This is a genomic window from Pseudomonas sp. NPDC087690 (assembly GCF_044743175.1).
In the GTDB taxonomy this organism is placed as follows: domain Bacteria; phylum Pseudomonadota; class Gammaproteobacteria; order Pseudomonadales; family Pseudomonadaceae; genus Aquipseudomonas.
The window spans coordinates 630426-687240 of the sequence record NZ_JBIUVX010000002.1; the positions used below are offsets into that span (position 1 = coordinate 630426).

Consider the following 56815-nt stretch of genomic DNA (forward strand, 5'->3'; position numbering starts at 1 on the left):
GCCGGGACAGTCGATTTGCAGGGTGAAATCCTCGGCGGCAGCAGCGGTTATTACGATGCCGGCGGCACGCTGGTGCCGTACAAGGCCGGGAGCGTGGACATCCGCGCGCAAAACCTCGGCGGGGATGCCACGGCGCAGTTCGCCGCGCTCAATCAACGCCTGAACGCCGGACAGGTGTTCGGCAGCCGCAGTTTGCAGCTCAAGCAAGGCAATCTTGTGATCGGCGATGGCCTCAAGGCTGGTGACATCAATGTCTCGGTGGACAACGGCAGCCTGACGGTGGCCGGTCTGATCGACGCCAGTGGCGAGCGCGTCGGCAACATTCGTCTGGCGGCGAAAAACGCTCTGACGCTGGCCGGCAACAGCGTGCTCGACGCCCATGGTCGAGTCCTGCGCGTCGACAGCTACGGCAAGATCATCGATGCGCCGAACCGCGCCACGGTGGAGCTCAATTCCGGCGAGGGCGTGCTCACGCTGGCGTCCGGCGCGCGCATCGACCTGCGTCACGGCACCGATGCGCTGCCCGGTTTCCTCGCCGGTCAACACGACGGAATGCTGCGCGGCACCCTGGAATTGAACGCGCCGCGTCTGGGCAGCAATGACATCGCCATCGACGCCAGCGGTGCGTTGACCATTCAGGGCGCTCGCTCCATTGGCCTCAACGCTACACGCCGCTACACCGATGCCCGCGATGGCGTCGATCAAGCGGTCAGTGGCCGACCGTATCAAGTCATCGATCAGGCCATGCTTGATCGCATCCATGGCGACAGCAACACCTTCATCAATGCGGCGCTGGGCAACAGCGATCTGCTGCAACGCAAACTCGCCGGGCTGAACAACGCCACTTACGCCGATGCATTCCATTTGCGTCCGGGCGTGGAAATCGACAGCAAAACCGCCGACGGCGACCTGGTGGTGGAGGGCGATCTGGACTTGTCCGGTTATCGCTATGCCAGCCTCAATCCGCACACGCGCTTGAACCCGGCGGTGTACGGTTCCGGTGAGGCCGGCAACCTGGTGATCCGTGCGGGTGGCAACCTCGATATTTACGGCAGCATCAACGACGGTTTCGCGCCGCCGCCGGAAACTCAGGACGATGCCGGCTGGAAATTGATTGCCGGTGTGCAGCCGTTCGGCGGTGATCTGATCGTGCCGGGCAGCGGTGTTTCGCTGGCTGAGGGGACACAGTTCCCGATCGGCGCCACGCTCAATTACGACGTGACAATTCAGGGCGCGGTGCTGGCCAGCGGCACGTTGCTGCCGACTCAGGCAGTATTGGCTGAGGCGTATACCTTTAGCGCCGGCACCGTGTTGGCCGGGGCCATCCATGATGCCAGTGGCAACCTGCTGTACGCGGCGGGGACGTTGCTCAGTGACAGTGTGACGGTGCCGGCGAACAGCCGTTTGGGTGCCGGCATTCGCTTGAACAAAGCGACGAACCTGCAAGCCATGAACTGGCCCAAAGGCGTGCCGTTGCCAGCGGTTTACGATGCCGATCTGAGCAGCACTTCCGGGGTGAAATTGAGTGGATCGCTCGACTTGCTGCGCGGTTCGCTGATTCCGTCGATGACCGACGTGAAACTGGCCGACGGCACTTCACTGATCGAACTGCGTCCGTTTACCGGCGACCAGCAAGGCAAGAATTGGGCGCTGGCGAGCCTGCTGCCTTCGGGCAGTGCGTCGTGGTCGATGCGCGTGGTGGCGGGGGCGGATCTTGGCGCCGCTGACAGTCGTGCGGTGAAGCCGGTATTGACCGATGGCAATCTGCGCCTGGCCGATGCTCATTACGGTGTGACCGTGACGACGGGTACCGGAACAATGGTCTGGGCGCCAGGCAATCCCTACGATCTGCCGGGGTATAACCCTGTGCCCGATGACCAGTTGTTCATGTGCGATTTGATTCCGGGACTTTGTCAGCCGATGGCGCGTTGGGTCTGGGCGCCCGGCAGCGGGTTGGGGGGGGATTACGAGCCGGTGCCTGAAGAGGCGCTGATCCTCTGTGACATCTACCCGAACCTGTGTATCGGCAATAATCCGGGCACAACCGCCAAAGCTCATAGCCAGATGTTCAGCGTCCTGCGTACCGGTACCGGCGATCTCGACCTGATCGCCGCCGGCAACCTGAGCATGGACTCGCCGTTCGGCGTGTATACCGCAGGCACTCAGTCAGCCAACGTTGACCCGCTCTATAACCAGAAACGCGGGCATCTCTCGGACAGCGATTCGGTGCTGGGCACGGCGGGTGCTGACTATGAGAAATGGGTCAACGGTGGCGCGGACAGCTTGTATCAAGCCTGGTATCCGCAGTTGGGCGGCAACCTGACGATCAACGCCGGGGGCTCGGTTTCCGCCGATTCAGTAGGCAAGAAGGCGCTATCGTCGGGTGGCGGTTTCCGTGAGCAGATTGCCAGCGCGTCAGTGGGTAACTGGCTGTGGCGCCAAGGCACAGGCAATCCGGATGTGCCCACCGCCTGGTGGATCAACTTCGGCAGTTATGCCACTCAGTTGATGACAGCCGACGGCAATACCGAACCGTACCTGATCGGCTTCACCGGTTTCGGCACCTTGGGCGGCGGTAATATCAGCCTGCGTGCCGGAGGTGACGCCGGTATGCTCAAACCGTTGGGCGATGCCATCAACTATCCGCGCAGCCAAGGGCTTATCGTTGCCGTGGGTAGCACGGGTCGTATAGCCAGCGATGGCAGTGTGCAGATGACCGGCGGCGGCGATATGGACATTCGCATCGGCGGCGCACTCAACCCATCGCTGCAAGCGCGGGCCGGGGATAACGGGACTCGGCCGCCGAGGCACGATCTGCAAGGGACGCTGATCAATTTACGCGGGGCGGCGCAATTGACGGGCGGGGCACTGGGCGGCATCAATCTGCAATACGGTGCCCTTTCACAGTCGCATGATGTCCGTGAAACCCGACCGCTGGATCCTTTCACCTCGACCACCAGCAACGCGTCCGGTGGTCTGGTGCTGATTCCAGGTGACTCGGGCATGAGCCTCAACACCCGGGGTGATCTGGTGCTGGGCGGTGCGGCCGATCCCGGTCGGGTGCGTCTGTTCAACGCCTCGCCACTGCTCGATAGCAGCGGCAATATGGGTATCGGCGGCATCCTGAGCGGCTTCTCGCTCTGGACCGATCACACCGCCATCGATCTGTTTTCTGCCGGTGGCAATCTCACGCCGAGTACTCAATTGGCGGAGGTCGACAGCAATCTCACCCCGGTGAGCGGCGCCAATACCTCGCCCACCGATGGACGCTTTGTCTATCCGTCGATTCTTCGGGCTGTGGCGGCTCAGGGGTCGATTTATGCCGGTCCATCGGCAACATACGGCGAGGGCAACGCAGCGCCGACTACCGCGTACTCACTGTTGTTGGCACCTTCGACAGCCGGACAACTCGAACTGTTGGCCGGCGATTCCATCTATGCCGGTGGCTATGCGATCAATCAATCCGGCGCTAGCCCACTGGCCATTGCCACGCCTTTCAAACCGGCATTCCAAACCTTCGCCAGCAGTAGGGTCCAGACGCCCCTCAACAGCAACTACGCCAGCGACGGTGTTAAGCCTGACGCCAATTCGCGTTATCCGTTGTTCGCTTTTGGTCCCAACAGCTATTCCGGATTGAATGACGTGCAGGGACCCGCAAGGTTTTATGCCTTGACCGGCGATCTGGTGGGGATACGCAGTGGTGAGACGTTGAGATTCGATAACTCGAAACGCACTTGGTACGAAGCCGCAGGCCCGGTCTGGATGGTTGCCGGACGTGACATCGTGGCATCCGGGACCAACCTGGGCCAACCGACAGCCGTGCGGCCCGATGAGATGGGCGTGGGTCGGGAAGTCATCACCTCGACCGGCAACCTGTTCGTTCATAACGACCCGCGAGATGTATCGCGGGTGTCGGCCGGACGCGACATCCTTTACAGCAGCTTCGATATTGCCGGCCCGGGTACGCTGGACATTAATGCCGGGCGCAACATCCTCATGGAAGACCGTGCCAGCATCACCAGCCTGGGTTCGTTGGTGGCCGGGGATCAGCGGCCTGGCGCCAGTGTGGTGCTGCAGGCGGGCACAGGCGCGCAAGGGCTGGATTACTCACGGTTCATCGCGCGTTACCTGAACCCGCGGAACCTCGCTGATCCGCAGGCCTCTCTCAACGGCCAGCCGGGCAAAGTGGTCAAGACCTACCTGGACGAGTTGCAGAGCTGGCTGACCCTCGGCTATGGCTTCAGCGGTAATGCCGAACAGGCGCAAGCGTTCTACGCCGCGATGCCGAGCGCCGAACAGGCGATCTTCGCCCGCCAGGTGTACTTCGCTGAACTGCGTGCCGGCGGTCTGGAATACAACGACGTCGATGGCCCGCGCACTGGCAGTTATCTGCGCGGTCGCAACGCGATTGCGGCGCTGTTCCCGAGCACTGATGTGGCCGGCAATCCGATTCGCTACGACGGCGATATCACGCTGTACGGCGGGGCAGGGGTCAAGACCCTGTTCGGCGGCGACATCCAGATGCTCACACCGGGTGGCGGTCAGGTATTCGGCATCGAAGGCGCGGCGCCACCCTCGACGGCGGGGATCATCACTCAGGGTTCGGGCAACATTCAGCTCTATTCGCAGGGCAGCATTTTGCTCGGCCAGAGCCGGATCATGACCACCTTCGGTGGCTCGATTCTCGGCTGGTCCGCCGAGGGCGACATCAACGCCGGTCGCGGCTCGAAAACCACGGTGGTCTACACCCCACCGAAACGTGTTTACGACACCTGGGGCAACGTCACACTGTCGCCTTCGGTGCCGAGCACCGGCGCCGGTATCGCTACGCTCAACCCGATTGCCGAAGTGAAACCGGGCGACATCGACCTGATCGCGCCGCTGGGCACCATCGATGCCGGCGAGGCGGGGATTCGCGTGTCGGGCAACGTCAACATCGCCGCGCTGACGGTGGTCAACGCCGCGAATATTTCGGTGCAGGGCAAGTCGACCGGCGTACCGGTGGTTTCGGCAGTGAATACCGGCGCGATCACCTCGGCCAGTTCCGCTGCATCCTCGGCCACCCAAGCGGCGGAAGACGTGGCGCGTCAGCAGCAAGCGGCGTCGCGACAGAATCAGGCGTCGGTGTTCACCGTGCAGGTGCTGAGCTTCGGCAACGAACAACTCGCGCCGTCCCGCGATGGCGCCAGCCGTGCGCCGGCGCCGGGTTACAACCCGGACAGCCCGGTGCAGGTGTTGGGCGCCGGGGCGCTGGATGAACAGGCGAAACAGCAGTTGACCGAGGAGGAGCGTGGGCAACTGACGCTGTAAAAGACTCTCGTGCAGTACGTTTGGGCGGCCGGTTGGTCGCCCTTTTTTATGTTGATGAGGTTAGTGGGTATTGTTGTCGAGTGTGGACTAACGTCAGTATTTTGATGTGCCCGTTCACTCGATAGACCAGTAGATAGTTTGGATTGACCACCATTTCCCGAGTGCCCGGTACCCGACCGGATCTGTAACCATAGGGAATTGATGAAAGCCTTTGCGTTGCTGCACCCACCTTGCGCTGCAGAGCCGCTGAAGCGTTGGAATTGTATTGTTCAATGTAATCGATAATGTCAGCCAGATCGTCCAGAGCTTGATCGCTCCATTCAAGCGGCAGCGCGTCGATTCTTGCGTTTCTCTTCTAATAATTGGTCGAGCCGCACCATGGCTTCCTCATGGGGAATGCCTGGGCGAGGATCATCCAGTGCAGCCTGCACCTTGGCACGAAACCAGCGATCGTAGCTCTCGGCCTCTTCTTCGGATTCGAAGTCAGAGTAAAACGGGGAAAGTAATATGCTCATAGTGATCTCCGTGATCAATCTCGGCAGTTTAAGGGGGGACATGGCCCATTGTCGTCACTGGCAGACGATGCACCCCATGAGCCCTTGAGGAACCATGGGATAACGGAGCCCAGTATCTGCAAGCGCCCCCTTTAAATCTGCCAGACGTTTCCCCCCGTTGTCCGGTAATCTCGACCGCCGCTGTAGGCGTATTCCACCTATGCGTTTTTCGGGTTTTCAGGCTACAAATCCAGGTGCGCTTTCCTACAAATGCACTCAGAACGCATAGGGAATACTCACCTTCGCCCACAACATTTCCCCCTCCGGCCGGTTCTCCACATCAAATTCCTTGGCCCAGCGAATCTCCGCACTGGCGTACTTGAGAAAGGTGAAGTGCAGCGCCGGGCCAATCGCGAACACTTTGCCGCGCACGCCGTCATTCACGTCCTGCCCGGCGAACTGCACGGTATGGCCGAACTGTTTGTCGTCGGTGGTTTGCTTGAGGTAGTAGCCGTTGATGCCGAGCATCAGATCATCGGTGAGCTTGTAGCTGGCCGAATAATCGAAGTGGAAGATCTGCCCGGATTTGTAGTCAGTGTCCTTGTTCTTCTCGTTGAAGCTGTAGGTGGTCTTCATCGAGACTTCGGTCTTGTCGGTCGGCAGCCAGGTGAAGGAGAACAGCGGTTTGTAGGTGTAGAAATTATTGCTGGTGTTGGCCAGCCGATCGACGCTGTATTCGCCGGTCGGCACGGTGATTTCCAGCGCGGCGCCAAGGGTCAGATTCTTGCCCATGTCCCACAGAATGATCGGTGCAATGGTGGTATCGCCCATGCCTTCGCGGGTGTCGCTCAAGCCGAATACCGAGACTTCCTGCTTCAGCCACGGCTGGGCGATGTAGCCGGCCAGGCGCCCGCCGAAGATACGCACGGGGCTCAAGTAGTCGAGACGCGGAATCACCGCGGTGGACTCGATTTCGACGTTGGGCACCTTGCCGCCGAACGAGCTGATGTTGAGTTTGGTCGCCTTGTAATGGTTGTAGTAGAGGTTGAACGCGACCATGTTCTCCGGAAGGCTGTCGACCTCCAGCGGCAGCATGAAAAAACCGTCGGTGCCGGTGCCGATGTTGTCGACGCCGGCTTCGGTGGCCAGTGCCGGTATCGTCACGGCGCAACCCAGCAAGGAAAGGGCCAGGCGCAGAGGGAATGTCGCGCGGTTCGGGTGCATATCCGTCCTCATTATTATTGTGTTTTTGGCGCAACGCCGGCACGCAGTGCGCGCGGCACTCTAGAAATAAGCGCTTGGCGCCCGGCGGGGCAGGGTTTTGGCGGACACTGAGGGGGACTTCTGCGGACAGCTGGCAAACCCTGTGCTAACTTCCTTCGACATAACCGGTAACAAAAATAACAATCAAGCGTGATCCGGAATGTCATCCCCCATGAATGTAAAAGTCCAAGACCCGACTTTCGAACTGGCGCTGGTCTCGCCGTTTCTCCTGCAAACCCTCGCCGAAGTCGTGCAGAACAAGGGCATCGATCCCGAAAGCCTGTGCCGTGGCCTGGGTTTTACGCTGGAAGACTTGCAGGATCCGACGCAGCGGATTTCCTATCGCCAGGCCGTGGCGATGATTCAACGCGCGCTCAAAGTGCTGCCCAATCAGGGCCTGGGCCTATGGGTGGGCGCACAGAATGTACTCGGCACACTCGGGTTGCTCGGGCATGTGCTGTCGTTGTGCAAAACCCTGCGCGACGCCTTTGCCTTGGGCATCCGCCATCAACACACCTCGGGCGGGATTGTGGTGTCGAGCGTCGACGTGGTCGGTGCGCAGGTGCATCTGGATGCTGAATGCCGCCTGCCATTCGCCGATGTGCAGGTGTTTGCTGTCGAGGAGTTCTTCGCCAGTCTGCTGGTGTATGGCCGCGCACTGGTGGGGGTTGAGTTCAAGGCGATTGCCGTGGAGTTCGTGCATGCCGCGCCGAGTTATCTGAGTGAATACCATCGCTTGCTGGGGCCGCAGGTGCGTTTCGGTTGCCTGCACAACCGCATGCTGATCGATGCGCAGTGGCTTGACGTGAACCTGCCCAATCACCATTCGCTGGCGCTGCGTCAGGCGGTCGCCTTGCTGGAGCTGGAAGCGGCGCAGGTGCATCAGAAGCTTGATCTGATTCAGGCGGTCGAGCGGGCGATTGCCAGGGATTTGACCTCTGGCAGCCATATCGAAAAGATTGCCGGTGACTTGAACATGAGCAGCCGCACCTTGCGCCGGCGTTTGACTGAGCATGCGCTGACGTTCGAGGCGCTGCTGGAGCAGGTGCGACAGGCGCGGACGATGAGTCTGCTGGCCAATCCGGATATGCCGATTGAGCGGATTACCGAGGAAGTGGGCTACAGCGATGTGCGCAGTTTTCGCCGGGCGTTCAAGCGTTGGACCGGGATGAGCCCGAGTGCCTGGCGTAATGACGCAAACCCTCACCCCAGCCCTCTCCCAGAGGGAGAGGGGGCCGACCGCAGTGTCTTGAGTCATGCATCGACCTGAAAGATCTGTGTCGATTATGGATTCACCGATGTACGTTCAAGTCGGTGTAGATCTTAATATCCCCGAATCAGTTCCCTCTCCCTCTGGGAGAGGGGGGGCGATCGAGGTGTCTTGTGTCAAACACCGACCTGAAAGATTTTTGTCGATTATGGATTCACCGATACACGTTCAAGTCGGCGTAGCTCTTCAATATCCCCCATTCAGTCCCCTCTCCCCCCGGGAGAGGGCTAGGGTGAGGGGCTTTTGACTTCCATCCAAACCCACACAAACCCTCCGGCCACAGGTAAACTCCCGCGCACTTTCCCAAGGAGTTCACATGAGTTACTACCAGCCGGGCATTCTCGCCACCCCAGTTCCTGCGCAAGCACGTCACCTGTTTTTCGCCCTTGAGTCGGTTGAAGCCCTGCCGCAGGCGATCGACAACCTGATCAATCAGGTGGACGGCAAGTCGGCGGTGGTCGGTTTTGGTGAATCCCTGGCGAAGGCCCTCAACGTACAAATTGAAGGCCTGCGCAGCTTCCCGGCCATGACCGGCGTCGGCGTCGAGAACCCGTCGACCCAGCACGCACTGTGGGTCTGGCTGCACGGCGTCGACCGTGGTGAACTGCTTAACCGTTGCAACGCCCTCGAAGCCGCACTGGCGCCGGCCCTGCGCCTGGTAGAAATGCAGGAAGCCTTCCGCCACAAGGACGGCCACGACCTGACCGGTTACGAAGACGGCACCGAAAACCCGCACGACGAAGCCGCCATCACCGCCGCCCTGCAAAGCGCCGGCACTGACGGCATGGTCGGCGGCAGCTTCGCCGCGATCCAGCAGTGGCAGCATGACCTCAAGGGTTTCCACAAACTGTCCGCCGACGACAAAGACAACATCATGGGCCGTCGCCTCAGCGACAACGAAGAGATCGACGACGCGCCGGTGTCCGCCCACGTCAAACGCACCGCGCAGGAAAGCTTCGCCCCGGAAGCGTTCGTCGTGCGCCGCTCGATGCCGTGGATCGAAGGAGATCGCGCTGGTTTGATGTTCCTCGCTTTCGGTTTCTCGCTGGACGCCTTCGAAGCGCAACTGCGCCGTATGAGTGGTCTGGAAGACGGCATCACCGATGGCTTGTATCGCATCAGCCGACCGATCACCGGCGGCTACTACTGGTGCCCGCCGCTCAAGGACGGTCACCTCGATCTGCGCGCGTTGCGCATCGGCTAAAGGAACAGACATGGACGTGGTGCGCTGGAGCATGATCGGTTGTGGCAGCGTCGCTGAACGCAAGAGCGGGCCGGCCTTTTACAAGGCGGCCGGTTCGGCGCTGGTGGCGGTGATGGGCCGACGGCTTGAAGCGGTCAGCGATTACGCTTTGCGTCATGGCATCGACCGCGTCTACACCGACGTCGATGCGCTGATCAACGATCCCGAGGTCGACGCGGTGTACATCGCCACGCCGCCCGACAGCCATCACGCCTACAGCCTGAAAGTCGCTGCCGCTGGCAAGCATTGCTGCGTCGAAAAACCGATGGCGCTGAATGCCGGACAAAGCCGCGAGATGCAGCAGGTGTTTGCCGAGGCCGGATTGCACTTGTTCGTGTCCTACTACCGCCGCTCGTTGCCGCGCTTTGCGCAAGTGCGGCAATGGTTGCAGGAGGGGCGCATTGGTGAGGTTCGGCACCTGAGCTGGACGTTGACCAAAGCGCCGTCGCCGGCGGATCTGGACGGTCGCGACAACTGGCGTACCGATCCGGCGGTGGCCGGTGGCGGTTACTTCGCTGATCTGGCCAGTCATGGTTTTGACCTGTTCCAGTATCTGCTTGGCGACATTGTTGAAGTCGCCGGATTCACCGCGTGTCAAGCCGGTTTGTATGCCGCCGAAGATGCCGTCAGCGCCAGTTGGCGGTTCGCGTCAGGCGCTCTGGGCATGGGTTGCTGGAGCTTTGTCGCGGATCGGCGCGAAGATCGCGTCGAGATCATCGGCAGCCTTGGGCGCATCAGTTTTTCGGTGTTTGATGAACATCCCGTGCAATTGCATGCCGATGAAATCATCAGCCTGGAAATCCCGCATCACGAACATATTCAGTGGCATCACGTGCTGGGCATGAATGCTCACATTCGTGGCGACTCACAACACCCCGCCGTCGCCGAACAAGCGCTCAAGACCGACTGGGTCATGGACCAGATCCTCAAACGCCAGTAGCACACAATTCCCCTGTAGGCCTTCGCCTGCTCGCGATAGCGGTGTGTCACGCACCGGATTCGTATCTGATACACCGCTATCGCGAGCAGGCTCACTCCTACAAGAAGCGATCGTGTGAAGTATCTAAGGTTATGCCCAAACAATATTTCTCAACCTCGTCATAACAACCCTAAGATCACGTCATAACTCGTTATAACAAGTGATCCCGTGATGACCGATAACGTTCTCTCCCTCAGTAGCGTTCCGCTGCACACCCAACTGCGCGATGTCCTGCGTGCGCGAATTCTCGACGGTGAATACCCGCAAGACAGCCAGATGCCTTCCGAAAGCGAACTCGGTGCGCTGTTCAAAGTCAGCCGCATCACCGTGCGCCAGGCGCTCGGCGATCTGCAAAAGGAAGGGCTGATCTTCAAGATCCACGGCAAAGGCACCTTCGTCGCCAAGCCGAAAACCTTTCAGAACGTCAGCAGCCTGCAAGGCCTCGCCGAGTCCATGACCGGCCGTGGCTACGAGGTGATCAACCGCCTGCGCAGCTTCAAATTCATTGCCGCCGACAAGCGCGTCGCCGAACGTTTGCAGGTCGCCGAGGGCGAGATCGTCACGCAAGTCAAACGCGTACGGCTGATCAACCGTGAGCCGATTTCGCTGGAAATCACCTACCTGCCCAAAGCCGTCGGCGAGCGCCTGGAGAAGGCCGATCTGGTCACCCGCGACATCTTCCTGATCCTCGAAAACGACTGCGGCATCGCCCTCGGCCACGCCGATCTGGCCATCGACGCGGTGCTCGCCGACAGCGACTTGACCCAGGCGCTGAACGTCGAGGCCGGCTCGCCGATCATGCGCATCGAGCGTCTGACCCACGACGCGCAAGGCCAGCCGCTGGACTTCGAATACCTTTACTACCGTGGCGATGCATTCCAGTACCGCCTGCGGATCGACCGGCAAAAAGGGGAGCAGGCATGACCCGCAAAGTGCTCGAACAGGAATACGACATCGTCGTCATCGGCGGCGGCACTGCCGGACCGATGGCCGCGATCAAGGCCAAGGAAAACAACCGCGATCTGCGTGTGTTGCTGGTCGACAAGGCCAACGTCAAACGCAGCGGCGCGATCAGCATGGGCATGGACGGCCTGAACAACGCGATCATCCCCGGCCACTCGACGCCTGAGCAGTACACCAAGGAAATCACCATCGCCAACGACGGCATCGTCAATCAGGCCGCCGTTTACGCTTACGCCACTCACAGCTTTGAAACCATCGAACAGCTTGATCGCTGGGGCGTGAAGTTCGAGAAGGACGAAACCGGCGATTACGCGGTTAAAAAAGTCCACCACATGGGCGCCTACGTGCTGCCGATGCCGGAAGGGCACGACATCAAAAAGGTCCTTTATCGCCAGTTGAAACGCGCCCGGGTGAGCATCACCAATCGCCTCGTCTGCACGCGGTTGCTGACTGACGAGGAGGGCGCCGTCAACGGTGTGATGGGCTTCGATTGCCGCACCGCCGACTTCCATGTGATCAAGGCCAAAGCGGTGATCCTCGCCTGCGGTGCTGCCGGACGCCTGGGTTTGCCGTCGTCGGGCTACCTGATGGGCACCTACGAAAACCCGACCAACGCCGGCGACGGCTACGCGATGGCCTATCACGCCGGCGCCGAACTGGCCAACCTCGAGTGCTTCCAGATCAACCCGCTGATCAAGGATTACAACGGCCCGGCCTGCGCTTACGTCACCGGCCCGCTGGGCGGCTACACCGCGAACAACAAGGGCGAACGCTTCATCGAGTGCGACTACTGGAGCGGGCAGATGATGTGGGAGTTCCACCAGGAACTGGAGAGCGGCAACGGCCCGGTGTTTCTCAAGCTCGATCACCTGGCCGAAGAAACCATCCAGAACATCGAGGAAATCCTGCACAGCAACGAACGCCCGAGTCGCGGCCAGTTCCACGCCAATCGCGGCACCGACTACCGCACGCAAATGGTCGAAATGCACATCTCCGAAATCGGTTTTTGCAGCGGCCACTCGGCGTCTGGCGTGTGGGTCAACGAACGCGCCGAGACGTCGGTGAAAGGCTTGTATTCGGCGGGTGACATGGCTGCCGTGCCGCACAACTACATGCTCGGCGCCTTCACCTACGGCTGGTTCGCCGGGCACAACGCCGCCGATTTTGTCGCTGGGCGCGAGTTTTCTGCGCTGGATAACGAGCAGATCGAGAAGGAGAAGGCACGGGTCTATGCACCGCTGGATCGAGAACACGGTCTGCCGCCAGCACAGGTCGAGTACAAGCTGCGGCGCTTCGTCAACGATTACCTGCAACCGCCGAAAGTGACCAAAAAGATGCAGATCGGTCTACAGCGCTTCAGCGACATCGAACGCGATCTCGATCAGATGAAAGCCAACAACGCCCATGAACTGATGCGCGCCATGGAAACCAGCGTGATCCGCGACTGCGCCGAAATGGCCGCCCGTGCCTCGTTGTTCCGCGCCGAAAGCCGCTGGGGTTTGTACCACTATCGCGTCGACCACCCGCAGCGCAACGATAGCGAATGGTTCTGCCATTGCCATTTGAAGAAGGGCGACGACGGCCAGATGACCAGTTTCAAGAAAGCCGTCGAACCTTACATCATCCCGCTCGATGCTGAAGAAATGCAGGCCTACGACCGCTTGCGGGTCGGCGCTTTCGCCGCTTGATGCACTACTAAAAGAGAGTCCGAACCATGGCCTATCAAGCTCAGGAAATCTTCTTTCGCTCCAACGCCCCCGTCACCGTGGACGAGGACAAATGCATCGCCGAAAAGGGCTGCACCGTGTGCGTGGATGTCTGCCCGATGGACTTGCTGGCGATCAATCCGGCAACGCAGAAGGCCTACATGGCGTTCGACGAATGCTGGTACTGCATGCCGTGCGAGAAGGATTGCCCGACGGGTGCCGTCAAGGTCGAGATCCCCTATCTCCTGCGTTGAAACGCGATCCCCTGTAGGAGTGAGCCTGCTCGCGATAGCAGTGTGTCAGTCAGCACATCAACATCTGGAAAACCGCTATCGCGAGCAGGCTCACTCCTACATTTGAACTGTGACAACCCAAAGCCATCCGGTGAACCCCGGACGCTGGATTCACCGAAAACCCCTCGTTTCCCACCGCGCCCTGATCGCGGCGGAGACGAACTCAAATAAATGATTCGAGGGGAAACAACCATGTTGCGTGCAGCAATCGCCGGTCTGGTACTGGCTTCGTTCACTTTGTCGGCCTCAGCCGAAACCATCCGCATCGCCATCGGCACCCAGGACACCACCATCAACTGCGCCGCTGGCGGGCTGTTGATTCGTGAACTGGGCCTGCTCGACAAATACCTGCCCCACGACGGCCCCTACAAAAACGCGAAGTACGACGTGCAGTGGAAGAACTTCACCAGCGGCGCGCCGCTGACCAACGAGATGGTCGCCGGCAAACTCGACTTCGGCGCCATGGCCGATTTCCCCGGTGCGTTCAACGGCGTCGCGTTTGAAACCGCCGGCAAGCACAGCCTGTTCATCAGCGTGCTGTCGGGCAGCATCAAGGGCAGCGGCAACGGCATCGTCGTGCCGAGCGCGTCCGGCGTGCAGGCGCTCAGCGAACTCAAAGGCAAGACGATTTCCGTGCCGTTCGCCTCCACCGCCCACGGCATGCTGCTGCGTGCCGTGGCGGCGCAGGGCTGGGATCCGCTCAAGGATGTCAACATCATCGCCCAGCCGCCGGAAGTCGCCGGCTCGGCGTTGCAGGCCGGCAAGATCGACGCCCACGCCGATTTCGTGCCGTTCGCCGAACTGTTCCCGAGCCGGGGTTTCGCCCGCAAGATTTATGACGGTGCTCAGGCGAATGCGCCGACGTTCCACGGTGCGCTGGTGGATCAGGCGTATGCGAAGAAGTACCCGGAAGTCGTCGTCGCTTACCTGCGCGCGAGTATCGAGGCCAATCAGTTGCTGGCGGCGGAGCCGGAGAAATACAGCGAGCTGATCGCCAAAGTCACCGGCGTCGATGCTGAGGTGAACTACCTGTTCCACGGCCCGCTCGGCGTACAGACCCGCGACCTGAGCTGGAAGCCGGAATATCGTCAGGCGGTCGGCACCGCGATTGATACGTTGAAGCTGCTGAAGAAGGCTGATCGCGGGCTCGATCTGAACAACTTCATTGACGACCAATACATCCGTGCGGCGTTCAAGGCGTCGAACCTGGATTACACGGCGCAACTGGCGAACTACGCGCAAACACCGTTGAAGGTCAACGACGCAGCGACCGGCAAAGCGATCACCGACTTCAGCCATGTCGCGGAAATCTGGGTGCGCGGCGAAGACAAGGTGCGCCAATACGCCTCGGCGGAAGAAGCGTTTACCGCGCTGGCGGCTTTGAAGCAGGAAGGTAAAAACATCCGTGCGGTGTATGCGCAGGCCAGTGACAGTGGGATCAAGTTGCTTGCCGAACAAGCCTGGTTTGCCAGTGATGCGAAAGGGCGTCTGAGCGCGTTTTTGCTCAAGGGGCAGGCTCAGCAATATGCCTCGGCGCAGGGTGGCAAGGTTTTTGATTTCACTGATGCCACTACCCAGGCGGTTGCTGCTCGTTAGTTGAAGATCAAGAGCCCCTCACCCTAGCCCTCTCCCAGAGGGAGAGGGGACTGACCGAGGTGTTTGGACTAACTACGCCGACCTGAAATACCGAGTCGAACTCAGGTTTTGAAAAGCATGAAGATCGGCTCCTTCTTGAGCCGAACTCAGGTTTGAAAGGTATGAAGATCGGCTCCTTCTTGAGCCGAACTCAGGTTTGAAAGGTATGAAGATCGGCTCCTTCTTGAGCCGAACTCAGGTTTTGAAAAACGTGAAGATCGGCTCCCTTTCCCCCTCGCCCCCTTGGGGGAGAGGGCTGGGGTGAGGGGGTAGATCTCAGCCATCACACAGCTCCACAACCGGAAACCCGCTCCATGAAAACACCCACCCTACGCTGGACATCAAGAGCCGCCTCACTGCTGCTCTGCCTGCTGTTCTGGCAACTCGCCGCCAGCCATCACTGGAACCTCGGCCTCGTCACCTTCGCCAACGTCCCAACACCGTTGGCCGTGGTAGAAGCAGCGCTGGGCCTCGGCGACTCCGGCAAGCTCCTGCAACACCTCACCGCCAGCCTAAGCCGCGTCTTCGCCGGCTACCTCGCCGCACTGCTGATCGGCATCGCCCTCGGCCTGGCCATCGGCCGCTCAAAATGGGCCGAAGACCTGCTGCTGCCACCGCTGGAAGTCCTGCGCCCAATCCCCGCCGTTGCGTGGATCCCGTTGGCGATCCTGATGTTTCCGTCTTCGGAACTGTCGATGGTCTTCATCACCTTCACCGGTGCACTGTTCCCGATCCTGCTCAACACCGTGCACGGCGTCGAAGGTGTCGATCCACGCCTGATCGCCTCGGCAAAAAGCCTCGGGGCAGGGCGCCGCGCGATTCTGCTGGAAGTGATTTTGCCCGGCGCCGCGCCGAGCATCATCACCGGTCTGGCGATCGGCATGGGTACTTCTTGGTTCTGTCTGGTGACTGCAGAAATGATCTCCGGCCAGTTCGGCATCGGCTATTACACCTGGGAGTCCTACACCATTCAGAACTACGCCGACATCGTCGTCGGCATGCTCCTGATCGGGGTGTTGGGCATGGGCAGCAGTCTGCTGATCAAACGTCTGGGCGGGTTGTTCACGCCCTGGCATCGACCGCGAGGAAAAGCCTGATGAGCGCGATGCAAACTCCGGAAGGGCGGATCGACATCCGCCAATTGTCCATCGTCCTCGGCCAGGGAAGTGAAGCGTTCGAAGCGGTGCGAGAACTCGATTGCCAGATCGAGTCGGGCCAGTTCGTGTGCATTCTCGGCCCCTCCGGTTGCGGCAAATCGACCTTGCTCGGCGCTTTGGCCGGGCATCTGAATGCGCACGCCGGCAGCCTGAAAGTCGATGGCGCGGCAGTGTCCGGCCCGTCGCCGCAGCGCGGCATGGTGTTCCAGCATCACACGCTGTTTCCGTGGCGCACAGTGCGCGACAACGTCGCTTTCGGCCTGAAGATGCGCGGCGTCGGCAAAGCCGAACGTCATCGTGCTGCCGACGACATCCTCAAACTGGTCGGCCTCGAAGGTTTCGCCGAACGCTGGCCTGATCAACTCTCCGGCGGCATGCAGCAACGCGTCGAAATCGCCCGTGTGCTGGTCAATCGCCCGCGCCTGTTGCTGATGGACGAGCCATTCGGCGCGCTGGATGCGCTGACCCGTTTGAACATGCAGGAACTGCTGCTGGACATCTGGACGCGCATCCGCACCACCGTGGTGTTCGTCACTCACGACATCGACGAGGCGCTGTTCCTCGCTGACCGCTTGCTGGTGATGAGCGCGCGACCGGGGCGAATCATCGAAGACTTGCGCCTGGATTTCGCCCGGCCGCGCACCAGTGAACTGGTGACCAGTCCTGAATTCTCCCGCCTCAAGCGCCACTGCCTCGACCTGTTGCGCCACGACAACGACCGACCGCTGCCGCGCCTTAATCCGCTTGGCCTGCCTCCCGAAAACCCTTTACCGCGATTTGCCCTATGACCTCTATTTTTGCTGTGACCGATAACGATGAAATCCTCGCCCTGCAACCGCGTCTGACTGCTGAAGATGCTGGCGTGCGGCGTATTGCGCTGATTGATCTGGCGGATCTGGAGGAGCCCGATGGCTTGCTCTGGCTGGTCGATCGCCTCGGCCAGGATCCTGCCGAAGACGTCCGCGCTGAAGCCGCGCGTTTGCTGGAAGCCTGGGAGGATGAAGACGTTGTGCAAGCCTTGTGCGAGGCGCTGACCGACTCGTCGCCCGCCGTGCAATCCGCTGCTGCGCAGAGCTTGAGTCTGCTCAAGACTGAAGCAGCGGGGCGGGTGATTCTGCCGTGGACCGATCATGCCGACGTCAGCGTGCGTATCGCGGCGTTCCGCGCCTTGCGTGAACTGCGTTTCGCCGATGCTGCACCTGCTGCGGTCTCTGCGCTGAACGATGCCGATGCCAACGTGCGCCGCGAAGCCGTCGGCGTGCTCGGCTGGCTCAAGCAACTCGACGCACTGCCAGCCTTGGCGCGACTGGCCAGCGAAGATCCGGACACCGAAGTACGCCGCGCCGCCACCGGCGCCTTGGGCTTGGCCTCCAGTGCCGAAGTGTTGCCGGCCCTACGCCAGGCCTTGCAGGACAACGCCTGGCAAGTGCGCGAAGAAGCCGCAACGACACTGGGCAAAGTCGGCCACCGCGACGCCGGCCCGGCGCTGGTCGAAGCGCTGAGCGATGACTACTGGCAAGTACGCCTGCGCGCTACTCGCAGCCTCGGCCGTTTGCAATTTGCCCCGGCGCTGGACGCATTGATCGAGACCCTCGGTCATCGCATCAGCAATCTGCGCAAAGAGGCCGCGCTGGCCTTGGGTGAGTTGAATGATCGCGGCGCCGTGGCGGCCTTGCAGGCCGCGCAGGACGACGGCGACCCGGAAGTGCGCAAAGCCGTGCGCATTGCCCTGAGTCAGTTGCAATGAACCCGCTGTCGGTAGGTAACTCGCAGAGCGAGCAGACGCTGCGATTGAGTTGGCCGGATGGCCGAGAGCAACAACTCAACCACGCCGAACTGCGCCGCCATTGCCCATGCTCGCAATGCCGCGCCTTTCGCCTGCAAGGCCTGACGCCCATGGTCGATGACCGCGTGCGCCTGATCGAACTCAATCCCCAGGGCTACGGCGTGCAACTGGTGTTCAGCGACGGCCACCAGCGCGGCATCTACCCGTGGGCCTATCTGGCAAACCTCAATTCCTGATACACCACAATCTCCTGTAGGAGTGAGCCTGCTCGCGATAGCGGTGTGTCATTCAACAATGATGTTGCCTTATCCACCGCTATCGCGAGCAGGCTCACTCCTACAGGGGGATTTCGGTGGGTCAGAAGGATTTGCTGAGGCTGGCGACGACGGTGGCAGTGCAGACGTCTTTGAAACCCCAATTGCTCAGACATTGGGTTTGTGAAAGATCGGTATCGATGTAGCTCAACCCCAGCACCACCCCGGCCAGATTGTGGGTGAGTTTGACCTCCCATTCGCGGTACGACTCTTCAGCGCTGCCCGACGCCGAGTACAAATGCGCATCCTTGAAATCCATATTGCCGTAACGCAGCTTCAGACCTGAATCAAACGGCAACTCGGTTTCATAACCGATGTAGCTGTACAGCGAACTCTGTTTGCTATCGATCCCCGGTGCATCGCTGGAGTAATACGCCGCCAGTTTCACCCCGTACACCCCGAGAATCCCGTAAACCTCGCTCTGGTTGAACTGGCTTTCCTTGGGGTAGGCGTACTTGATGTAACCCAGATCGAGACTGACATCCTCGGTCGCCTGCCACAGCCAGCCGCCGTAGTAATCGACTTCCTGACGGGTTTTCAGCCCGCCGCCGAAATCGACATTCGAGCTCCACGCGCCGAGGTACAGGCCGCTGCTGTGAGCGAGGGTCAGACCGGCCTGCACCGCCGGGTCGTTTTGCGTTTGCGAGATGCCGCGAGTGCGGTAATCGCTGGCTAAATTCAGGTCCACCACCAGCGCAAAATCATCATTCAAAGGGATCGCTTGGCTGCTCAAGGGCAGCGCGCTCAACAAACTCAGGGCGAACAGGGGCAAGGCTTTCATGTGGAGTCCCGATGTTGTGATTATTTTTGGGCAGAAAGAGAACTGCGGGGGGATTCGATTTCGACCACCCTCACAGACCCTGTGGGAGCGAGCCTGCTCGCGAAAGCGGTGGTTCATTCAGCATTGATGGCGACTGATACGCCGCCTTCGCGAGCAGGCTCGCTCCCACAGGGGAACAGTGTTGTTATTTTGTGGCGGTGTAGACCTGACGACCGCCGAACCAGGTTTGCAAAACCTGGGTGTCATGCAGGGCCTTGTTGTCGACGCTGAACACGTCGCGGTCGAGGACGATAAAATCAGCCTGCTTGCCCGGCGTCAGCGAGCCAATCTGCTGCTCCAGGCCAATCGTCCGTGCCGCGTTGACGGTGTAGGCGTAGAACATCGTTTCGCGATCCAGACGTTCATCGGCATTGAGCACGCCCAACGGGCCGACACGGGTGATCGCCTGCGCCATGGCGTTGAACGGGTTCGGCGTCGACACCGGCCAGTCACTCGCGCCAGCAATCGTCGCGCCCTGTTTGAGCAGTGAATGCGCCGGGTACTGATAGCGAAAGGCGAGGGCGCTGACGTAGGGCTTGATCATGTCGGTGGTGTAGTCATCGGCACTGGCCCACAGCAGTTGCATTGAGGCGATGACATTGAGCGGTTTGAAGCGGGCGAACTCTTTCGGGTTGACCATTTGCAGGTGAGTGATCGAGTGGGTCACGCCGCTCTGGCGATCCTTGCGCGCCTGAGCGATGCCGTTCAGTGACTCACGCACGGCGCGGTCGCCGATCGCATGGATATGCACCAGCCAGCCGCGCTGATCGATGGCGCTGACCAGTTCGCCGAAATGCTGCGGGTCGATTAGCAGTTCGCCCTGTTTGTGCGAGTTGCTGTACGGATCGATCATCGCCGCGCTCTGCGCCGGGAATTCGATCACGCCGTCGGCGAAGATCTTGATGCCGGGTAACGTCAGATTCGGGATGCCCTGAAATTGCTGGCGCACCTTGTCCAGCGTATCGAGGTCGGCGGGCACGCTTTTCGGGTTGGCTACCAGCAGCGCCGCGACGTGCACGCTCATGTCGCCGCTTTGCGACAGCGCTTTATAAGCCGGCAGCACGCCGACGGTTTTTTCGGTCGGCTTGAGCGCGAACACTGCTTCGCCCGGTGCGGCGTTGGCGGCCGGGTCCATCCAGGCGGTGATGCCGAGGCTGTTGTTGTAGCGCACTGCGGATTTGGCGGCGTTGAGCATGTCGGCGGGGCTCGGCACCGGCATTTTCGAGGCGACCCGATCCCATCCGGCGTCGACCACAAAACCGTTCGGCTCGCCATTGGCCAGTTTGCCGATGGTGTCTTTTTCCGCGTCGGGCAGGGTTTTCAGCAGGGCCGCGTCAATGCCAGCGCGCTTGAGCATGACGTTGTTGGCCCATGCCGTGTGGTGGTCGCTACCGATAAATACTACCGGCACGCTGGCCCATTCGCCGCTGTTGAAGGTGTTGCCCAAGGCTTCGGCTTGCGCCCAATAAACCGAACTCATCCCGGCAATGCTCAGCACGTCGCCATGTTTGGCCTTGCCGTCTTCACGCCAGTCGCGCAGGCGTTTTTGCAGTTCGTCGAGGTTGACGACTTCGTCCTCCATGTTCGCCGAGACCATTTCCAGACCGCCGAAAATCGCGTGGGAATGGCTGTCGATCAGGCCGGGCATCAGCGCTTTGCCCTTGAGGTCGATGACTTTTGTGCCGGGTTCGATCAAGGCTTTGATCTGTGCGTCGCTGCCGACTTTCAGCACTTTGCCGTTCTCCACGGCCAGCGCTTGTACTTTGGGTTGCGCACGGTCGGCGGTGAAAATCTTGCCGTTGAGCAGCACCAGATCGGCGGCGGCCATGGCTTCCATCGAGGCAAAACTTACAGCGGCTGCCAACAGACTCGGGATGAATCTTTTCATTGAAGATTTCCTTGTTATTGCGTCTGATGGCGAGATTAGTGGCTGGTAGCGTCTGACAGAACGCCTGCCTCACGAAAAACGTTTTTGCCTGAATGGAAAAAGCATGGACAAGTTGGGTGCATTGAAAATGTTCGTGGCCACCGCGCAGCTCGGCAGTTTCAGCCGCGCCGCCGAGCAGTTGGGCAAGACCCCGTCGGCGCTGACCAAAGCGGTCAATCACCTGGAAGCGGAGCTGGGCGCACGGCTGTTCGAGCGCAGCACGCGGCGGATTTTGCTCACCGAAATCGGCCGGGTGTACCTGGAAACCGCGCGGCTGGTGTTGCAGCGGCTCGATGAGGCCAGCGAGGAAATCGAACAGTTGCAGCACGGTTTGCGCGGCAGCCTGAAAATCACCGCGCCGCTGGCGTATGGGCGGGCGTTTCTCGATCAGGTGTGTGACGGATTTTTGCAGCAATACCCGCAGATCAGTTTGCAAGTGGATCTGTGCGATGCCTTCGTCAATCTGCTGGAAAGTGGCTACGACCTGGCGTTGCGTGAGGGCCACGATGACTTGCCGGGGCTGATTGCGCGGGTGGTCGGCAGCAATCGTCTGGCCCTGTGTGGCAGCCCGGAGTATCTGGCGCGCAAGGGCTTGCCGGTCAATCCGCAGACCCTTGAACAGCATGAATGGCTGCTCTATCAGCATCCGTTGCTCAGCCGCGAATTCTGGTGGGCCGAGCGCGACGGGCAGCGCTTGAGCCTGGCGCAACCGGCGGCACCGCTGTTGCGCAGCGATAATTACGATTTGTTGCTGGCCAGTGCTCTGGCCGGGCGCGGTTTGCTGCACACGCCGCTGTGGAGCGCCGCGCCGTACATTGCCGACGGGCGATTGGTGCGGGTAATGGCGGATTACGAGATCGACCCGGACACCTTTGGCCCGCACATTCTGGCGGTGTACCCGAGTCATCGACGGGCCACGGCCAAGGTTGTCGCCTTCATCGATTACATCGCCGAATTCCTAGCCGAACGTGGCCTTGGCTAACACCCCCGCGCTGATCGTTCCCACGCTCCGGCGTGGGAATGCAGCCCGTGACGCTCCGCGTCACTGGACGCAGAGCGTCCCTAGAGGCATTCCCACGCAGAGCGTGGGAACGATCAACGTGGGGTGGGCCGACTGGCGGCGCTTGTCAGGAAAAAGCCAAAAGAGTACAAATGTACTCCATGACAAACCTGACTCCCCGCCGTACCGCCATCCTGACCTTTATCCGCGATCGCATCGCCGAACACGGTCAGCCCCCAAGCCTCGCTGAAATCAGCGAGGCTTTTGGTTTTGCCTCGCGCAGCGTGGCGCGCAAGCACGTGCTCGCGCTGACCGAAGCGGGGTTTATCGAGGTCAACCCCAATCAGGCCCGGGGCATTCGTTTGCTCGGGCAACCGCCGCGCCCGGAACTGCTCGACATTCCTGTGCTCGGCCGCGTCGCTGCCGGTGCGCCGATTGGCGCCGATGCCGACGTCCATAGCCGCTTGCTGCTCGACCCGGCACTGTTCTCGCGCACACCCGATTACATGCTGCGGGTGCAGGGCGATTCGATGATCGAGGACGGCATTCTCGATGGCGATCTGGTCGGCGTGCGGCGCAATCCCGAGGCGCTCAACGGCCAGATCATCGTGGCGCGGCTCGACGGTGAAGTCACCATCAAACGCTTCGAACGGCTCGGCGATGAAGTGCGCCTGTTGCCGCGCAACCCGGCGTACCAGCCGATTGTCGTGCGCGACGATCAGGACCTGGCCATCGAAGGGGTGTTCTGCGGTCTGGTGAGGCAAGGCTGATGGGCGCCGTCGTTGCGTTGGATACGCTGTTCAATGGCGGCCAGGTCTGGAAGGGCCGGCCTGCGCCACCGGCTGCCAGCCCGCAACCGACCGGGCACGCCGCGCTGGACGCGGCATTGCCCAGCGGTGGTTGGCCGGAAGCGGCGCTGAGCGAAATCCTCTTGGCCGGCCCCGGTGTCGGCGAACTGCAACTGGTCTGGCCAACGCTGGCGCGGTTGGCGGCGGCGGGTGAGCGCATTGTGCTGGTGGCGCCGCCGTTCGTGCCGTACCCGCAAGCGTGGGAAAACGCCGGGGTCGATCTGCGCCAGTTATCAGTGATTCAAGCCAGTGAGCGCGATGCCTTGTGGGCGGCAGAACAGTGCCTGCGTTCGGGCAGTTGCGGCGCCGTACTGTGTTGGCCGCACAAGGCCGATGACCGTGCGTTGCGGCGTTTGCAGGTGGCGGCGGAAACCGGCCAGACCCTGGCATTTGCCTGGCGTCCGTTGAGCGAAGCGGTCAACCCGTCACCGGCGGCGTTGCGCATCGCCATCGACGCCAAACCTGCACAGTTGCGCGTCCTCAAGTGCCGTGGCGGACTCGCGCGTACGGCGCCGATTGCCTTTGCCGTGGGTCATTGAGGTCGCCATGCGCTGGGTGTGTATTCTGTTTCCGCAATTGGCCCTCGACGCGGTGCTGCGTCAGCGTCCCGATCCCGATGAACCGTTGGTGCTGCTCAGCGGCCCGGCCCAGCGCCGGGTGCTGCAAGCGGTCAACCCGGCGGCACGCAAACTCGGTCTGCGCGCCGGCCAGTCGATGACTGCCGCCCAGGCCATGAGCAAGGGGTTTGCCACCGCTGATTACGAAGCCGCCGAAGTCGAGCACTGGCAGCAGTTTTTGGCCGCATGGGCCTACGGTTTCAGCGCGCAGGTCAGCGTGCATTACCCGCGCACCGTGGTGTTCGAGATCGAGTCCAGCCTTGGTCTGTTTGGTTCCTGGGCGCAGTTCGAAGCGCGTTTGCGCAAGGAACTGACCGAGTTGGGTTTTCGTCATCGCATCGTTGCCGCACCGAACCCGGTAGCGGCGCGGGTGCTGGCCAATGCTTACGATGGATTGGTGGTGCCCGACGGCGAAGCCTTGCAGCATCACCTTGGCCAGTTGCCTGTCGACCGCGTCGGCCTGGAACCGAGTGTGGCTACAGCGTTGTCGCGTATGGGCCTGCGTAATCTCAGTCAGGTGCAGAGCTTGCCCCGTCAGGCACTGGCCCGACGTTTCGAAGCGCCGATGCTCAAGCACCTCGACACCCTGTTCGGCGCGCGCCCGTTGGCGCTGGAGTTTTACCTGCCGCCGGATCGTTTCGATGTGCGCATCGAGCTGAATTTCGACGTGCAATCGCATCAGGCGTTGCTGTTCCCGTTACGCCGTTTGACCGGCGATCTGTCGGCGTTCCTCTGCGGGCGCGACAGCGGCGTGCAACGTTTCGATCTGCATCTGGAGCACGCCGGGTTGCCGGACAGCGTAATCAAGGTTGGCCTGCTCAGCGCCGAACGTGATCCGGCGATGCTGTTCGAACTGGCCCGTGGGCGGCTGGAGCAAGTGCAGGTCGAGGCACCCGTGCGCGGCTTTCGTCTGCGCGCCGAGGACCTGCCGAGCTTCGTCCCGCAGTTTCAGGAGCTGTTCGACGACCGTCCGCAGCAAACCTTGCCGTGGCAGCAGTTGCGCGAACGCTTGCGTGCACGCTTGGGCGATGACGCGGTGCAGGGGCTGCGTTTTCAGGCCGATCATCGGCCCGAGTGCGCATGGCAGAACGGCGTCGACAAACAGCGCTGCACTGCGTTGCCGAGCGTGCACCGTCCGGGCTGGTTGCTCGATGAACCGCAGAGCGTGCCGCAAGGTTCGGCGCGGATTCTCATGGGCCCGGAACGCATCGAGTCGGGCTGGTGGGACGGCGACGATGTGCGCCGCGATTATTACCTGATCCAGAACCGCGCCGGCCAACAGGGTTGGGCTTATCGCGCGGTGGGTGAGGGCGGTCCGTTGTGGCTGCAGGGCTGGTTTGCATGAACGACGGTTATGCCGAACTGCACTGCCTGTCGAACTTCAGTTTCCAGCGCGGTGCCTCCAGTGCGCTGGAACTGTTCCAGCGGGCGAAAAAGCATGGCTATCAGGCGCTGGCGATCACCGATGAATGCACGCTGGCCGGGATTGTGCGGGCGTGGCAAGCGGCGAAATCGGTTGAGCTGCCGCTGATCATCGGCAGTGAAGTGCACATCGAAAACGGCCCGAAACTGGTGCTGCTGGTGGAGAACCTCGCCGGTTATCAGGCCTTGTGTGGCTTGATCACCCGTGCCCGGCGACGCACGCAGAAAGGCCAGTATCAGGTGCTGCGCGAAGATTTCAGCGAGCCGCAACCGGGGCTGCTGGTGTTGTGGGTGCCGGATTCGCTTGAGCAGGTGGAAGAGGGCCGTTGGCTGAAACAGGTCTTCGGCGAGCGCCTGTGGCTGGCGGTGCAGTTGCATCGCGGCCAGGACGATCAGCAGCGCTTGGCAAGGTTGTTGAGTCTGGCCGCCGAGTTGCAGATTCCGGCCGTGGCCAGCGGCGATGTGCACATGCACGCCCGAGGCCGACGCGCCTTGCAGGACACCATGACCGCGATCCGCCATCACGTGCAGGTGGCCGAGGCCGGGTTGCGCCTGCACCCCAATGGCGAGCGGCATTTGCGCAGTGTCGAGGTGTTGCGCGAGTTGTATCCGCAGGCATTGCTCGACGAATCGGTGAATCTGGCGCGGCGCTGTACTTTCGATCTGGGCGAATTGCGGTATCAATATCCCAAGGAACTGGTGCCCGAGGGATATAGCGCCAGTTCCTGGCTGCGCCATCTGACCGAAGAAGGCATTGCCTGGCGCTGGCCCAAAGGCCCGCAAGCCAAGGTTCTCAAGCAGATCGACGATGAACTGCAACTGATCGCCGAGCTCGGTTATGAAAGCTACTTTCTCACTGTGCACGACGTGGTGCGCTTCGCCCGCGAGCAGCAGATTCTCTGTCAGGGTCGTGGCTCGGCGGCCAACTCGGCGGTGTGTTTTGCCTTGGGCATTACCGAAATCGACCCGGACCGCACCACGTTGCTGTTCGAACGCTTTATGTCCAAGGAGCGCAACGAACCGCCGGACATCGACGTCGACTTCGAACACGAACGCCGCGAAGAAGTCCTGCAATACGTGTTTCGCCGTTACGGCCGTGGTCGCGCGGCGCTGACCGCAGTGGTCAGTACTTACCACGCCGCCGGCGCCGTACGCGACGTGGCCAAGGCCTTGGGCCTGCCGCCGGATCAAATCAACGCACTGGCCGATTGCTGCGGCCACTGGAGCGATGAAACACCGCCGCTGGAACGCTTGCTCGAGGGAGGCTTCGATCCCGAAAGCCCGGTGCTGCGCCGCGTACTGAGCCTGACCGGGCAACTGATCGGCTTCCCCCGACACCTGTCGCAACACCCCGGTGGCTTCGTGATTTCCGAACAGCCGCTGGACATGCTGGTACCGGTCGAGAACGCGGCCATGGCCGAGCGCACGATCATTCAATGGGACAAGGACGACCTCGACGCGGTCGGCCTGCTCAAGGTGGATATCCTCGCCCTCGGCATGCTCAGCGCGATCCGCCGTTGCTTCGACCTGCTGCGCCGACATCGGAATCTGGACTTGAGCCTGGCGACGATTCCGGCCGAGGACAAGCCGACTTACGAGATGATCAGCCGCGCCGACACCATTGGCGTGTTCCAGATCGAGTCCCGCGCACAGATGTCGATGCTGCCACGCCTGAAACCGGCGAAGTTCTACGATTTGGTGATCGAGGTAGCCATCGTCCGCCCGGGGCCGATTCAGGGCGGGATGGTGCATCCGTATTTGCGGCGTCGAAATAAAGAAGAAAAGGAAACCTACCCGTCGCCGGAGCTGGAAGTGGTGCTCAAACGCACCCTCGGCGTACCGCTGTTTCAGGAACAGGTGATGCAGATCGCCATCGTCGCCGCCGATTACAGCCCCGGCGAGGCCGATCAGTTACGCCGCTCCATGGCTGCGTGGAAGCGCCACGGCGGCCTCGAACCGCACAAGGAGCGCCTCGCTGCCGGTATGAAGAAAAATGGCTATACGCCAGAATTCGCTGCGCAGATTTTCGAGCAGATCAAAGGCTTCGGCAGCTACGGCTTCCCTGAATCCCACGCCGCCAGTTTCGCCTTGCTGACCTATGCCAGTTGCTGGCTCAAGTGCCACGAACCGGCGGCGTTCGCTTGCGCGTTGATCAATAGCTGGCCGATGGGTTTCTACAGCCCGGATCAGATTCTCCAGGACGCACGTCGGCATCAATTGCAGATTCGCCCGGTGGACGTGCGCGCCAGTGACTGGGATTGCAGCCTGGAAACCACCACGGCGGCGCAACCGGCAATTCGCATGGGCTTGCGGATGATCAAGGGCTTTCGCGAGGAGGACGCCCGGCGCATCGAAGCGGCGCGCTCGCGTGGGGCGTTTGCCGATGTCGCCGATCTTGGTGAACGCGCCGCGCTGGACAGCCGGGCGCAGGCGCTGTTGGCGGACTCCGGAGCGCTGCGCGGTTTGGCCGGGCACCGACATCGGGCGCGTTGGGAGGTGGCCGGGGTGCAGAAGCAGCTCGGATTATTTGCCGGGTTGCCCAGCCAGGAAGAACCCGACGTGGTGCTGCCAAAACCCAGCGTCGGCGAGGACCTGCACGCCGATTACGCTACGGTGGGCACCACACTGGGGCCGCATCCACTGGCGCTGTTGCGCGGCGAGTTGAAGGCGCGCCGCTGCCGCAGTTCGCAGGAGTTGCTCGATGTTGAGCATGGCAGGCCGGTGAGCATTGCCGGGCTGGTCACCGGGCGCCAACGACCGGGGACTGCCAGCGGCGTGACGTTTGTGACGCTGGAAGATGAGTTCGGCAACGTCAACGTAGTGGTCTGGCGCGACCTGGCCGAGCGCCAACGGCAAGTGCTGGTCGGTTCGCAATTGCTCAGGGTCGATGGCCGCTGGGAGCGCGAAGGCGACGTGCGCCATCTGATCGCCGGCCGCTTGAGCGACCTCAGCCCATTGCTCAACGGCATCCGCGTGCAGAGTCGCGATTTCCATTAGCGCACCGACCCCTTGTCTGATCGTTCCCACGCTCTGCGTGGTAACGCCTCCCGTGACGCTCCGCGTCACAGCGGACGCGGAGCGTCCGTGGCTGCATTCCCACGCAGAGCGTGGGAACGATCAAGTCCGGAACAGCCAATTCATTGGCGTCAAAAATATCTGTTCGCAATGATGGCACTTTGTCATAATGCCGGCCCTTTTCAGCCCCTGTACCGCATTGCCGTGCCGGGACACCCCCGTTTTTCAAAAGGATTACCCAGTGAGAATGATCTCCCGGATGCTGGTTTCAGGCGTGGCAATTGCCGTGCTTGGCACCCTTGCCACCACACTCTCCGGTTGCGCCACGGAAAGCTCCCGCGCGCTGCCGGTGGCCAAGGTTGAAAGCGCTTCGCAGATCTGGACCGGCGTTCGCGTGCCAATGGCGGTGGGCAAGTTCGACAACCGCTCCAGCTACATGCGCGGGATCTTCTCCGACGGTGTCGACCGCCTCGGCGGCCAGGCCAAGACCATCCTGATCACTCACTTGCAGCAGACCAACCGCTTCAGCGTGCTGGATCGCGACAACATGGGCGAAATCCAGCAGGAAGCGGCGATCAAAGGCCAGGCCCAGCGCCTCAAAGGTGCTGATTACGTGGTCACCGGTGACGTCACCGAGTTCGGTCGCAAAGAGACTGGCGATCACCAATTGTTCGGCATTCTCGGCCGCGGCAAGACCCAGGTTGCTTACGCCAAGGTCAACCTGAACATCGTCAACATCAGCACCTCCGAAGTGGTTTATTCGACCCAGGGCGCTGGCGAATACGCCTTGTCCAACCGCGAAATCATCGGCTTCGGCGGCACCGCTGCCTACGATTCGACCCTCAACGGCAAAGTCCTCGATCTGGCCATGCGCGAGGCGATCAATCGTCTGGTCGATGGCATGAACGCCGGTGCCTGGAAACCGGGCAACTGATCGACGCCCATTGCAAGGAGCAATACCCATGAATCTGACTTTGTCGCGCTCGCTGATGGCGCTGACGCTGGCCGCCAGCGCCTTGCTGGCCGGTTGCAGCAGCCCGCAAACCCTGTACCAGTGGGAAGGCTACGAGCCCCAGGTCTACGAATACTTCAAAGGCGAAGAGCCGAAAGAGGCGCAGGCCGAAGCACTGGAACGTGATCTGCAAAAGATCCGCTCCACCGGCAAAGCCGTACCGCCGGGCTACCACGCGCACTTGGGCCTGCTCTACCTGAGCATGGGCAAGGACGATCAGATGGTGCAGCAGTTCAACACCGAGAAAACCCTGTTCCCCGAGTCCGGCACGTACATGGATTTTCTGCTTAAAAACGCCAAGGCCGGAGTCGTGCAATGATCTCGCGCACCTTGAAACTGCTGGCCGGTGCGCTGGCCCTGACGCTGCTTGGCGGCTGTGTCGCGCCGAAGACCGTGGACTACTCGGCGTACAAACAGGCGCGGCCCAAGACCATTCTGGTGTTGCCACCGCTGAACACCTCGCCGGACGTGAAGGCGTCGTACAGCCTGCTGTCGCAAGTGACGTTCCCGCTGGCCGAAGCCGGTTATTACGTGTTGCCGATCGCGCTGGTGGACGAAACCTTCCGCCAGAACGGCCTGACCACGCCGGATGACATTCATCAGGCACCGCCGCACAAGCTGCAGGAAATCTTCGGTGCGGATGCGGCGCTGTACATCACCGTGAGCGAATACGGCACGCGTTACATGGTGATCAGCAGCGAAACGGCTGTGACCGCGACAGCGAAACTGGTTGACCTGAAAAGCGGCACCACGCTGTGGACCGGAGCGGCGCGGGCGTCGAGCGAAGAGGGTGGCAACAACGGTGGTGGCGGTCTGATCGGCATGCTGATCACGGCGGCGGTGAAGCAGATCATCAACAGCTCCACTGATGCCGGTTATCCGATTGCCGGTGTGGCGAGCAATCGCCTGCTCTCGGCCGGGCATCCGGCGGGGCTGCTGTACGGCCCGCGTTCGCCGAAGTACGGCACGGACTGATAGATCAAAAGATCGCAGCCTTCGGCAGCTCCTACATTTGGAATGCATTCCCCTGTAGGAGCTGCCGAAGGCTGCGATCTTTTGCTGTTGGCGCTTATTTGGCGGCAGGCCAAAACCGCTCGCCACCCCCCGGTGCTTCCGTCCACGCTTGCAACGAGCGGGTCGGCAGATCGAAGTAATCACGGGTTCGCGCATAACCATGGCCGCCCATGCGCCCGATCGCATCCAGCCCCAACTGATCGATGTACAGCGTCTTCGGATCGATCAACTCATCGCGCACATGCGCCATCAACACCTCACCAAAAATGATCTCCCGCGACTGGCCGATGTTCAGCGCCATCATCCGTCGGCACTCCAGCGCGACCGGCGCTTCGCCGATCCGTGGGCATTTCACCGTGGTACCGGCAATCGCCGTCAGCCCCGCAGCGGTCAACTCATCGAAACCCGGCGCGAACGGCACGGCGCAGACGTTCATCGCCTCCACCAATGCATCGCTGACGATGTTCACGGTGAATTCCTGGTTCAACTGGATATTGCGCGTGGTGTCTTTCGGGCTCTGATCGCCGTAGTTTTCCACGCCCAAGGCCAGAATCGGCGGGTCCGCCGACAGCGCATTGAAGAAGCTGAACGGCGCGGCATTGACCCGGCCCTCGCCATCGATGGTGGTGACCAGTGCAATGGGCCGGGGCACGACGCTGCCGATCAGGATCTTGTATTTTTCCCGTGGGCTGAGTTGGCTGAAATCAAAACTGTGCATGGCAAAAACCTCTAGGAAAGTGGATCGATGGCGCTCAACGGCGCCTTGGCGCTGTAGTCATCGGCGAACGGAATGGCTGGCTGGAACAGGGTTTTCCAGTCCGGTCGGCCCACGGCCCGGTCGCTGTGGCTGCGCATGAGTTTCTCGTATTGGCGTTGCGCCTGACGTTGCAGGGCGGGGTAGTCGACGGCGTTGACCTGACCGTCGTGCATCACGCAACGACCGTCGATATAACTGGCGATGCAGTCGTCGCCGCGCCCGGCCAATAACAGGTTTTTCAGGGGATCGAACAACGGCCCCAGATGCAGGCCGCGCAGGCTGAACACAGTAATGTCGGCTTTGGCGCCGGGGGCCAGGCGTCCGAGGTCATCGCGACCCAGCGCCCGCGCACCGCCGAGGGTCGCGGCGTTGTACAGATCGAGGCTGCTGGTCAGCGCTGGGCCGCCCTCCATCAACCGCGCGATGTTCAAGCCGTGACGCATGTTTTCCAGCAGATCCGCCGGCCAGGTGTCAGTGCCCAACGCCAGGTTGATGCCTTTGGCGCGATAGCGTCCGAACGAGTTCAACGCCTCGCCATCGCGGGCAAACACCAAAGGGCAATGCACCAGACTCGTGCCACCGTCGACCACTCGTTGCAGGTCGTCATCGCCAGCGGTGTAGATGCCATGCGGCAACAGGCTGCGCGGTGTGAGCAGGTCCAGCCGTTGTAACCAGCTCAACGGCGAATCACCGCGCAACTGCTCAACCATCGTTACTTCGCCGAGCGCCTGACAGCAGTGCAGGCGCATGGGTGCGTTCAGTTCGCGGCTCAGCGCCGAGGTGCGCTGCAGCAATGCCGGCGTGCAGGTCTGGATGCGATCCGGCAGCAGCGCAGCGCGAATCAAACCGTTGTGCGCACCGTCGAAATCCTTGAAGAAGCGTTCAGCGGTATCCAGTCCGGCCAGCCCGCGATCCTCATCCCAGTGATGGGCGAGGGTGCCGTCAGCCTGCCAGTAACTCATGCCGCTCATGTAGCAGGGGCCGAGGTAAGTGCGCAGACCCAGTTCGCCGGCAACGCCTGCCACGGCGGCAAACTCGTCGTAGGTTTCCGCCCACTCGCGGTAGTACATCGAGGTGATCGGCATCGCCGTGGTGATGCCGTTGCGGATCAGCTGGGTGAAGGCGTAGCGGTATTTGAAAACTTCTTCTTCCGGGCTGTAAGTCTCACGCGGGCCAGCGGCCAGATAGTCTGACGACCACATGCGCCCCATGCTGCGCTCGTCGCCGTTATCCAGGGTCAGCACCGTGGAGTCGAGGTCGCCCAGCGCATCCAGATCGATGAAGCCGGGGCCGATCAACGCATTGCCGTAGTCGATCCACTGATCCACCGTCCCCGCGTAACCACGCCCGACGAACTCGATGTGCGACCCGGCGAACACCACTTCGCCGTCGCGCCACAGCACATGCTGCGTGCCGTCGAAACCGACCACGCAACTGGCGCGCAGACCGATGCGTTTCACAGACGGCTGCTCAGCAAGCGGCCACCTTCGGCGATCAAGACACCGCCGCGATAGACCTGACGCAATGGCCGCGCAACCACCGCTTCGCCAAGGGTTTCAACCGGCATCAACAAGAAGTCAGCACGCTGCCCGAGGGCAAAGCCGTAATCCTCGACGCCCAGCGCCCGCGCACCGTTAACCGTGGCCGCCTCGAACGCCGCCGCCAGTTCATCGTCCTTGCCCAGGTCAAAGCGAAACGCCAGCAGCATCGCCCGTTCGAGCATGTCGCCATTACCCATCGGCGACCACGCATCGCGGATGCCGTCAGAGCCCAGGCAGACATTCACGCCAGTCTCATGCAATGCCAGAAACGGCGGCACGGCGGTGTCGGCCGGCGCCGAACTCATCAGCGAAATCCCCAACACCGCCAACCGCTCGGCAAGCGGTTTGACCTGACTCCACGGCAGCATGCCGAGGCAGTAGGCGTGGCTGATCATCACGCGGTTTTGCAGGCTGAAACGCTCGGTGTAATCGGCGATCAGCGCGATCTGCCACAGACCCAACTCACCTTTGTCATGCAGGTGAATGTCCACGCCTCGGCCAAACTCAGCCGCCAGTTTGAAGATGAAATCCAGTTGTGCGATCGGGTCGTTGTCGATGCCGCACGGGTCGAGCCCACCGACGTTTTCGACGCCCAATGCCATCGCTTCACGCATCAGTTCGGCGGTACCGGGGCGGCTGATCAAACCGGTTTGCGGGAACACCACCAGTTGCAGGTCGATGAGGTCTTTGTAGCGTTCGCGCAACTGCTGCATGGCCTCGACGTGACGCAAGCCGAATTCCGGGTCGATATCGACATGGCAGCGCATGGTCAGCGAGCCGCGAGCGATGCAGTTTTCCAGCAGCGCGCCTGCGCGTTCGGCGATGGGTGCGGTCACTTCACGGAGGATGCGGCGTTCGTTGCTGATGTAATCCTTGAGCGTTGGCCCGGCGCTGTTCGGGCGCCAGGGTTGGCCGTAGAGGGTTTTGTCGAGGTGGACGTGGCTTTCGACCAGCGCGCTGGTGAGCAGTTGATTGTGGCCGTCGATGTCGGTGCCGGCCAGCGGCGTGTTGCTGGCCGGGCGGCGCTGGGCGAATCGGCCGTTTTCGATCAGCAGGTCTTCGGCTTGGGCGCCGTAGGGGCGCACGTTGCGGAGCCAGTGTGGCTGGGTCATTTCTTTACCTCTGGTTCAATGGTGTCTGGGCGGGTCTCATCGCTGGCAAGCCAGCTCCCACAGGTGTCGAGGTGTGCCCACTTTCTATGTGCGACACAGATTCCTGTGGGAGCTGGCTTGCCAGCGATGGCCGCACCTCGATTTCAGATCAGGTGATCAGCCCTTGAGCTTCGACCAGATCCGGTCCTGCAGCTCTCGCGCCTTGTTGCTGCACTCCTTTTCAGGCCGCAAACGCGAGGCGTATTCCTCAGGCATGTTGATCGCGTCCATCACCTTCCACTTCGGATCGAGCAACGAATCGCTCTGAATCCCGTTGGCATAAGCAATGGCGTTGGACACGGCGGCGGCGTTCTCCGGCTTCATCATCCAGTCGATAAAGATCTTCGCGTTGCCCGGGTGCGGTGCGCTTTTCGGCACGGCGAAGTTGTCCTGGAACATCGCCAGGCCTTCACGCGGATAGACGTACTTGATCGTGCTCTTCTGCAAAGTCGCCCGCGCTGTAGAACCGTTCCAGTTCTGCATCATGATCACCTCGCCCGAAGCCATGCGGTCGACGGTGTTGTCGGAGCTGTACATCTTCAAAAACGGCTTCTGCTTTTGCAGCAGTTCAAGGATGCGCTTGGCGTCCTGCGGGTTTTCGCTGCACTCATCAACGTTCAGATAATGGCTGGCGGCGTTGATCACGCTGCTCGACGTATCCAGTGCGGCGAGCTGGCCTTGCAGCTCTTTGCGCGGTTCAAAGAACTCTTTCCACGAGTCATCCAGTTTGCCGCCGGGCACCCGCGCGCTGTCGTAGGAAAACCCGGTAGTGCCCCATAGATACGGCGCCGAGAACTTGCGTCCCGGGTCGAAACTCGGGTCGCGAAACGGCCCTTTGACGTACTGGAAGTTGCTCAGGCTCGGCGCATCGATTTCCATCAGCAAGTCCTGCTTGATCAGCGTCTGCATGATCGATTGCGACGGCACGATCACGTCATACGCGGCGCCGCCGGCCTGTAATTTGGCGAGCAGGGTTTCGTTGCTGTCGTAACCGTCCATGGTTACCTTGATGCCGGTTTCCTTCTCGAACTTGGCCAACAGATCGACCGGGTAGTAGTCGGTCCAGTTGTAGAAAAACAGTTCTTTCGGTTCGGCGGCGTGGGCGCCGAACGCGGCGAAACAACTCAGGGCCAGACCGGACATTGCCAGACGCATGCTTTTGCTTTTCATGAACAGAGCGCTCCAGATTTATTGTTGTTTACCGCGTTGGCCCAACCAGAAGGCCAGCACCACCAGGACAATCGAGATCAGCAGCATCAGCGTCGAGATCGCATTGATTTCCGGGGTAACGCCGGCCTTGATCGCTGAGAAGATGTACACCGGCAACGTCGTCGAACCGGGGCCGGCGACGAAGAAGGTCATGATGAAATCGTCGAGGCTGACCACGAACGCCAGCACCGCACCGGACAACACCGCCGGCCACAACAGCGGCAAGGTCACGCGGCGGAATACTTGCCAAGGATTGGCGTACAGATCGTTCGCCGCTTCGAGCAGGCTTTTGTCCAGATCGTTGAGCCGCGCACGGATCGGCAGGTAAGCGAAGGGAATGCAGAAGCCGATGTGCGCGACGATCACCGTGAGCAAACCGAGCTTGATGCCCAACGCCATGAACAGCAGCAAGGTCGCCACAGCGGTGACGATCTCCGGCAGGATCAGCGGCAGGTTGATCCCACCCTCGACCATTTTCTGTCCGTAGAACGGTCGGTACGTCGCCAGCGCCGCGAGCAGCGCAATCGCCGTGGCGCAGATCGTGGCAATCGTTGCGACGATGATCGAATTCAGCGCCGCCGTCTGGATCGACGGGTTGGCGAGAATCCGCCCGTACCAGGCAAACGAAAACTCGGTCCACACCGTCGCCGAGCGGTTGGCATTGAAGCTGTAGGCGATCAACACGAAGATCGGCAGGTACAGATAGGCGAGGATCAGCAGGCTGATTTCGCGGGTTGCCGGGAGTTTTTTCAGGTGCAGGGAAATCATGCTTTCGCCCCCCGATGGATGGTCTTCGCCGCATGGCGGCTGTACAGCGCGTAAAGCACCAGCGACACCAGCAGAATCGCCAGCAACAGGAACGACAGCGAGCTGCCCAGCGGCCAGTTGCGCGCCGTGCCGAACTGTTGCTGGATCAGGTTGCCGATCATCAGGGTCTTGCCGCCGCCGAGAATCGCCGGGGTGATGAAGGCACCGAGGCTCGGCACGAACACCAGCAGTGCACCGGCAATCACCCCAGGCATCGACAGCGGCAGGATGATCCGGCGCAACGCGTGCCAGCGATTCGCCCCGAGGTCATAAGCGGCTTCCACCAGACGCCAGTCGAGTTTTTCCAGGGTCGAATAGATCGGCAGAATCATGAACGGCAGGAAGCTGTAGACCAGACCGACACTCACCGCGAAGTCGTTGTAGAGCAGGGTGATACCGCCGGCACTGGGCAACAGCGCGTTAAGGCTTTGTGCGACCCAACCGTGTTCGCGCAGGATGATCAGCCACGCGTAGTTGCGGATCAGCAGGTTGGTCCAGAACGGAATGGTGATGAGCAAGACCATCAGGTTGCGTCGGCGCGGGGTCAGGCTCGACATCCACAACGCCACCGGAAAACCGAACAGAAAGCACAACACGGTGGTGCCGCCGGCTTGCAACACCGAGCGCAACAGCGCTTGCGCATAGACCCAGTTCAGTTCCAGTTCACCGTCAAAACCTTCCTGGAAAAACAGCTGCACATAGCTTTGCAGTTGCCATTGCGCTTGCCAGTCGACGCCGCCATAGGTGTTGCGCGGCAGCAGGCTGATGTAGCCCATGATTCCCAGCGGAATGGCGATCAGGGCGAGCAGGGTCAACACCACCGGGCTGAGCAACAGCGCGCGGTTGAGGGCAGGGGAAGTGCTGCTGACGCTCATCTCAGGCCTCCATCAACAGGCAGGCATGCGGCGGCAGGTGCACGGCGATGCGTTCGCCGACCGCGCGGCTTTGGTTCAGGCCTTCGTTGTTTTCGCGCAGCATGACTTTGATGTCGTTGTTCAGGCGGCACTGGTAGAGCGTCGCGGTGCCAACGTAGAGCACGGCTTCGATGATCCCGCGCAGGTGATGCGGCTCGCTGGCGTCGACCAATTGCGAGCGCTCCGGGCGGAACGCCAGTTGCACGCTGCTGCCAGTAAAGCTCTGTTGCTGGCAGGGGATTTCGATCGGCATGCCGTTGGGCACGAAGAGCTTTTCGTTGTGCTCGCCGTGCTTGAGCTGGCCGGGTAGGAAGTTGATGTCGCCGATAAACTGCGCAACAAAGCGGTGTTGCGGGTGTTCGTAGATATCGGTCGGCGTGCCGATCTGCAGGATCTTGCCGGCGGACATCACCGCAATGCGATCAGACAAGGTCAGCGCTTCTTCCTGATCGTGGGTGACGAAAATGAAGGTGATGCCGGCTTCTTTCTGTACACGCTTGAGTTCGACCTGCATTTCCTTGCGCAGCTTCAGATCGAGCGCCGACAACGGTTCATCCAGCAGCAAGACTTTGGGTTTCGGCGCCAAGGCCCGGGCCAGAGCCACGCGCTGTTGCTGGCCGCCGGACAATTGCGCTGGTTTGCGCCCGGCCAGATGTTCCATTTGCACCAATGCGAGCATCTCGTTGACCCGATCCGGTATCAACTTGCGTTCAAGACCCTGCATCTCGAGCCCGAAGGCGATATTCTGCGCGACACTCATGTGCGGAAACAGCGCGTAGCTCTGGAACACCGTGTTGACCCGACGCTTGAACGGCGGCAAATCATTGACCGGCTCTCCGGCCAGACGAATCTCGCCTTCACTGACATGTTCGAAACCGGCGATGGTGCGCAGCAGGGTGGTTTTGCCGCAGCCCGAGGGGCCGAGCAGGGTGAAGAACTCGTTGTCGGCGATGTTCACCGAGACATTGTCGAGGGCTGGCGCAAGGCCGGGATCGTCGGAGTAGCGTTTAGAGACGTTGCGCACTTCAATTGCTATTGGTTGACCCATAATGGTGCAATCCTCTATTTATTGTATGCAATATCTGAATGCAATTTAGAAATACCCGGATTAATCTGCGTGTGCAACCCCCTTTTTCCATGGCCGGGCATCGCCAGGGGTTGGTTGCCCGACGTCAAAGGAGTGTTCGAATGACCGAAAAGAAACTGGAAACCACGGTCGACCGCGTCTACCAAGGGGTTTACGAGGCGATCAGCAAGCGTTCGTTGCGCCCGGGGATGAAGCTGGGCGAGGCCTCATTGGCCGAATTATTTAATGTCAGCCGCACGTCGGTGCGTGCCGCGCTCAAGCAATTGGAGGCCGATGGACTGGTCACCACCGAGCCCAACAAGGGTGCATCGGTGTCGCTGCCGAGCAACGAAGAGATCCGTTCACTGTTCGAAACCCGCAGGCTGATCGAGATCGGCATCGTCACTGAACTGTGCCGACGCAAGGACAGCGCGGCGATGCAGGATCTGCGTGAACACTTGTTGCTGGAAGATCAAGCCCACGCGGCGGGCGACCACGAACGGCTGATTCATCTGCTCGGCGAGTTCCACATCAAACTGGCGCGCAGCCTGAACAACCCGGTGTTGCTCGACTGGTTCCAGAAGCTGATTTCCCGCGCTTCGCTCTACGCTGCCGCGCTGGACGATGACAGCCACGAAGCCTGTCGCGATGACGAACACCTGCGTTTGCTCGAGTACATCGAGGCCGGCAATCAGAGCGCCGCGATCGAATTGACCTGCATGCATTTGAACGGCATCGAGAAGGCCATTCTCGACGTCGCCGCCAAGATGAAAACTGGCTACCATCCGCTCAAGCACCTGATCGGCGTCTAGTCTCCGAGCGGCGATGAAATCGGCTATACCTCTAATGAAACCAATACGACTGAAGACGCTCGAAACAGACGGGCGTCGTGTCGTTCAGGCGGCGAGGTTTACGGGACAACCAGTACAGGACACTGAGTCAGGCGATGCAGTTTTTATCCGATAGCCATGGTTGTGAAGGCTGGAAAGGCGAGATGGCCGAGCGCATCTGCGCGTTCGACTGGTCCGGGACTGAACTTGGCCCGCTGAACAGTTGGCCAGCCAGTCTGTGCAGCGCCGTGCAATTGATGCTGGCGTCGCCGCTGCCGATGGTCATGCTCTGGGGCCGTGCCGGCTACATGATCTACAACGATGCCTATTCGAAATTCGCCGGGGGCCGCCATCCGTATCTGCTTGGCGCGCCGGTCGAGTTGGGCTGGCCGGAAGTCGCCGATTTCAATCGGCATGTGGTCGATACCTGTCTGGCCGGCGGCACCTTGTCGTTTCGCAATAAAGTCTTGGTGCTGTTGCGTGACGGCGTTCCGGAAGATGTCTGGCTCGACCTTTATTACAGCCCTGTGGCCAATGACGAAGGCGAGCCGGCCGGGGTGATGGCGATGGTGGTGGAAACCACTGAGTTCGTGATCTCGGAGCGCCTGCGCCAGGAGGCGGAAAACGCCTACCGCGCCGACAACGAGCGGGTACGTCTGGCGTTGAATGCCGGGGCCTTGCTTGGCTCTTTCGTCTGGGACGTGAGAAACAACACGCTGTCAGCCGATGAACGTTTCACCCGTACGTTCTCCTATCCGCCGGATCAGGACTTGAGCAATCTCGCTCAGGACATTGCCGAGTCGCGCATTCATCCCGATGACCACGCCTGGGTGCAGGAGCGGGTCGCCCATTGCGTGCAGACCGGTGAGCCGTATAACGCCGAATATCGGGTATTGCGCAGCGATGGCAGTTATCTGTGGGTGCTGGCCAGCGGTGGTTGCGAGTTCGACGAGCAGGGCGAGCCACTGCGCTTCCCAGGCGTGTTGATCGACATTCATGAACGCAAGATTGCCGAAGAATCCCTGCTCAAATTTACCCGCAACCTCGAACAGCGCGTCGGCGAAGAAGTCGAGGCGCGGCTGGCGGCCGAAGAGCAATTGCGCCAGTCGCAGAAACTCGAAGCCATTGGCGGTCTCACCGGTGGCGTTGCTCACGACTTCAACAACTTGCTGCAAGTGATCGCCGGCAATCTGCATTTGCTCGCCCGCCACGAACCGGACAATGCCAACGTGCAGCGCCGCGTCAGTGCCTCGCTGGCGGCGGTCGAGCGCGGCGCCAAGCTGTCCTCGCAATTGCTCGCGTTTGCCCGGCGCCAGCCGTTGTCGCCGGCAGTGTGCAATCCACGGCAGATCTTCGAAGGTGTCGGCGAATTACTGCAGCGAGCGCTGGGCGAAACCATTCAGATCGATGTGCAACTGCCGCAGCAACCGTGGCATATCAATGTCGACCGCAACCAGTTGGAAAACGCCATTCTCAATCTGGCGATCAACGCCCGCGATGCGATGAAGGGCGAGGGCACCATTGCACTCAGCGCCGCCAACGTGCACCTCGATCGCGAGTTCTGCGCCGGTAAAGGCATCGTCCCCGGCGAGTTTGTCCGCGTTGCCGTCAGTGACACCGGCGCCGGCATTGCGCCAGGCATTCTCGAGCAAGTGTTCGAACCGTTTTTCACCACCAAGGCCGACGGCCAGGGCACCGGGCTGGGCCTGAGTATGGTGTTCGGTTTCGTCAAACAGAGCGGTGGCCACGTCGAGATCGTCAGTACCGTTGGCGAGGGCACGCGGGTGCAATTGTATTTTCCGCGTAGCTTGCGACCGATCCTTGATGAGTCACCCAATCTGCAAAGGCAGCAGAGTGGCGGCCACGAGACGATTCTGGTGGTCGAAGACAACGACGCGGTGCGCGCCTCGGCGGTCGAGTTGTTGGGTGAGGAGGGTTACCGCGTGTTGACCGCCGGCCACGGCGATGCGGCCATGCAAATGCTCCTCGAAGGTGTCGCGGTCGACCTGATCTTCACCGACGTGGTCATGCCGGGGCTGATCAAAAGCTCCGACCTGTTCGCCTGGGCCAAGGTGCAGACGCCGCCGGTGGCGGTGCTGTTCACCTCCGGGCACACCCGCGACATCATCTCGCGCAATCACCAGCTCAGTCCCGACACGCATTTGCTCGGCAAACCGTATAGCCCGGAGGCCATGTTGCAGATGATTCGCGTAGTGCTCGGTAGCTGAGCGTTGAACATTCCTTCACCAAGGCAGGTCGATGACTTCCAAACGTACCTCCAAAGCGCCCGCCGGTATGGTCCGGGTACGTGGCGCGCGTGAACACAACCTGAAGAACGTCGACGTTGACATCCCCCGCGATGCGCTGGTGGTGTTCACCGGGGTGTCCGGTTCGGGCAAGTCGTCATTGGCGTTTTCCACCTTGTATGCCGAAGCCCAGCGCCGCTACTTCGAATCGGTGGCGCCGTATGCGCGGCGGCTGATCGATCAGGTCGGCGTGCCGGACGTCGATTCGATTGAAGGCCTGCCGCCGGCCGTGGCCCTGCAACAGCAACGCGGCACGCCGAGCACGCGCTCGTCGGTGGGCAGCGTTACCACGTTGTCGAGCCTGATCCGCATGCTCTATTCGCGCGCCGGCAGTTATCCGCCGGGGCAGCCGATGCTATACGCCGAGGATTTTTCGCCGAACACCCCGCAAGGCGCCTGCCCGGAGTGCCATGGCCTCGGCCGTGTCTATGAGGTCACCGAGGCGCTGATGGTGCCGGATCCGAACCTGACCATTCGCCAGCGCGCCGTGGCGTCCTGGCCGTTGGCGTGGCAGGGCCAGAACCTGCGCGACATCCTTGTGACCATGGGCATCGACGTCGATATCCCGTGGAAGAAACTGGCGAAAAAGCAGCGCGACTGGATCCTCTTCACCGAGGAAACCCCGACCGTGCCGGTGTACGCCGGGCTGACCCCGGAAGAAACCCGCATCGCCCTCAAACGCAAGATGGAGCCGAGTTATCAGGGCACTTTCACCGGCGCCCGGCGCTACATCCTGCACACGTTCAGCCATTCGCAAAGTGCGCTGATGAAGAAGCGCGTCTCGCAATTCATGCTCGGCAGCCCTTGCCCGTTGTGCGATGGCAAGCGCCTGAAGCGCGAAGCGTTGTCAGTGACGTTTGCCGGGTACGACATCGGTGAACTGGCGCAGATGCCGTTGCTGCAAGTGGCCGAGGTGCTGAAACCTGTCGCCGCGCAAAGTTACCTGGAGCATGCCGAAGAAACCGGTGAGACCTTGAGCCACGCGCAAACCCGCGAAGCCCGTCAGCAACGCGTGGCCCACGGCGCCAGCGGGCATGGCAGTGCGCCGGATGTGCGACACACGCCAAACCTGTCGCTGGAAAAGCGTTTGGCGGCGCAACGCATTGCCGAGGATTTGCTGGAACGGGTCAGCACCCTGACCGATCTGGGCCTCGGTTATCTGGCGCTGGAGCGCAGCACACCAACGCTATCGTCGGGTGAGTTGCAGCGCTTGCGCTTGGCGACGCAGTTGGGCTCGCAATTGTTTGGGGTGATTTACGTGCTCGACGAACCTTCCGCCGGTTTGCACCCGGCCGATGGTGAGGCGCTGTTCGAGGCCTTGCAACGCTTGAAGGCTGACGGCAACACGCTGTTTGTGGTCGAGCATGACCTGGAAACCATGCGCCGCGCCGACTGGCTGATCGATGTCGGCCCGGCGGCGGGGGAAAAGGGCGGGCAGGTGCTGTACAGCGGCCCACCTGCAGGACTGGCCGCGATCGAACAATCGCAGACTCGCGCGTATTTGTTTGCCGAATCGCAACGCCAGACAAGAACGGCGCGCAAACCGACGGCGTGGCTGAAACTAGACGGCATCACCCGTAACAACCTGAACAACCTCAGCGCTGAATTTCCGCTGGGCTGCTTCACCTCGGTGACCGGCGTCTCCGGTTCCGGCAAGTCGAGCCTGGTCAGTCAGGCCTTGCTGGAACTGGTCGGCGCGCAGTTGGGGCGTCCAACAGTGGAAAGCGAACCGGAAGAACTCAGCCTCGAAGACGACGCACCGCAGCTCAGCAGCGGTCAGGTTACGTCTGGGCTGGAGTCGATCAAGCGACTGGTGCAGGTTGACCAGAAACCCATCGGCCGCACGCCACGTTCCAATCTGGCGACCTACACCGGGCTGTTCGACAACGTGCGCAAGCTGTTCGCCGCGACCCCTGAAGCACGTGAGGCGGGCTATGACGCCGGGCAGTTTTCCTTCAACGTCGCCAAGGGCCGTTGCGCCACGTGCGAGGGGGAAGGCTTTGTCAGTGTGGAGTTGTTGTTCATGCCGAGCGTGTATGCGCCATGCCCGACCTGTCACGGCGCGCGCTACAACCCACAAACACTGGCGATCCTGTGGGATGGCTTGAGCATTGCGCAGGTGCTGCAATTGACCGTCGATGAAGCGGTAACGGTGTTTGCCGAGCAACCGGGGATTCGCCGTTCACTGGAAGTGCTGCGTGACATCGGCCTGGGTTATCTGCGTTTGGGTCAGCCGGCCACAGAGCTGTCCGGCGGTGAAGCACAACGCATCAAACTGGCCACCGAGTTACAGCGCAACCAGCGCGGCGCAACCTTGTATGTGCTGGATGAGCCGACCACCGGGCTGCATCCGCGCGATGTTGATCGGCTATTGGAACAGCTGGATACGTTGGTGACGGCGGGGCATACGGTGATCGTGGTCGAGCACGAAATGCGCGTGGTCGCGCAGAGTGACTGGGTGATCGACATCGGGCCGGGGGCGGGGGATCAGGGCGGCAGGATTGTCGTGGCGGGCACGCCGCAGAAGGTTGCGGCGAGCAAGAAGAGCAGGACGGCACCGTTTTTGGCCCGGGCCTTGAGCCGATAGGTGGGTTGGCAGGGCTGACGTCTTCGTCGGAACGCCGCCCGGAGCAAGCTCGCCTATCCATATCCCGCGTGCACGCCGAACCTTGTAGGAGTGAGCCTGCTCGCGATAGCGGGGTGTCAGCCACAGATGAATTGGCTGACCTGACGCCATCGCGAGCAGGCTCACTCCTACAGTGGATATGTGTTCGACATTAATTCCTGTGAAGCTGTGGTCAGGCACCATCGAGCGTGCGGCGGACCTTGTCGAGCAGCTCGCTGATCTGAAACGGCTTGACCAGCATATCCATGCCACTGCCCAGAAACACCTGGCGATTGATCGCCGTTTCCGCATACCCGGTCATGAACAGAATCGGCAGCCCATCACGCCAGCCCCGCGCAACATCCGCCAACTCGCGCCCGCTCATGCGCGGCAGGCCGACATCGGTCAGCAGCAGGTTGATTGATTCATCGTTCTGCAAGCGCTCCAGCGCCGTTTCGATATCCGCCGCCTGGGTGCAGCGATAACCCGCGTCCTCCAGCACTTCGGTGACAAACATGCGCACCGACGGCATGTCTTCGACAATCAGTACATGCTCACCGCTGCCTTGCGGATCGATTACGGGTGGGGGGATGTCGGCGCCGGTCGGGTCGGTGGTGGCCGGCAACATGATCGTCACTTCGGTACCGCGTCGCGCCACGCTGCGGATATGCGCATCGCCGCCCGATTGACGGGCAAACCCATAGATCGTCGACAACCCCAGCCCAGTGCCCTGGCCCAACGGTTTGGTGGTGAAAAACGGATCGAAGACCTTGTCGATGACGTTGTGTTCGATCCCGGTACCGTCGTCACGCACCGACAGTGCCACGTAAGCGCCGTCGGCCAGATTCGGGTCGCCATGGGAATAGGCGGCGTAGGTGCTGACCCAGACATTGCCGCCTGTCGGCAGCGCATCGCGGGCGTTGATCACCAGATTCAATACCGCGCTTTCCAGCTGCACCGGGTCGACCAGAGCGATCGCCGGCTTGTTGGTCAGCTCGAGCTTGAGGGTGATGCGTTCACCGATGGTGCGCATCAGCAGTTCTTCCAGCGAACGTACGTGCTCGTTGATGTCCACCGGCCGCGTGTCCAAAGGCTGCTGGCGGGCAAAGGCCAGCAGGCGATGGGTGAGCGACGCCGCGCTCATTGCCGAATTCAGCGCTGCTTCACTGTAAAACTGCACTTTGTCCAGACGCTCGTCAGCGACACGTTTCTGGATCAGTTCCAGGCTGGTGATGATCCCGGTCAGCAGGTTGTTGAAGTCATGGGCGATGCCGCCGGTGAGCTTGCCCAGCGCATCCATTTTCTGCACTTGCAGCAATTGCGCCTCGGCCCGCACGCGTTCGGCGGTTTCCTTGACCAGTTGCGTGGTGGTGTCGTCAAGGCGGGCCAGATGCGAGCGTTCGCGATGGCGGTGTTCGGTGACGTCTTCGACGAACACCAGGCTCAGTTCCGGCGTGCGGTACGGTGAAATCTGCCACTCGGTCTCGCGGATCTCACCCTGCACGCGCATGTTCAGCGTGCCTTTCCAGCGCTCGCCATCGACCAGGCGCAAGCGCAGTTCATTGAGGATGGCGCTCTGCTCCTCGGCGAAGCATTCACGCAGGATTTGCGGATCCTGATTGTCGAGAATCAGTTGCGCGAAGGCATGGTTGCACTCATGCACTTTGAGGCTGGCATCGAGCACCGCGATCGGCGCGGACACATTGACGAAAATCTCGCGGAAGCGCGCCTCGCTTTCGCGCAGGGCATTTTCCGTGTCGCGTACCCGCAGCAGCGTGCGCAGGGTGGCCAGCAGCACGTCGGGATCGACCGGGTGAATCAGGTAGGCATCGGCGCCGGCGTCGAGGCCGGTGATGATGTCGCCGGTCTGGATCGACGCTGCAGACACATGGATCACTGGCAGCAGCGCCGTGCGGCTGTCCGCGCGCAGAATCCGCACGATGTCGAAACCGCTCATGTCCGGCAGATTGACGTCGAGGATCAACGCGTCGAGCGTTTCGCTTTCAATCAGCGCCAGCCCCTCGCTGCCGGTGCCGGCCTCCAGCACCTCATAGCCGTGACGCTCCAGCCGTCGGCGCAGGGCGTAGCGGGTGGCGACGTTGTCGTCGACGATCAACAGGCGGATGTCACGTTTCATCGACGTTCTCCAGAGCGATCGCCAACGGGATGATCACGAAAAAGGTCGAGCCGACCCCCGGCGCACTGTCCATCCCGACTTCACCGCCGAGCAGGGCGGCGAAGCGTTTACACAGCGACAGGCCCAGCCCGGTGCCGCGCAGACGTTTCTGCAACGGCGAGTCGACCTGGGAAAAGTCTTCGAACAATGCGCCATGCAACTCGGCAGCGATACCTATTCCGGTGTCACTGACGGCAAAGCGCACCTTGTCCGCCCCTTCGAGCCGCGCGGAAACCCGCACTTCGCCACGGGTGGTGAACTTCAGCGAGTTGGAAATGAAGTTGCGCAGGATCTGCGCGAGTTTCTTGTCATCGGTGTACAGCCGTGGCAAACCGACCGGCTCTTCGAAGATCAGATCGACCGCCGAGGCGTCGACGATCGGTCGGAACATCCCGCGCAGGGCCGAGAACAGGTCGAACATGTCGAACCAGGCCGGGGAAATGGTGATGCGCCCGGCCTCGATCTTCGCCAGATCAAGCAGGTCATCGACCATGTCGCTGAGTTCGCGCGCCGCCGTGCTGACGAACGCTACCTGCTTGTGTTGCTCGGGACTGAGCGGGCCGTCGAGTTCGTCGGCGAGCAGGCTGTTGATGCTCAGGATCGAACCCAGTGGCGTGCGGAATTCGTGGCTCATGTACGACAGGAAACGGCTTTTCAGATCCGAAGCCTGGCGCAGTTCCTCCGCCTGTACATCGAGTTCGGCGTACAGCGCCAGCACGCCCTGATTGGTTTCATCGAGTTCTTCGCGCAGCGCAGCGGTTTCGCTCTGCAACTGGGCAATCAGCGTGGCCTGCTCGGCACTACTCAGAATCGGCGACTCAGCCATGGGCGGCCTCCAGGGCGACGACCAGCACCGTTACATCGTCGCGCCCGCGACAGAAGTCGCGGTGCAGGACGCTGGCTATCACGGCGGGATGGCGGTGCACCAGGCCGGGGTAGTCTTGAAGGTTCCAACGGGACTGCAAGCCGTCGCTGTACATGATCAATAGATGTCCGTTCACGTGAGCATAGTCAAAGGGCCGGGCTTTCCGGTATTGCACGCCGACAATGCCCGGGTGCGAAGCGAGGCCGCGGGACTTGTCGGCGTTGATCAGGCTGGCGCCGATGTTGCCCACGCCAGCGAAGGTCAGGCTGTCGCGCCTGCCGTCAAACTGGGTAAACGCGACGGCGCCGCCACGCGTGCCGATCATGTCGCGGTGCAGGTCTTCCATCAGCATGACCGGTTCGGCGAATGGTGTCAGGGCGAAGGTTTTGGCGCCGGCGCGGCCAGCGCGTTCGGCTTCCTCACCGTGACCGAGGCCGTCGATCACCAGCGCGCTGATGCTGGCGCCTTCATACGCCAGGTGCCAGACATCCCCGCACGCCGGATCGTCGTGCAACGAATGCTGACTGACGCCGTAGCGGATATCCGGTTCGCGGTCGTTGCGTGGGTAAAGTCGTGCCAGCAATACCGCGCCACGCGCATCGGCATAGACATCGAACACCTCGGTCTGCCGCGATACCGCGCCGAGGCCGATCCCCTGAGTGCCGCCCGTAGAGAATCCGTCGGCCATGCAGGCCTCCAGATCAAAGCCTTGAGCGCGATCCACCGCGAGCATCTCGATGCCGAAACCCGTGGGCCGAGGTAATACTCGAAGATGCAGTGCGCCGTGAGCGGCATGTTTGAGCACATTGCTCGCCAGTTCAGTGGCAACCAACGCGACACGCCCGGCATCGCGCTCGTCAAAGCCATGCTGTTCAGCGAGTTGCTGCGCGGTGCGCCGGGCATAACCGATCTGACTGCTGTCTTCGATTGGCAGAACCTGGGTCAACGTCCCCACGATATTCATGTCCATCGGGTGATCGTTATGCGCGTGCCTTTGCCGGGCTCGGTATCGAGTTCGAACTCTTCGACCAGCCGTTTCGCCCCGGTCAGGCCCAGGCCCAGGCCCATGCCGCTGCCGGAGGTCCAGCCGTCGGTCATCGCCAGCTTGATGTCGGCAATGCCCGGGCCTTCGTCGCGGAAGGTCAAGCGCAGACCGACCTTGTGATCTTCATCGAGAATCTGCCAGTCCATGTCGCCGCCACCACCGTAAACCATGGTGTTACGCGCCAGTTCGCTGACAGCTGTGACCATTTTCGTCAGGTCGATCAGGCGCATGCCGCATTCGGTGGCCAGTTTGCGTGCGGTCTGGCGCGCGAGCACGACATCCTGCTCGATGTGGATGGGTTGAGTACCGCTGCTGCGTACGGTCATTGCCGGTCTACTCGTTCCTGCAGCAGTTTCATCCCGCGCTCGACGTTCAATGCCGTGCTGACCCCGGGCAGGGTCAGACCGAGTTCGACCAAGGTGATCGCCACCGCCGGCTGCATGCCGACCAGCATGGTTTCGGCGTCCATGATTTTCGACAGCCCGGAAATCGTGCTGATCATCCGGCCAATGAACGAGTCGACCATGTCCAGCGCCGAGATGTCGATCAGCACGCCCCGCGCCGAAGTCTTGCTGATGCGCTCGGACAAGTCGTCCTGCAGGGTGAGGGCGAGTTGGTCATGCATATCGACCTGAATGGTCACCAGCAGGAACTTGCCCATCTGGAGAATCGGGATACGTTCCATGCTTATACCGTCTTGACGAGGCTGACACCCAGACGAGTCAGGGCCAGTTTCAATGCGTCGGCCAGATTGGCCTTGGTCACCACGCCTTGCAGGTCGAGACCGAGGTGGACGATGGTTTGCGCGATTTGCGGACGCACACCGCTGATGATGCAGTCGGCGCCCATCAGGCGGATCGCGGTGACGGTTTTCAGCAGGTGCTGGGCGACCAGGGTATCGACGGTCGGCACGCCGGTGATGTCGATGATGGCGATTTCCGAACCGGTGTCGACGATGCGTTGCAGCAGCGATTCCATCACCACTTGCGTGCGCTGCGAATCGAGGGTGCCGATCATCGGCAGCGCGAGTACGCCATCCCACAGCTTGACCACCGGGGTCGACAGCTCCAGCAGTTCTTCCTGTTGACGTTTGATCACCGCCTCGCGGGATTTCTGGAAGGTGCGGATGGTGTGCAGGCCGAAGGCGTCGAGCAGCTCGGAGATTTCCCAGAGCTGTTCGGCGAGCAGCGCAGGCTGGTCTTTGTAGTGGCTCTGCAGCAAGTTAAACAACGGGCCTTTGAGGGCGAAGATGAAACTGGCGGTCTGCTGCGAATCCTGGCCGAGCAGGGCGCGGCTGTGGGAGAGCTTTTCGAGAAACTGGCGGGTGGTCTCCCAACCGGGTGCGGCGATGTTGGTGCCGTTGTCGTTCTCGATGCCACTGACCACCAGTTGCAGGAATTCCGTGGTCTGTTGCTGCAGATCGTGCTCTTTCAGGTTACGCGTGGCGCCGCTGGCTTGCAGGCCGTTGATCCATTCGCCCAGCAGTTGTGCTTGTTTGTTTTTCATCGCATCGAGTGTGCTGTTCTGCAGTGCTGCCATGTGCCTGTTGCTCCGTCGCGAATTGGGGGGCGATCGTGAAAATGATCGCCGCGAAGTGATCGACATTTGCCGCTCGAAATAGTTGTTCGTTCCTGCACGTATATTTTTGATCTGGCGCAAGTAACGTCCCGGTAACTCTAGTCGGCGTGGCCGCAAGCGGCGATGTTTTGAACGATGGCGCGGGTCAGGCTTCGAATCTTTAACACCCGGCGGATGTGTGTCGGGGGTGTTTGACCAACGAGGTGGCCATGAACGAGCAAACGAAGCAGAGCCAATCTGGCGAACCAATCAATCGCAATGATCCGGCTATCGACCCGCAGGTACCGGGGCAGCCGGCGCCGACGCAGCATCAGGGCGAAAAAGAGCTGGCGCAGAGTGCCGACCCGGCGGTGGATCAGAAAAACCAGCACACGGACAACGACAATGAGTTCAGTCCGGGCTTCGAACCGCAGCCGGATCGGGCTAAGCCGGGGGAGGAGACGGATGCCGATATTGATACCGATGGGGGTTGATGTTCGGCGGATATGACAAGGCCGCATCCAGTGGGTGCGGCCTTTTTTTTGCTTGAGTCTAGTGGTGTGGCTGAGATCGATCCCCCTCACCCCAACCCTCTCCCCCAAGGGGGCGAGGGGGAAGGGAGCCGATCTCGGTGCTTTTCAAAAGCTGAGTTCAACTCGAGATTTCAGGTCGGCGGCTGTTCATACCTGAGTTCGACTCAATACTTTCAAGTCGGCGTAGCTCGACCATCCAACACAGTAGGCTCCCTCTCCTTTTGGGAGAGGGCTGGGGTGAGGGTAAGGCTGTTTACTTGCTCGGATGCTTGGCTTGCAGCTCTTTGGCAGCCGCGAGGTGTTTTTCCAGCCCCGGCAGCATTTTCTGGGCAAAGGCCTTCAATTCCGTAGCGCCTTTGACCTTGTCATCGGTCACGGTATTGGCTTGTTTCTTGAACAGCTCGATGGTCTCTTCATGCGCCTTAACCTGATTATTGGCGTAAGCGGCGTCGAAGGATTCATCGCGCAGGTCGAGGATTTTTTCCTTGGCCTGTTTGACCAGAGTCGTGGTATCCGGGACTTCGATGTCATTGGCCTTGGCAATGGTCGCCAGTTCATCGTTGGCTTTGCCGTGATCGGTGATCATCATGTTGGCGAACGCCTTGATGTCCGCCGATTGGCTTTTTTCCAGGGCCAGACGGCTGGTTTCGATTTCGGCGATGCCACCGGCTGCGGCGTTATCGACGAAGTCATTGTCCGTGGCGGCGAAAGCACTGCCCATGCCACTGCTCAGGGCGACAGCCAAAACGAGATGACGCAGGTTGAATCCGTCCATTGGTGTATCTCCACGCAAGTTGTTGTCGGTGTTATCCAATGGAGGCAACGCTGCAGACAAAGGTTTTATCGCATTTGCGACAGGGCGACGAACGGCCACCGCTGGTCTGACAGGTGGTCGACAGAACGGCTCAACCAAGGCCATTCTGATAACGGGCCAGCGCATCGGTCGCGCTGGCTGCCGATCAACTGACGGAGGTGTTCCATGCCGGTTCCCCATGACCTGTTTCAGGACTTGAGTTGCACGAAGGAAGAGATCCAGCAAGAACGCACCCAGGATCCACGACTGGATTCACTGATCAACAAGTATTCCCAAGCCGACGCCGACGTGGTCAAGGCCGAAACGGCCACCTCGGATGCTCCCACCGACGATGCATTAAAAAAACTCAAAGAGAAGCGCCTTAAGGTGAAAGACGAAATCGTCAGCCATTTACAGGCCCCGTCCTGACTCTCCATTGATCCGCCGACCTGCGGTTGCGGATTGACGGGAACGACAGCCACGACCGGCACCTCGAATGTACAGAGTCTTCAATCCCCGACTCTTTGCGAGGTGCCTTATGAACGATCCGAAATTCCCCAGTGAAGAGCAGGGCGCATTCGACCCGGTTCCTACCCATCCCGAACCCAACAGCCCGGCGCATACCACCGCTAACCCCGAAGAGCCGGATGAGGATTTGCCTGAAGACGAAGATCCGGACAAGTTCGACAAATCGAGTAACTGACAGACCGTCATCGCTGGCAAGCCAGCTCCCACAGTGAATTGTGTTGACCACAAATGCTGTGGTCAGCAGAGAACCCTGTGGGAGCTGGCTTGCCAGCGATGGCGTCAGTCCGCTCGATACAGATCCAGCAGATTCACTTCAGCGCCGCATCCAACGGCATCCGCGCCATATGCATCGCCTTCAACGAGCCAAAATACAACCACGGCCCATACTCGCGCACCGTGGTAATCGGCGAATAATTGCCGTTGCTGGCATCCTGCAGATTGGCGATCACCTTGCCCTCCAGATCCAGCCCCAGGACAAACCCGCGCTTCTCCACCGGCTTAGGCAAAACTGTCAACGCCCGCACAATCATCTTGCGTACGAAGGGGTGCCCGGCGGTGCCATCGAGCAAGGCATTGCGCGGCGCATACAACGCCACCCAAAAGCGGTTGCTGCCATTGAACGCGAGGTTGTCCGGCAGCCCCGGCAGGTTGTCGATGAACAAATCTTGGGTGCCGGCTTTCGGCCCGGTCAGCCAGTAACGGCTGATACGATAGGCGCCGGTTTCATTGACCAGTACATAGGCGTCATCCGGACCGAGGGTCACGCCGTTGGCGAATTCCAGCTTATCCAGCAACACGCTGGTTTTACCGCTCTGAAAGTCATAGCGCAGCAGGCGTCCGTCGCCGCCGTGCTCGATGATCGCTTCGCCGTCATGGCCATAGCCCCAACGACTGGAAGCGTCGCTGAAATAGGCGTAATGCCCGGACTTGTCGATGGCGACGTCATCGGTGAAGCCGAACGCCAGACCATTGGCCGCCGTGGTCAAAGGAATCAACTGACCTTGCGCATCAAGGGACAGCAATCCCTTGACCCCGTCGGCGATCACCAGCAAGCCGTTCGGATGTCGGGCCAAACCGAGCGGACGGCCACCGGTGTCGGCGAGTACTTTGCGTTGCTGGCCGTCGAGGCTGGTGCGCAGCAGTCGGCCGTCGTGCAGTCCGGTGATCAAGAAGTCACTTTCCAGCAGCAAGGCTTCCGGCCCCTCGATGTCGCTCGGCCCGACCTGAGCTGCGGCTTTGAGTTTCTGGTTCTCGGCGTAAATGCCTTCTTTGAGCGATGGCGCTGGCGGCGGCGTCCAGGCCACGGGTTCGACTCTGCTCGGCATCAACAATAAAAAACCGATGACGATGAGCACCAGCAGCAATAGCAGATGTCGCAGTTTCACGCGCTGGCCCTCGCCGATGACAGGTATTGCGCGGCCATGTCACGCAGCGCCAGCATCGACGCGGCAGATTCGCGCTCGATGCGGCGCTTGAGCAGCAAGTGATTGGCGATGCGCATGCCCAAGCCGTCGAAGCGATAATCCAGTGTGCGCACAAATCGCGTGCCGTTACCCTCGGCGCCGCATTCATAGGTCAGCAGCAACGACAAGCCATGATCGCCCTGCGCCCGCGCGCACCAGCGTCGGCCGGGCAGGTACTCAGTCACTTCCCAGCTCAAGTGGCCTTCACGGCCGCCGGCATGAATGTCCTCTTCAAAGCGCGCGCCGGCATGCAGCGGGCCGTGCGGGCCGTCGATCTTCAGCGACGACGGGTGCCACTCCGGCCAGCGCCCGACACTGGCGGCATAGGCGAGCACGGCAATCGGTTCCCCGGTGATATCGATCTGGTGCTGCATGCGGGTCATGGGCATTCTCGAATAGCTCAAAGGGGCGGGTTCCGGTTCCCAGTACAGGGTGCCGAACAGGTAGTCCATCAACGGCAGGACGATATTGAAATTGCGCTCCTGCATGCGCTCGCGGCGATGATGCAGTTCGTGCAGGCGCCGCATCTGGCGGATCCACGGCAGGCGCGTCACCGGGTTGTCCGGCGGCAGATGCTCGCAGGCATGAAACACTTCATAGGTCAGATAACCCAGGACCATGCAACCGCCAAACAGCCCGGCGACGTTGGCGTTGAATTGCGCGAACAACCACCATAACGGCAGGGTGATCAGCAATGTATGAACGACGATCAGCCATGCCGGAAACAGAATCACCCGCCAGTCGCGAGCGCTGTCGTAAGTCATGTGCCCGGGGGTGAAAAAACTGTGATGGTCGCCAGCGTGGCGGGCGTAGAACAGTTTGGCAAAAGCCTTTTTGTGGTGGCCGAGATGGCGGTGCACCGTGTACACGCCGAAGTTGAAGAACAACAGCGTCAGCGGCACCGTCAGCCATTCCAGCCCACTGACCTGTTGCACGCGGCTCCAGAAGGCGCCGATGGCCAATACCCCGAACAGCAGCACGAAAGCGCCGTGCAGCCATGGGTTGTAGAGCGGGTGAATGGCCGCACGGTAGCGGCTGCGAAATGCCTCGGTGGTCTGCCTCACTGCGCTCACCTGTCGGTATCGTTGTTATACCCGGCAGATTAGCCGATCCGGCCGTTTGTGCAGGCCGGACCTTGAGGTCACATGCGCCATGATCCGGTGTAAAGCGGCCGGTTCAGCTCAACGGGTTCCAGCGCTGCGACCAGTCGTCATCGGCCTTGATCACGTCGCGCAGCAGGTCAAAGGCCTGTTGCAGGATCGCCGAGTCACGATCGCGCGAATACACCAGGTAAGTCGGATAGCTGAATTCCGGGGCTTTGGTCACCGCTTCGAGTGCGCCGCTCTCCAGATAGGTACGCACGACGCGGGTGCGGAAATAGCCGCTGCCACCGTGTTCGAGAATGTATTGCAGCGCCAGCGGGCCGAGGTTGAAACTCAACGCGGCTTTGGCTTTTTCTGGCAGGGCGGCGTCGTGCTGACGGCGGAAATCCGGGCCCCAATCGATGTAGACGTAGGGGGCCGGGCGCTCGGGCGCACGTACCAGAATCAGTTTTTCCTCCAGCACTTGCTCCACCTGCAGTCCCGGCCAGTATTCCGGCTGATAGACCAGCGCCGCGTCGAGTACGCCGAGTTCGAGCTGGCGCAGGAGGTTTTCGCCGTCGCGGATTTCCATGCGCAGGGCATGCCCGGGGATTTTTTCGCGCAGTTCGGCGGCCCAACTGAGCATCAGCGGATTGCACAGGCTGACTTCGCCACCGATGTGCAGCACGTTGTGATAACCCTCGGGCAGCGGCAGATCCCGGCGCGCCGCTTCCCAGGTCTGCACCAGTTGATTGGCGTAGACCACGAAAGCCTCGCCATTGGGCGTCAGTTTCGCCCCGGCGCGATTGCGCACGAACAAGGTGCTGCCCAACTGGCTTTCGAGTTTCTGCACCCGGGCGGTGATCGCCGTTTGCGTGACGAAGAGCTTCTGCGCGGCGGCGGCGAGACTGCCGTGGCGGACGATTTCGAGGAAGGTGCGAGCGAGGTCGATGTCCATGGGCGGGCCAATGCAAAAGGTTCGCGCATTGTAAGTGCAGCCTCGACGGCGCGTCATCGTCGATAGCATGCGCAGGCCTTTGTCGCGCCGCCCCGGCCATCGGGCAGCCGAGGCGTGCCCGGTACGCGTTTCAGGGGTAGAATGCGCGCCTAACCGTGACAGCCTGACTAAAAAAACTATGTCCTTGCCCAAGCATCATCTGGAATTGCTCAGCCCTGCCCGCGATGTCGCCATCGCCCGTGAGGCGATTCTCCACGGCGCCGACGCCGTGTACATCGGCGGCCCGAGCTTCGGCGCGCGCCACAACGCCTGCAACGAAGTCGGTGAAATCGCCGAACTGGTAGAGTTCGCCCGCCGTTACCACGCGCGCATTTTCACCACCATCAACACCATCCTGCACGACAACGAACTGGAGCCGGCGCGCAAGCTGATCCATCAGTTGTACGACGCCGGTGTCGATGCGCTGATCGTGCAGGATCTGGGTGTGATGGAGCTGGACATTCCGCCGATCGAGCTACACGCCTCGACCCAGACTGACATCCGCACCCTTGAGCGAGCGAAATTCCTCGATCAGGCCGGTTTCTCGCAACTGGTGTTGGCCCGTGAGCTGAACCTGCAGGAAATCCGTGCGATTGCCGATGAAACCGATGCTGCCGTCGAGTTCTTCATCCATGGCGCGTTGTGCGTGGCCTTCTCCGGGCAGTGCAATATTTCCCACGCGCAGACCGGGCGCAGCGCCAACCGTGGCGACTGCTCGCAGGCCTGCCGTTTGCCGTACACCCTCAAAGATGAAAAGGGTGGCGTGATCGCTTACGAAAAACACCTGCTGTCGATGAAAGACAACAACCAGAGCGCCAACATCCGCGCGCTGGTTGAAGCCGGTGTGCGTTCGTTCAAGATCGAGGGTCGCTACAAGGACATGGGCTATGTGAAGAACATCACCGCCTATTACCGTCAGCGCCTCGACGACGTGCTCGAAGATCGCCCGGATCTGGCCCGCGCTTCCAGCGGCCGCACCGCGCACTTCTTCCTGCCTGACCCGGAAAAAACCTTCCACCGTGGCAGCACCGATTATTTCGTCACTGATCGCAAGATCGACATCGGCGCTTTCGACTCGCCGACCTTCACCGGTCTGCCGGTCGGCATCGTCGAGAAAGTCGCCAAGCGTGACATGCAAGTGGTGACCCACGAGCCGCTGTCCAACGGTGATGGCCTGAACGTATTGGTCAAGCGCGAAGTGGTCGGTTTCCGCGCCAACATCGCCGAAGCCAAAGGCGAGTTCGAGGAAGACGGCGAGAAGCGCTACCGCTATCGCGTCGAGCCTAACGAAATGCCCGAAGGCTTGTACAAGCTGCGACCGAATCACCCGTTGAACCGCAACCTCGACCACAACTGGCAACAGGCGCTGCAAAAGACTTCTTCAGAGCGTCGCGTGGCCCTGAGCTGGGTTGCGCGTCTGCGTGAACAACAGCTGGAAGTGACCGCCACCAGCGAGGAAGGCATCAGTGCCAGCGTCACCCTCAACGGTCCGTTCGGTGTGGCCAACAAGCCTGAGCAGGCGCTGGAACAGTTGCGCGATCTGCTCGGCCAGCTCGGCACCACGCAGTACCACGCCACCGACATCAAGCTGGATGCGCCAGAGGCGTTCTTCATCCCCAACTCGCAGCTCAAAGCCCTGCGCCGTGAAGTGATCGAGAACCTCACCGCCGCCCGTGTCGCTGCGCACCCGCGTGGCCACCGCAAAGCTGAAACCAGCCCGCCACCGGTGTACCCGGATTCGCACCTGACCTTCCTCGCCAACGTCTATAACCAGAAAGCGCGCGACTTCTACCACCGTCACGGCGTGAAGCTGATCGACGCGGCGTACGAAGCTCACGAAGAGGCGGGTGAAGTGCCGGTGATGATCACCAAGCACTGCCTGCGTTTCTCCTTCAACCTGTGCCCGAAACAGGCCAAAGGCGTGACCGGCGTGCGCACCAAGGTCGCGCCGATGCAGTTGATCCACGGCGATGAAGTACTGACACTGAAATTCGACTGCAAACCGTGCGAGATGCACATCATCGGCAAAATGAAGGGCCACATTCTCAATCTGCCGCAACCGGGCAGCGTGGTCGGCCACATCAGCCCTGAAGACCTGATGAAAACCATCCCGCGCGCACCGCACTAAGCGACTGGCAGGCGCGTTGCTGCGGCATCGCGCCTGCCGACGTGCAGCGGGCCGCAGGACTGCCCGAGGCGCGCTGTTTACGCCTTGACCCAGCGCTGCCGGCTCCAGGCGCTCAACGAATCCACTGCCAACACCAGCAACAGCATTGCCAGGATTACCGTGCTGGCTTGCGCCTCCTGAAACAGGCTGAGGCTCACGTAGAGCATCTGGCCCAGTCCGCCTGCACCGACAAAACCCAGTACGCTGGCCATGCGGATGTTGTTTTCCCAGCGGTAAAGAATGTAGGCGAGCAGTTGTGGCGTAAGGTTCGGCAAGGTGCCGTAACAGAACGCCAGAAGCGGATTGCCGCCTTGCAAGCGGATCGCTTCGGCAGG

The 56815-nt window shown here is 61.1% G+C and carries 50 protein-coding genes (2 of these 50 only partly in view); 27 read left to right on the plus strand and 23 right to left on the minus strand.

Translation table 11 applies throughout. The annotated features are described in order from the left end of the window. On the plus strand, nt 1–5310 hold the final stretch of the coding sequence (locus ACIPIZ_RS07035; RefSeq protein ID WP_401164710.1) for a filamentous haemagglutinin family protein. 7188 nt of this gene lie to the left of the window's left edge; only the last 5310 of its 12498 coding nucleotides appear in the window; the start codon falls outside the window, past its left edge; the stop codon is at nt 5308–5310. Between the two features lie 46 nt (nt 5311–5356). Here the strand turns inward: ACIPIZ_RS07035 and ACIPIZ_RS07040 are convergent, their stop codons facing one another. From ACIPIZ_RS07040 to ACIPIZ_RS07050, 3 genes are all read right to left on the minus strand, one after another. Then, complete coding sequence (locus ACIPIZ_RS07040) at nt 5357–5650, minus strand: type II toxin-antitoxin system RelE/ParE family toxin (protein ID WP_318183186.1); 294 nt, start codon at nt 5648–5650, stop codon at nt 5357–5359. Beyond that, nucleotides 5631–5825 (minus strand): hypothetical protein, encoded by a 195-nt coding sequence (locus tag ACIPIZ_RS07045; protein ID WP_064120669.1) that lies wholly within the window; start codon nt 5823–5825, stop codon nt 5631–5633. The genes ACIPIZ_RS07040 and ACIPIZ_RS07045 overlap by 20 nt, the downstream gene beginning before the upstream one ends. Nucleotides 5826–6080: 255 nt before the next feature. Beyond that, nucleotides 6081–7028 (minus strand): transporter, encoded by a 948-nt coding sequence (locus tag ACIPIZ_RS07050; RefSeq protein WP_150647390.1) that lies wholly within the window; start codon nt 7026–7028, stop codon nt 6081–6083. 211 nt (nt 7029–7239) lie between these two features. Between ACIPIZ_RS07050 and ACIPIZ_RS07055 the strand changes: the two genes are divergently transcribed. The 11 genes from ACIPIZ_RS07055 to ACIPIZ_RS07105 all read left to right on the plus strand — a co-directional run bounded on the left by ACIPIZ_RS07055 (nt 7240) and on the right by ACIPIZ_RS07105 (nt 18335). Then, nucleotides 7240–8337 carry an AraC family transcriptional regulator gene (locus ACIPIZ_RS07055; RefSeq protein ID WP_401164711.1) on the plus strand — a complete coding sequence of 366 codons (1098 nt, stop codon included), beginning with the start codon at nt 7240–7242 and terminating at the stop codon, nt 8335–8337. 316 nt (nt 8338–8653) lie between these two features. Continuing rightward, the gene (locus ACIPIZ_RS07060; protein WP_401164712.1) at nt 8654–9541 is read left to right on the plus strand and encodes a Dyp-type peroxidase; all 888 of its coding nucleotides are present in this window, start codon (nt 8654–8656) and stop codon (nt 9539–9541) included. Between the two features lie 10 nt (nt 9542–9551). Next, nucleotides 9552–10520, plus strand: a complete 969-nt coding sequence (locus ACIPIZ_RS07065; protein ID WP_401164713.1) for a Gfo/Idh/MocA family protein — start codon at nt 9552–9554, stop codon at nt 10518–10520. A 210-nt stretch (nt 10521–10730) separates the two neighbouring features. Continuing rightward, nucleotides 10731–11483: a GntR family transcriptional regulator gene (locus ACIPIZ_RS07070; RefSeq protein ID WP_401164715.1), complete on the plus strand. Its 753-nt coding sequence runs from the start codon at nt 10731–10733 to the stop codon at nt 11481–11483. Beyond that, nucleotides 11480–13210 carry a fumarate reductase/succinate dehydrogenase flavoprotein subunit gene (locus tag ACIPIZ_RS07075; protein WP_401164717.1) on the plus strand — a complete coding sequence of 577 codons (1731 nt, stop codon included), beginning with the start codon at nt 11480–11482 and terminating at the stop codon, nt 13208–13210. The genes ACIPIZ_RS07070 and ACIPIZ_RS07075 overlap by 4 nt, the downstream gene beginning before the upstream one ends. Before the next feature lie 26 nt (nt 13211–13236). Further along, entirely contained in the window at nt 13237–13482 is a 246-nt protein-coding gene (locus tag ACIPIZ_RS07080) for a ferredoxin family protein (protein WP_007959413.1), read from the plus strand. A gap of 231 nt (nt 13483–13713) precedes the next feature. Then, nucleotides 13714–15117, plus strand: a complete 1404-nt coding sequence (locus ACIPIZ_RS07085) for an ABC transporter substrate-binding protein (RefSeq protein ID WP_401164719.1) — start codon at nt 13714–13716, stop codon at nt 15115–15117. 353 nt (nt 15118–15470) lie between these two features. Continuing rightward, nucleotides 15471–16253, plus strand: coding sequence for an ABC transporter permease (locus tag ACIPIZ_RS07090; RefSeq protein WP_401164721.1), 783 nt, complete (start codon nt 15471–15473; stop codon nt 16251–16253). Then, nucleotides 16253–17101, plus strand: a complete 849-nt coding sequence (locus tag ACIPIZ_RS07095; protein WP_401164724.1) for an ABC transporter ATP-binding protein — start codon at nt 16253–16255, stop codon at nt 17099–17101. Before ACIPIZ_RS07090 ends, ACIPIZ_RS07095 begins: the two co-directional genes overlap by 1 nt. Next, entirely contained in the window at nt 17098–18060 is a 963-nt protein-coding gene (locus ACIPIZ_RS07100; protein ID WP_401164725.1) for a HEAT repeat domain-containing protein, read from the plus strand. Before ACIPIZ_RS07095 ends, ACIPIZ_RS07100 begins: the two co-directional genes overlap by 4 nt. Continuing rightward, nucleotides 18057–18335, plus strand: a complete 279-nt coding sequence (locus tag ACIPIZ_RS07105) for a DUF971 domain-containing protein (RefSeq protein ID WP_150647396.1) — start codon at nt 18057–18059, stop codon at nt 18333–18335. The genes ACIPIZ_RS07100 and ACIPIZ_RS07105 overlap by 4 nt, the downstream gene beginning before the upstream one ends. A 121-nt stretch (nt 18336–18456) precedes the next feature. Here ACIPIZ_RS07105 and ACIPIZ_RS07110 read toward each other — a convergent pair whose 3' ends face one another. Together ACIPIZ_RS07110 and ACIPIZ_RS07115 are read right to left on the minus strand one after the other, a co-directional pair. After that, a complete protein-coding gene (locus tag ACIPIZ_RS07110) occupies nt 18457–19194 on the minus strand; it encodes a TorF family putative porin (protein ID WP_401164728.1) in 738 nt (245 codons plus the stop codon). Nucleotides 19195–19378: 184 nt separating this feature from the next. Then, nucleotides 19379–21121 carry an amidohydrolase gene (locus ACIPIZ_RS07115; protein WP_401164729.1) on the minus strand — a complete coding sequence of 581 codons (1743 nt, stop codon included), beginning with the start codon at nt 21119–21121 and terminating at the stop codon, nt 19379–19381. Nucleotides 21122–21224: 103 nt separating this feature from the next. Here ACIPIZ_RS07115 and ACIPIZ_RS07120 point away from each other — a divergent pair, with 103 nt between their 5' ends. From ACIPIZ_RS07120 to ACIPIZ_RS07155, 8 genes are all read left to right on the plus strand, one after another. Beyond that, nucleotides 21225–22142, plus strand: coding sequence for a LysR substrate-binding domain-containing protein (locus ACIPIZ_RS07120; RefSeq protein WP_401164732.1), 918 nt, complete (start codon nt 21225–21227; stop codon nt 22140–22142). Between the two features lie 170 nt (nt 22143–22312). Continuing rightward, a complete protein-coding gene (lexA, locus tag ACIPIZ_RS07125; protein WP_401164733.1) occupies nt 22313–22930 on the plus strand; it encodes a transcriptional repressor LexA in 618 nt (205 codons plus the stop codon). Further along, entirely contained in the window at nt 22930–23547 is a 618-nt protein-coding gene (imuA, locus tag ACIPIZ_RS07130) for a translesion DNA synthesis-associated protein ImuA (RefSeq protein WP_064387700.1), read from the plus strand. Before lexA ends, imuA begins: the two co-directional genes overlap by 1 nt. A gap of 7 nt (nt 23548–23554) precedes the next feature. After that, nucleotides 23555–24970: a Y-family DNA polymerase gene (locus ACIPIZ_RS07135; protein WP_401164735.1), complete on the plus strand. Its 1416-nt coding sequence runs from the start codon at nt 23555–23557 to the stop codon at nt 24968–24970. Then, complete coding sequence (locus ACIPIZ_RS07140) at nt 24967–28044, plus strand: error-prone DNA polymerase (RefSeq protein ID WP_401164737.1); 3078 nt, start codon at nt 24967–24969, stop codon at nt 28042–28044. The genes ACIPIZ_RS07135 and ACIPIZ_RS07140 overlap by 4 nt, the downstream gene beginning before the upstream one ends. 265 nt (nt 28045–28309) lie before the next feature. Continuing rightward, the gene (locus tag ACIPIZ_RS07145; protein ID WP_161806640.1) at nt 28310–28996 is read left to right on the plus strand and encodes a CsgG/HfaB family protein; all 687 of its coding nucleotides are present in this window, start codon (nt 28310–28312) and stop codon (nt 28994–28996) included. A gap of 28 nt (nt 28997–29024) precedes the next feature. Next, nucleotides 29025–29393, plus strand: coding sequence for a DUF4810 domain-containing protein (locus ACIPIZ_RS07150; protein ID WP_064387696.1), 369 nt, complete (start codon nt 29025–29027; stop codon nt 29391–29393). After that, a complete protein-coding gene (locus ACIPIZ_RS07155) occupies nt 29390–30049 on the plus strand; it encodes a DUF799 domain-containing protein (protein ID WP_064387695.1) in 660 nt (219 codons plus the stop codon). Before ACIPIZ_RS07150 ends, ACIPIZ_RS07155 begins: the two co-directional genes overlap by 4 nt. Nucleotides 30050–30143: 94 nt before the next feature. On the opposite strand, the gene ACIPIZ_RS07160 is transcribed toward ACIPIZ_RS07155, so the two are convergent. The 7 genes from ACIPIZ_RS07160 to ACIPIZ_RS07190 form a co-directional block, all read right to left on the minus strand. Next, the gene (locus ACIPIZ_RS07160; protein WP_134177558.1) at nt 30144–30806 is read right to left on the minus strand and encodes a flavin reductase family protein; all 663 of its coding nucleotides are present in this window, start codon (nt 30804–30806) and stop codon (nt 30144–30146) included. Nucleotides 30807–30817: 11 nt separating this feature from the next. After that, a complete protein-coding gene (locus ACIPIZ_RS07165) occupies nt 30818–32305 on the minus strand; it encodes an amidohydrolase family protein (protein WP_401164740.1) in 1488 nt (495 codons plus the stop codon). Continuing rightward, nucleotides 32302–33498, minus strand: a complete 1197-nt coding sequence (locus ACIPIZ_RS07170; RefSeq protein ID WP_105708905.1) for an amidohydrolase family protein — start codon at nt 33496–33498, stop codon at nt 32302–32304. Before ACIPIZ_RS07170 ends, ACIPIZ_RS07165 begins: the two co-directional genes overlap by 4 nt. Nucleotides 33499–33654: 156 nt before the next feature. Beyond that, nucleotides 33655–34707 (minus strand): extracellular solute-binding protein, encoded by a 1053-nt coding sequence (locus ACIPIZ_RS07175; RefSeq protein WP_064387691.1) that lies wholly within the window; start codon nt 34705–34707, stop codon nt 33655–33657. 18 nt (nt 34708–34725) lie between these two features. After that, nucleotides 34726–35514 carry an ABC transporter permease gene (locus ACIPIZ_RS07180; RefSeq protein WP_064387690.1) on the minus strand — a complete coding sequence of 263 codons (789 nt, stop codon included), beginning with the start codon at nt 35512–35514 and terminating at the stop codon, nt 34726–34728. Continuing rightward, entirely contained in the window at nt 35511–36428 is a 918-nt protein-coding gene (locus ACIPIZ_RS07185) for an ABC transporter permease (protein WP_122661283.1), read from the minus strand. Before ACIPIZ_RS07185 ends, ACIPIZ_RS07180 begins: the two co-directional genes overlap by 4 nt. A gap of 1 nt (nt 36429) precedes the next feature. Next, a complete protein-coding gene (locus tag ACIPIZ_RS07190; protein WP_253484335.1) occupies nt 36430–37515 on the minus strand; it encodes an ABC transporter ATP-binding protein in 1086 nt (361 codons plus the stop codon). Nucleotides 37516–37655: 140 nt separating this feature from the next. Here ACIPIZ_RS07190 and ACIPIZ_RS07195 point away from each other — a divergent pair, with 140 nt between their 5' ends. From ACIPIZ_RS07195 to ACIPIZ_RS07205, 3 genes are all read left to right on the plus strand, one after another. After that, nucleotides 37656–38345: a GntR family transcriptional regulator gene (locus ACIPIZ_RS07195; protein WP_134177552.1), complete on the plus strand. Its 690-nt coding sequence runs from the start codon at nt 37656–37658 to the stop codon at nt 38343–38345. Nucleotides 38346–38479: 134 nt separating this feature from the next. Then, the gene (locus ACIPIZ_RS07200; protein WP_401164742.1) at nt 38480–40591 is read left to right on the plus strand and encodes an ATP-binding protein; all 2112 of its coding nucleotides are present in this window, start codon (nt 38480–38482) and stop codon (nt 40589–40591) included. Nucleotides 40592–40622: 31 nt separating this feature from the next. Continuing rightward, the gene (locus ACIPIZ_RS07205; RefSeq protein WP_401164743.1) at nt 40623–43256 is read left to right on the plus strand and encodes an excinuclease ABC subunit A; all 2634 of its coding nucleotides are present in this window, start codon (nt 40623–40625) and stop codon (nt 43254–43256) included. A gap of 211 nt (nt 43257–43467) precedes the next feature. Here ACIPIZ_RS07205 and ACIPIZ_RS07210 read toward each other — a convergent pair whose 3' ends face one another. From ACIPIZ_RS07210 to ACIPIZ_RS07235, 6 genes are read right to left on the minus strand one after another with little or no spacing between them, the layout of a single operon-like run. Beyond that, nucleotides 43468–45411 carry a response regulator gene (locus ACIPIZ_RS07210; RefSeq protein ID WP_105708897.1) on the minus strand — a complete coding sequence of 648 codons (1944 nt, stop codon included), beginning with the start codon at nt 45409–45411 and terminating at the stop codon, nt 43468–43470. Continuing rightward, nucleotides 45401–46276 (minus strand): sensor histidine kinase KdpD, encoded by an 876-nt coding sequence (locus ACIPIZ_RS07215; RefSeq protein ID WP_064387684.1) that lies wholly within the window; start codon nt 46274–46276, stop codon nt 45401–45403. The genes ACIPIZ_RS07210 and ACIPIZ_RS07215 overlap by 11 nt, the downstream gene beginning before the upstream one ends. Then, nucleotides 46269–47279 carry an ATP-binding protein gene (locus ACIPIZ_RS07220; RefSeq protein ID WP_401164797.1) on the minus strand — a complete coding sequence of 337 codons (1011 nt, stop codon included), beginning with the start codon at nt 47277–47279 and terminating at the stop codon, nt 46269–46271. Before ACIPIZ_RS07220 ends, ACIPIZ_RS07215 begins: the two co-directional genes overlap by 8 nt. Continuing rightward, the gene (locus ACIPIZ_RS07225) at nt 47276–47686 is read right to left on the minus strand and encodes an ATP-binding protein (RefSeq protein WP_401164744.1); all 411 of its coding nucleotides are present in this window, start codon (nt 47684–47686) and stop codon (nt 47276–47278) included. Before ACIPIZ_RS07225 ends, ACIPIZ_RS07220 begins: the two co-directional genes overlap by 4 nt. Next, nucleotides 47683–48045, minus strand: a complete 363-nt coding sequence (locus ACIPIZ_RS07230) for an STAS domain-containing protein (RefSeq protein ID WP_007912539.1) — start codon at nt 48043–48045, stop codon at nt 47683–47685. Before ACIPIZ_RS07230 ends, ACIPIZ_RS07225 begins: the two co-directional genes overlap by 4 nt. A gap of 2 nt (nt 48046–48047) precedes the next feature. After that, nucleotides 48048–48899, minus strand: a complete 852-nt coding sequence (locus ACIPIZ_RS07235; RefSeq protein ID WP_105708896.1) for an STAS domain-containing protein — start codon at nt 48897–48899, stop codon at nt 48048–48050. 248 nt (nt 48900–49147) lie between these two features. Here ACIPIZ_RS07235 and ACIPIZ_RS07240 point away from each other — a divergent pair, with 248 nt between their 5' ends. Further along, a complete protein-coding gene (locus ACIPIZ_RS07240) occupies nt 49148–49411 on the plus strand; it encodes a hypothetical protein (RefSeq protein ID WP_401164747.1) in 264 nt (87 codons plus the stop codon). Between the two features lie 292 nt (nt 49412–49703). Here ACIPIZ_RS07240 and ACIPIZ_RS07245 read toward each other — a convergent pair whose 3' ends face one another. Next, nucleotides 49704–50225 (minus strand): DUF4142 domain-containing protein, encoded by a 522-nt coding sequence (locus tag ACIPIZ_RS07245; protein WP_064387681.1) that lies wholly within the window; start codon nt 50223–50225, stop codon nt 49704–49706. 204 nt (nt 50226–50429) lie between these two features. On the opposite strand from ACIPIZ_RS07245, the gene ACIPIZ_RS07250 reads away from it, so the two are divergent. Next, entirely contained in the window at nt 50430–50672 is a 243-nt protein-coding gene (locus ACIPIZ_RS07250; protein ID WP_401164749.1) for a DUF465 domain-containing protein, read from the plus strand. Nucleotides 50673–50781: 109 nt separating this feature from the next. After that, the gene (locus ACIPIZ_RS07255; protein ID WP_007912545.1) at nt 50782–50946 is read left to right on the plus strand and encodes a hypothetical protein; all 165 of its coding nucleotides are present in this window, start codon (nt 50782–50784) and stop codon (nt 50944–50946) included. Between the two features lie 133 nt (nt 50947–51079). Here ACIPIZ_RS07255 and ACIPIZ_RS07260 read toward each other — a convergent pair whose 3' ends face one another. From ACIPIZ_RS07260 to ACIPIZ_RS07270, 3 genes are all read right to left on the minus strand, one after another. Continuing rightward, the gene (locus ACIPIZ_RS07260) at nt 51080–52156 is read right to left on the minus strand and encodes an SMP-30/gluconolactonase/LRE family protein (RefSeq protein WP_401164751.1); all 1077 of its coding nucleotides are present in this window, start codon (nt 52154–52156) and stop codon (nt 51080–51082) included. After that, entirely contained in the window at nt 52153–53298 is a 1146-nt protein-coding gene (locus tag ACIPIZ_RS07265; RefSeq protein ID WP_064387678.1) for an SRPBCC family protein, read from the minus strand. Before ACIPIZ_RS07265 ends, ACIPIZ_RS07260 begins: the two co-directional genes overlap by 4 nt. Nucleotides 53299–53410: 112 nt before the next feature. Further along, nucleotides 53411–54274 carry a LysR family transcriptional regulator gene (locus tag ACIPIZ_RS07270; protein ID WP_253484319.1) on the minus strand — a complete coding sequence of 288 codons (864 nt, stop codon included), beginning with the start codon at nt 54272–54274 and terminating at the stop codon, nt 53411–53413. A gap of 178 nt (nt 54275–54452) precedes the next feature. On the opposite strand from ACIPIZ_RS07270, the gene ACIPIZ_RS07275 reads away from it, so the two are divergent. Next, complete coding sequence (locus ACIPIZ_RS07275) at nt 54453–56441, plus strand: U32 family peptidase (protein ID WP_105708894.1); 1989 nt, start codon at nt 54453–54455, stop codon at nt 56439–56441. A gap of 77 nt (nt 56442–56518) precedes the next feature. Here ACIPIZ_RS07275 and phnE read toward each other — a convergent pair whose 3' ends face one another. Beyond that, nucleotides 56519–56815 carry the final stretch of a phosphonate ABC transporter, permease protein PhnE gene (phnE, locus tag ACIPIZ_RS07280; protein ID WP_105708893.1) on the minus strand. Its footprint extends 471 nt past the window's final position, so only the last 297 of its 768 coding nucleotides appear in the window; the start codon falls outside the window, past its right edge — the gene reads right to left on this strand; the stop codon is at nt 56519–56521.

Bases quoted from the DNA above. Each gene is read 5' to 3' on its own strand.
- ACIPIZ_RS07045 (WP_064120669.1), bottom strand. From the start codon at position 5,825: ATGAGCATATTACTTTCCCCGTTTTACTCTGACTTCGAATCCGAAGAA.
- ACIPIZ_RS07050 (WP_150647390.1), bottom strand. From the start codon at position 7,028: ATGCACCCGAACCGCGCGACATTCCCTCTGCGCCTGGCCCTTTCCTTG.
- ACIPIZ_RS07055 (WP_401164711.1), top strand. From the start codon at position 7,240: ATGAATGTAAAAGTCCAAGACCCGACTTTCGAACTGGCGCTGGTCTCG.
- ACIPIZ_RS07060 (WP_401164712.1), top strand. From the start codon at position 8,654: ATGAGTTACTACCAGCCGGGCATTCTCGCCACCCCAGTTCCTGCGCAA.
- ACIPIZ_RS07065 (WP_401164713.1), top strand. From the start codon at position 9,552: ATGGACGTGGTGCGCTGGAGCATGATCGGTTGTGGCAGCGTCGCTGAA.
- ACIPIZ_RS07070 (WP_401164715.1), top strand. From the start codon at position 10,731: ATGACCGATAACGTTCTCTCCCTCAGTAGCGTTCCGCTGCACACCCAA.
- ACIPIZ_RS07075 (WP_401164717.1), top strand. From the start codon at position 11,480: ATGACCCGCAAAGTGCTCGAACAGGAATACGACATCGTCGTCATCGGC.
- ACIPIZ_RS07080 (WP_007959413.1), top strand. From the start codon at position 13,237: ATGGCCTATCAAGCTCAGGAAATCTTCTTTCGCTCCAACGCCCCCGTC.
- ACIPIZ_RS07085 (WP_401164719.1), top strand. From the start codon at position 13,714: ATGTTGCGTGCAGCAATCGCCGGTCTGGTACTGGCTTCGTTCACTTTG.
- ACIPIZ_RS07090 (WP_401164721.1), top strand. From the start codon at position 15,471: ATGAAAACACCCACCCTACGCTGGACATCAAGAGCCGCCTCACTGCTG.
- ACIPIZ_RS07095 (WP_401164724.1), top strand. From the start codon at position 16,253: ATGAGCGCGATGCAAACTCCGGAAGGGCGGATCGACATCCGCCAATTG.
- ACIPIZ_RS07100 (WP_401164725.1), top strand. From the start codon at position 17,098: ATGACCTCTATTTTTGCTGTGACCGATAACGATGAAATCCTCGCCCTG.
- ACIPIZ_RS07105 (WP_150647396.1), top strand. From the start codon at position 18,057: ATGAACCCGCTGTCGGTAGGTAACTCGCAGAGCGAGCAGACGCTGCGA.
- ACIPIZ_RS07110 (WP_401164728.1), bottom strand. From the start codon at position 19,194: ATGAAAGCCTTGCCCCTGTTCGCCCTGAGTTTGTTGAGCGCGCTGCCC.
- ACIPIZ_RS07115 (WP_401164729.1), bottom strand. From the start codon at position 21,121: ATGAAAAGATTCATCCCGAGTCTGTTGGCAGCCGCTGTAAGTTTTGCC.
- ACIPIZ_RS07120 (WP_401164732.1), top strand. From the start codon at position 21,225: ATGGACAAGTTGGGTGCATTGAAAATGTTCGTGGCCACCGCGCAGCTC.
- lexA (WP_401164733.1), top strand. From the start codon at position 22,313: ATGTACTCCATGACAAACCTGACTCCCCGCCGTACCGCCATCCTGACC.
- imuA (WP_064387700.1), top strand. From the start codon at position 22,930: ATGGGCGCCGTCGTTGCGTTGGATACGCTGTTCAATGGCGGCCAGGTC.
- ACIPIZ_RS07135 (WP_401164735.1), top strand. From the start codon at position 23,555: ATGCGCTGGGTGTGTATTCTGTTTCCGCAATTGGCCCTCGACGCGGTG.
- ACIPIZ_RS07140 (WP_401164737.1), top strand. From the start codon at position 24,967: ATGAACGACGGTTATGCCGAACTGCACTGCCTGTCGAACTTCAGTTTC.
- ACIPIZ_RS07145 (WP_161806640.1), top strand. From the start codon at position 28,310: ATGATCTCCCGGATGCTGGTTTCAGGCGTGGCAATTGCCGTGCTTGGC.
- ACIPIZ_RS07150 (WP_064387696.1), top strand. From the start codon at position 29,025: ATGAATCTGACTTTGTCGCGCTCGCTGATGGCGCTGACGCTGGCCGCC.
- ACIPIZ_RS07155 (WP_064387695.1), top strand. From the start codon at position 29,390: ATGATCTCGCGCACCTTGAAACTGCTGGCCGGTGCGCTGGCCCTGACG.
- ACIPIZ_RS07160 (WP_134177558.1), bottom strand. From the start codon at position 30,806: ATGCACAGTTTTGATTTCAGCCAACTCAGCCCACGGGAAAAATACAAG.
- ACIPIZ_RS07170 (WP_105708905.1), bottom strand. From the start codon at position 33,498: ATGACCCAGCCACACTGGCTCCGCAACGTGCGCCCCTACGGCGCCCAA.
- ACIPIZ_RS07175 (WP_064387691.1), bottom strand. From the start codon at position 34,707: ATGAAAAGCAAAAGCATGCGTCTGGCAATGTCCGGTCTGGCCCTGAGT.
- ACIPIZ_RS07180 (WP_064387690.1), bottom strand. From the start codon at position 35,514: ATGATTTCCCTGCACCTGAAAAAACTCCCGGCAACCCGCGAAATCAGC.
- ACIPIZ_RS07185 (WP_122661283.1), bottom strand. From the start codon at position 36,428: ATGAGCGTCAGCAGCACTTCCCCTGCCCTCAACCGCGCGCTGTTGCTC.
- ACIPIZ_RS07190 (WP_253484335.1), bottom strand. From the start codon at position 37,515: ATGGGTCAACCAATAGCAATTGAAGTGCGCAACGTCTCTAAACGCTAC.
- ACIPIZ_RS07195 (WP_134177552.1), top strand. From the start codon at position 37,656: ATGACCGAAAAGAAACTGGAAACCACGGTCGACCGCGTCTACCAAGGG.
- ACIPIZ_RS07200 (WP_401164742.1), top strand. From the start codon at position 38,480: ATGCAGTTTTTATCCGATAGCCATGGTTGTGAAGGCTGGAAAGGCGAG.
- ACIPIZ_RS07205 (WP_401164743.1), top strand. From the start codon at position 40,623: ATGACTTCCAAACGTACCTCCAAAGCGCCCGCCGGTATGGTCCGGGTA.
- ACIPIZ_RS07210 (WP_105708897.1), bottom strand. From the start codon at position 45,411: ATGAAACGTGACATCCGCCTGTTGATCGTCGACGACAACGTCGCCACC.
- ACIPIZ_RS07215 (WP_064387684.1), bottom strand. From the start codon at position 46,276: ATGGCTGAGTCGCCGATTCTGAGTAGTGCCGAGCAGGCCACGCTGATT.
- ACIPIZ_RS07220 (WP_401164797.1), bottom strand. From the start codon at position 47,279: ATGAATATCGTGGGGACGTTGACCCAGGTTCTGCCAATCGAAGACAGC.
- ACIPIZ_RS07225 (WP_401164744.1), bottom strand. From the start codon at position 47,686: ATGACCGTACGCAGCAGCGGTACTCAACCCATCCACATCGAGCAGGAT.
- ACIPIZ_RS07230 (WP_007912539.1), bottom strand. From the start codon at position 48,045: ATGGAACGTATCCCGATTCTCCAGATGGGCAAGTTCCTGCTGGTGACC.
- ACIPIZ_RS07235 (WP_105708896.1), bottom strand. From the start codon at position 48,899: ATGGCAGCACTGCAGAACAGCACACTCGATGCGATGAAAAACAAACAA.
- ACIPIZ_RS07240 (WP_401164747.1), top strand. From the start codon at position 49,148: ATGAACGAGCAAACGAAGCAGAGCCAATCTGGCGAACCAATCAATCGC.
- ACIPIZ_RS07245 (WP_064387681.1), bottom strand. From the start codon at position 50,225: ATGGACGGATTCAACCTGCGTCATCTCGTTTTGGCTGTCGCCCTGAGC.
- ACIPIZ_RS07250 (WP_401164749.1), top strand. From the start codon at position 50,430: ATGCCGGTTCCCCATGACCTGTTTCAGGACTTGAGTTGCACGAAGGAA.
- ACIPIZ_RS07255 (WP_007912545.1), top strand. From the start codon at position 50,782: ATGAACGATCCGAAATTCCCCAGTGAAGAGCAGGGCGCATTCGACCCG.
- ACIPIZ_RS07270 (WP_253484319.1), bottom strand. From the start codon at position 54,274: ATGGACATCGACCTCGCTCGCACCTTCCTCGAAATCGTCCGCCACGGC.
- ACIPIZ_RS07275 (WP_105708894.1), top strand. From the start codon at position 54,453: ATGTCCTTGCCCAAGCATCATCTGGAATTGCTCAGCCCTGCCCGCGAT.